This is a genomic window from Anaerococcus tetradius (genome assembly GCF_947087635.1).
GTDB classification, from domain to species: Bacteria; Bacillota; Clostridia; order Tissierellales; family Peptoniphilaceae; genus Anaerococcus; species Anaerococcus tetradius.
This window is the reverse complement of the sequence record NZ_CAMUDP010000005.1, coordinates 1-57,671: the sequence shown is the minus strand read 5'-3', so window position 1 is coordinate 57,671 and position 57,671 is coordinate 1. Positions and strand designations below refer to the sequence as shown.

Annotated in this window: 52 protein-coding genes and 1 pseudogene; 43 read left to right on the top strand and 10 right to left on the bottom strand. The window is 33.7% G+C overall.

The window, feature by feature from the left end:
- Positions 1-4 precede the first annotated feature (4 nt).
- The gene (locus P6936_RS02725; protein ID WP_276880766.1) at positions 5-343 is read left to right on the top strand and encodes a hypothetical protein; all 339 of its coding nucleotides are present in this window, start codon (positions 5-7) and stop codon (positions 341-343) included.
- Between the two features lie 233 nt (positions 344-576).
- Here the strand turns inward: P6936_RS02725 and P6936_RS02720 are convergent, their stop codons facing one another.
- Both P6936_RS02720 and P6936_RS02715 read right to left on the bottom strand, forming a co-directional pair.
- Positions 577-843, bottom strand: a complete 267-nt coding sequence (locus P6936_RS02720) for a type II toxin-antitoxin system YafQ family toxin (protein ID WP_276880765.1) — start codon at positions 841-843, stop codon at positions 577-579.
- Positions 843-1,100, bottom strand: a complete 258-nt coding sequence (locus P6936_RS02715) for an AbrB/MazE/SpoVT family DNA-binding domain-containing protein (RefSeq protein ID WP_004837231.1) — start codon at positions 1,098-1,100, stop codon at positions 843-845. The genes P6936_RS02720 and P6936_RS02715 overlap by 1 nt, the downstream gene beginning before the upstream one ends.
- A 192-nt stretch (positions 1,101-1,292) precedes the next feature.
- On the opposite strand from P6936_RS02715, the gene P6936_RS02710 reads away from it, so the two are divergent.
- A complete protein-coding gene (locus P6936_RS02710; protein WP_276880764.1) occupies positions 1,293-1,661 on the top strand; it encodes an HNH endonuclease in 369 nt (122 codons plus the stop codon).
- A 26-nt stretch (positions 1,662-1,687) separates the two neighbouring features.
- Here P6936_RS02710 and P6936_RS02705 read toward each other — a convergent pair whose 3' ends face one another.
- Together P6936_RS02705 and P6936_RS02700 are read right to left on the bottom strand one after the other, a co-directional pair.
- A complete protein-coding gene (locus P6936_RS02705; protein WP_276880763.1) occupies positions 1,688-1,954 on the bottom strand; it encodes a hypothetical protein in 267 nt (88 codons plus the stop codon).
- Between the two features lie 632 nt (positions 1,955-2,586).
- Positions 2,587-3,006, bottom strand: a complete 420-nt coding sequence (locus tag P6936_RS02700; RefSeq protein WP_276880762.1) for a Fur family transcriptional regulator — start codon at positions 3,004-3,006, stop codon at positions 2,587-2,589.
- Positions 3,007-3,106: 100 nt separating this feature from the next.
- Here P6936_RS02700 and P6936_RS02695 point away from each other — a divergent pair, with 100 nt between their 5' ends.
- The 3 genes from P6936_RS02695 (at position 3,107) to P6936_RS02685 (ending at position 5,780) form a co-directional block, all read left to right on the top strand.
- Positions 3,107-4,168 carry a metal ABC transporter solute-binding protein, Zn/Mn family gene (locus P6936_RS02695; protein ID WP_276880761.1) on the top strand — a complete coding sequence of 354 codons (1,062 nt, stop codon included), beginning with the start codon at positions 3,107-3,109 and terminating at the stop codon, positions 4,166-4,168.
- A 144-nt stretch (positions 4,169-4,312) separates the two neighbouring features.
- Entirely contained in the window at positions 4,313-4,978 is a 666-nt protein-coding gene (locus P6936_RS02690) for a metal ABC transporter ATP-binding protein (RefSeq protein WP_276863683.1), read from the top strand.
- Entirely contained in the window at positions 4,971-5,780 is an 810-nt protein-coding gene (locus tag P6936_RS02685; protein ID WP_060929350.1) for a metal ABC transporter permease, read from the top strand. Before P6936_RS02690 ends, P6936_RS02685 begins: the two co-directional genes overlap by 8 nt.
- A gap of 55 nt (positions 5,781-5,835) precedes the next feature.
- Here the strand turns inward: P6936_RS02685 and P6936_RS02680 are convergent, their stop codons facing one another.
- On the bottom strand, positions 5,836-6,510 hold the full coding sequence (locus P6936_RS02680) for an NYN domain-containing protein (protein WP_004837238.1): 675 nt from the start codon (positions 6,508-6,510) through the stop codon (positions 5,836-5,838).
- A gap of 222 nt (positions 6,511-6,732) precedes the next feature.
- Here P6936_RS02680 and P6936_RS02675 point away from each other — a divergent pair, with 222 nt between their 5' ends.
- From P6936_RS02675 to P6936_RS02555, 25 genes and pseudogenes are all read left to right on the top strand, one after another.
- A complete protein-coding gene (locus tag P6936_RS02675; RefSeq protein WP_276880760.1) occupies positions 6,733-7,455 on the top strand; it encodes a YaaA family protein in 723 nt (240 codons plus the stop codon).
- Entirely contained in the window at positions 7,452-8,564 is a 1,113-nt protein-coding gene (locus tag P6936_RS02670) for an exonuclease SbcCD subunit D (protein WP_276863687.1), read from the top strand. Before P6936_RS02675 ends, P6936_RS02670 begins: the two co-directional genes overlap by 4 nt.
- A complete protein-coding gene (locus P6936_RS02665) occupies positions 8,546-11,581 on the top strand; it encodes an AAA family ATPase (RefSeq protein WP_276880759.1) in 3,036 nt (1,011 codons plus the stop codon). The genes P6936_RS02670 and P6936_RS02665 overlap by 19 nt, the downstream gene beginning before the upstream one ends.
- Positions 11,578-14,940: a PD-(D/E)XK nuclease family protein gene (locus tag P6936_RS02660; RefSeq protein WP_276880758.1), complete on the top strand. Its 3,363-nt coding sequence runs from the start codon at positions 11,578-11,580 to the stop codon at positions 14,938-14,940. The genes P6936_RS02665 and P6936_RS02660 overlap by 4 nt, the downstream gene beginning before the upstream one ends.
- The gene (locus P6936_RS02655) at positions 14,933-18,298 is read left to right on the top strand and encodes a UvrD-helicase domain-containing protein (protein ID WP_276880757.1); all 3,366 of its coding nucleotides are present in this window, start codon (positions 14,933-14,935) and stop codon (positions 18,296-18,298) included. Before P6936_RS02660 ends, P6936_RS02655 begins: the two co-directional genes overlap by 8 nt.
- A gap of 404 nt (positions 18,299-18,702) precedes the next feature.
- Positions 18,703-20,142 carry an LCP family protein gene (locus P6936_RS02650; RefSeq protein WP_276880756.1) on the top strand — a complete coding sequence of 480 codons (1,440 nt, stop codon included), beginning with the start codon at positions 18,703-18,705 and terminating at the stop codon, positions 20,140-20,142.
- 567 nt (positions 20,143-20,709) lie between these two features.
- A complete protein-coding gene (gene murJ / locus P6936_RS02645; RefSeq protein WP_338079161.1) occupies positions 20,710-22,335 on the top strand; it encodes a murein biosynthesis integral membrane protein MurJ in 1,626 nt (541 codons plus the stop codon).
- Between the two features lie 3 nt (positions 22,336-22,338).
- Positions 22,339-24,300: a polysaccharide biosynthesis protein gene (locus tag P6936_RS02640; RefSeq protein WP_276880755.1), complete on the top strand. Its 1,962-nt coding sequence runs from the start codon at positions 22,339-22,341 to the stop codon at positions 24,298-24,300.
- A gap of 7 nt (positions 24,301-24,307) precedes the next feature.
- Complete coding sequence (locus P6936_RS02635) at positions 24,308-25,579, top strand: DegT/DnrJ/EryC1/StrS family aminotransferase (RefSeq protein WP_276880754.1); 1,272 nt, start codon at positions 24,308-24,310, stop codon at positions 25,577-25,579.
- Positions 25,580-25,588: 9 nt separating this feature from the next.
- On the top strand, positions 25,589-26,218 hold the full coding sequence (locus P6936_RS02630; protein WP_276880753.1) for a sugar transferase: 630 nt from the start codon (positions 25,589-25,591) through the stop codon (positions 26,216-26,218).
- The gene (locus P6936_RS02625; RefSeq protein ID WP_276880752.1) at positions 26,202-27,380 is read left to right on the top strand and encodes a diaminopimelate decarboxylase; all 1,179 of its coding nucleotides are present in this window, start codon (positions 26,202-26,204) and stop codon (positions 27,378-27,380) included. Before P6936_RS02630 ends, P6936_RS02625 begins: the two co-directional genes overlap by 17 nt.
- 198 nt (positions 27,381-27,578) lie before the next feature.
- Positions 27,579-28,544 (top strand): ATP-grasp domain-containing protein, encoded by a 966-nt coding sequence (locus P6936_RS02620; protein ID WP_276880751.1) that lies wholly within the window; start codon positions 27,579-27,581, stop codon positions 28,542-28,544.
- A 25-nt stretch (positions 28,545-28,569) separates the two neighbouring features.
- Positions 28,570-28,983, top strand: a complete 414-nt coding sequence (locus tag P6936_RS02615) for a glycosyltransferase (RefSeq protein WP_276880750.1) — start codon at positions 28,570-28,572, stop codon at positions 28,981-28,983.
- Between the two features lie 321 nt (positions 28,984-29,304).
- The gene (locus P6936_RS02610) at positions 29,305-30,534 is read left to right on the top strand and encodes a glycosyltransferase family 4 protein (protein WP_276880749.1); all 1,230 of its coding nucleotides are present in this window, start codon (positions 29,305-29,307) and stop codon (positions 30,532-30,534) included.
- 12 nt (positions 30,535-30,546) lie between these two features.
- The gene (locus P6936_RS02605) at positions 30,547-31,683 is read left to right on the top strand and encodes a glycosyltransferase (protein WP_276880748.1); all 1,137 of its coding nucleotides are present in this window, start codon (positions 30,547-30,549) and stop codon (positions 31,681-31,683) included.
- A complete protein-coding gene (locus P6936_RS02600; RefSeq protein WP_276880747.1) occupies positions 31,680-32,825 on the top strand; it encodes a glycosyltransferase in 1,146 nt (381 codons plus the stop codon). Before P6936_RS02605 ends, P6936_RS02600 begins: the two co-directional genes overlap by 4 nt.
- Positions 32,818-33,456 (top strand): PIG-L deacetylase family protein, encoded by a 639-nt coding sequence (locus tag P6936_RS02595; RefSeq protein WP_276880746.1) that lies wholly within the window; start codon positions 32,818-32,820, stop codon positions 33,454-33,456. The genes P6936_RS02600 and P6936_RS02595 overlap by 8 nt, the downstream gene beginning before the upstream one ends.
- Positions 33,457-33,469: 13 nt before the next feature.
- Positions 33,470-34,681, top strand: a complete 1,212-nt coding sequence (locus tag P6936_RS02590; protein ID WP_276880745.1) for a hypothetical protein — start codon at positions 33,470-33,472, stop codon at positions 34,679-34,681.
- Positions 34,674-36,080, top strand: coding sequence for a lipopolysaccharide biosynthesis protein (locus P6936_RS02585; RefSeq protein WP_276880744.1), 1,407 nt, complete (start codon positions 34,674-34,676; stop codon positions 36,078-36,080). Before P6936_RS02590 ends, P6936_RS02585 begins: the two co-directional genes overlap by 8 nt.
- Before the next feature lie 33 nt (positions 36,081-36,113).
- The gene (locus P6936_RS02580) at positions 36,114-37,286 is read left to right on the top strand and encodes a CDP-glycerol glycerophosphotransferase family protein (protein WP_276880743.1); all 1,173 of its coding nucleotides are present in this window, start codon (positions 36,114-36,116) and stop codon (positions 37,284-37,286) included.
- Between the two features lie 25 nt (positions 37,287-37,311).
- Positions 37,312-38,346 carry a polysaccharide biosynthesis protein gene (locus tag P6936_RS02575; protein ID WP_276880742.1) on the top strand — a complete coding sequence of 345 codons (1,035 nt, stop codon included), beginning with the start codon at positions 37,312-37,314 and terminating at the stop codon, positions 38,344-38,346.
- Between the two features lie 11 nt (positions 38,347-38,357).
- Complete coding sequence (locus P6936_RS02570; protein WP_276880741.1) at positions 38,358-39,545, top strand: UDP-N-acetyl glucosamine 2-epimerase; 1,188 nt, start codon at positions 38,358-38,360, stop codon at positions 39,543-39,545.
- A gap of 22 nt (positions 39,546-39,567) precedes the next feature.
- Positions 39,568-40,764: an NAD-dependent epimerase/dehydratase family protein gene (locus P6936_RS02565; protein WP_276880740.1), complete on the top strand. Its 1,197-nt coding sequence runs from the start codon at positions 39,568-39,570 to the stop codon at positions 40,762-40,764.
- Positions 40,765-40,883: 119 nt separating this feature from the next.
- A complete protein-coding gene (gene tagD / locus P6936_RS02560; RefSeq protein WP_276880739.1) occupies positions 40,884-41,282 on the top strand; it encodes a glycerol-3-phosphate cytidylyltransferase in 399 nt (132 codons plus the stop codon).
- 242 nt (positions 41,283-41,524) lie between these two features.
- Positions 41,525-42,457: pseudogene (locus P6936_RS02555) on the top strand (IS30 family transposase).
- A 160-nt stretch (positions 42,458-42,617) separates the two neighbouring features.
- On the opposite strand, the gene P6936_RS02550 reads toward P6936_RS02555, so the two are convergent.
- The gene (locus P6936_RS02550; protein ID WP_276880738.1) at positions 42,618-44,093 is read right to left on the bottom strand and encodes a nucleotide sugar dehydrogenase; all 1,476 of its coding nucleotides are present in this window, start codon (positions 44,091-44,093) and stop codon (positions 42,618-42,620) included.
- Between the two features lie 576 nt (positions 44,094-44,669).
- A complete protein-coding gene (locus tag P6936_RS02545; RefSeq protein WP_276863718.1) occupies positions 44,670-45,182 on the bottom strand; it encodes a sigma-70 family RNA polymerase sigma factor in 513 nt (170 codons plus the stop codon).
- A 375-nt stretch (positions 45,183-45,557) separates the two neighbouring features.
- On the opposite strand from P6936_RS02545, the gene P6936_RS02540 reads away from it, so the two are divergent.
- The 8 genes from P6936_RS02540 to P6936_RS02505 all read left to right on the top strand — a co-directional run bounded on the left by P6936_RS02540 (position 45,558) and on the right by P6936_RS02505 (position 50,128).
- Positions 45,558-45,734 carry a hypothetical protein gene (locus P6936_RS02540; RefSeq protein ID WP_156440783.1) on the top strand — a complete coding sequence of 59 codons (177 nt, stop codon included), beginning with the start codon at positions 45,558-45,560 and terminating at the stop codon, positions 45,732-45,734.
- A gap of 20 nt (positions 45,735-45,754) precedes the next feature.
- Complete coding sequence (locus P6936_RS02535) at positions 45,755-46,444, top strand: peptidoglycan amidohydrolase family protein (RefSeq protein WP_276880737.1); 690 nt, start codon at positions 45,755-45,757, stop codon at positions 46,442-46,444.
- A gap of 86 nt (positions 46,445-46,530) precedes the next feature.
- Positions 46,531-46,722, top strand: a complete 192-nt coding sequence (locus P6936_RS02530) for a hypothetical protein (protein ID WP_004837267.1) — start codon at positions 46,531-46,533, stop codon at positions 46,720-46,722.
- Positions 46,723-46,736: 14 nt separating this feature from the next.
- Positions 46,737-46,958: a DUF2922 domain-containing protein gene (locus tag P6936_RS02525; RefSeq protein WP_004837268.1), complete on the top strand. Its 222-nt coding sequence runs from the start codon at positions 46,737-46,739 to the stop codon at positions 46,956-46,958.
- A gap of 626 nt (positions 46,959-47,584) precedes the next feature.
- Positions 47,585-48,280: a YveK family protein gene (locus P6936_RS02520; RefSeq protein WP_004837269.1), complete on the top strand. Its 696-nt coding sequence runs from the start codon at positions 47,585-47,587 to the stop codon at positions 48,278-48,280.
- A gap of 1 nt (position 48,281) precedes the next feature.
- Positions 48,282-48,935 (top strand): CpsD/CapB family tyrosine-protein kinase, encoded by a 654-nt coding sequence (locus P6936_RS02515; RefSeq protein ID WP_276880736.1) that lies wholly within the window; start codon positions 48,282-48,284, stop codon positions 48,933-48,935.
- Positions 48,936-49,712 (top strand): tyrosine-protein phosphatase, encoded by a 777-nt coding sequence (locus P6936_RS02510; RefSeq protein WP_276880735.1) that lies wholly within the window; start codon positions 48,936-48,938, stop codon positions 49,710-49,712.
- Positions 49,709-50,128 (top strand): SH3 domain-containing protein, encoded by a 420-nt coding sequence (locus P6936_RS02505; protein ID WP_276880734.1) that lies wholly within the window; start codon positions 49,709-49,711, stop codon positions 50,126-50,128. Before P6936_RS02510 ends, P6936_RS02505 begins: the two co-directional genes overlap by 4 nt.
- Before the next feature lie 420 nt (positions 50,129-50,548).
- Here P6936_RS02505 and ymfI read toward each other — a convergent pair whose 3' ends face one another.
- On the bottom strand, positions 50,549-51,274 hold the full coding sequence (ymfI, locus tag P6936_RS02500) for an elongation factor P 5-aminopentanone reductase (protein WP_276880733.1): 726 nt from the start codon (positions 51,272-51,274) through the stop codon (positions 50,549-50,551).
- A gap of 81 nt (positions 51,275-51,355) precedes the next feature.
- Here ymfI and P6936_RS02495 point away from each other — a divergent pair, with 81 nt between their 5' ends.
- Entirely contained in the window at positions 51,356-52,192 is an 837-nt protein-coding gene (locus tag P6936_RS02495) for an aldo/keto reductase (RefSeq protein ID WP_276880732.1), read from the top strand.
- Between the two features lie 88 nt (positions 52,193-52,280).
- On the opposite strand, the gene gltA is transcribed toward P6936_RS02495, so the two are convergent.
- Both gltA and P6936_RS02485 read right to left on the bottom strand, forming a co-directional pair.
- Positions 52,281-53,672 carry an NADPH-dependent glutamate synthase gene (gene gltA, locus P6936_RS02490; RefSeq protein ID WP_060929860.1) on the bottom strand — a complete coding sequence of 464 codons (1,392 nt, stop codon included), beginning with the start codon at positions 53,670-53,672 and terminating at the stop codon, positions 52,281-52,283.
- Complete coding sequence (locus P6936_RS02485; RefSeq protein WP_276880731.1) at positions 53,665-54,501, bottom strand: sulfide/dihydroorotate dehydrogenase-like FAD/NAD-binding protein; 837 nt, start codon at positions 54,499-54,501, stop codon at positions 53,665-53,667. The genes gltA and P6936_RS02485 overlap by 8 nt, the downstream gene beginning before the upstream one ends.
- Before the next feature lie 443 nt (positions 54,502-54,944).
- On the opposite strand from P6936_RS02485, the gene P6936_RS02480 reads away from it, so the two are divergent.
- From P6936_RS02480 to msrA, 4 genes are read left to right on the top strand one after another with little or no spacing between them, the layout of a single operon-like run.
- Complete coding sequence (locus P6936_RS02480; RefSeq protein ID WP_276880730.1) at positions 54,945-55,712, top strand: J domain-containing protein; 768 nt, start codon at positions 54,945-54,947, stop codon at positions 55,710-55,712.
- A gap of 8 nt (positions 55,713-55,720) precedes the next feature.
- Positions 55,721-56,506, top strand: a complete 786-nt coding sequence (locus P6936_RS02475) for a threonine/serine ThrE exporter family protein (RefSeq protein ID WP_060929857.1) — start codon at positions 55,721-55,723, stop codon at positions 56,504-56,506.
- Positions 56,507-56,515: 9 nt separating this feature from the next.
- On the top strand, positions 56,516-56,953 hold the full coding sequence (locus P6936_RS02470; RefSeq protein WP_276880729.1) for a threonine/serine exporter family protein: 438 nt from the start codon (positions 56,516-56,518) through the stop codon (positions 56,951-56,953).
- Positions 56,954-57,439 (top strand): peptide-methionine (S)-S-oxide reductase MsrA, encoded by a 486-nt coding sequence (msrA, locus tag P6936_RS02465; protein WP_276880728.1) that lies wholly within the window; start codon positions 56,954-56,956, stop codon positions 57,437-57,439.
- The last annotated feature ends 232 nt before the right edge of the window (positions 57,440-57,671 follow it).

Sequence of the window (57,671 nt, the reverse complement as noted above, 5' to 3'; positions counted from 1 at the left end):
AAAGATGGGGGTTCGATTCCCTCCAGACCTGCCAAAATATCAGTTCTATGACAGAGCTGATTTTTATTTGCGAATTTGCCTTCATATAGCAAAGTTTAAAGCTAAATTTATAAAAATAGTTCTATGTTACAGAAATGTAGACAAAACAATTAATAGTAAGCTTGAACAAGTTGAATCCCTCAACGTTCCAGCGACTAAAGCTACATCCACCTTATCCGATATACCAAAGAGTCCTAATAGAGGATCATCAAAACTTGAAGATACTATCGTAAAGATCATAGACCTTCAAGGAGAAATCAATAGGGATATAGATAAGTTGTTAGATTTGAAAAAGAAATCGTAAGAACAATAAAAAAGATAGAAGATAAAGAACTTCAAGTAGTTTTAGAAAAAAGATATCTTTGTTTTGAATCTTGGGAGAAGATAGCGGTTGAGATGAATTACTCAATTAAGCATATCTTTAGACTTCATAGTAAGGCTTTGAAAAATAAAGAAGTATAAAAAATCGGGTGACGCATAAATGCATCACCCGCAAAACTTTCGTCTTCAATTCGTACTATTGTTATAGTAGCAATTTTAAAACTTGTCTAGGATATCATGGTGTCCAATATCTAAAAGGAATATCAACTTATTATTTTCATAGAACCAAATAATGCGAATATCCATATTCACAGAAGATTCCCATATTCCATCTGTACCTTGTATCTTCTTGGTTCTTAAAGATGGATGGGTAGGATTTTCTACGAAAAATTTAAGTTTCTTTTTCATTTGTATCTTTTCAGTATCAGATAGTTTTTTATAATGTTTTTTAAAGGCTTTCGAATAAGTAATTTTATAGGACATTACTTATCTAACTCCTCAAATAGAGAGTCAATGGAATCAAAGATTGGCCTTTCTCCATTTTTTATAGATTCTTTAATTTCTTTTACTTCAGCTTTTAAATTTTTTATGACGTGTTCTGGATAGATTGCAACTGGAACAAGTACAATTTTTCCCTTATCTTCTATGACTTCAAATTGATCGCCTTGATTTAATTCCATAGATTTTACTATGTCTTTTGGGATAGTAACTTGTGATTTAGCTTTTAGTTCAACCAACATAAGAAAACCTCCTTAGTTAGAAATTCATACTTTCTAACTAAATTATATTTTCTTCTAATGAACAAGTCAAGTGGAGAGTAAAGTTGATAGAATGAGAGTAAGTAGTTGTAGTATAGTTAAAATAGCAAAAGAATAATAAAACGAGCCTTGGAGATTAAATCTTCGAGGCTTTTAATATTTAGAGGTGTTTAAATGCCAAGCAAACCTAAGAGACCATGTTCTAATCCAGCTTGTCCAGAATTAGTTGCTGGACGATTCTGTAAGAAACATGAGAAAGAATACAACATAAACTATGAAAAATATAAACGAGATCCTAACACTCATAAGCGTTATGGAAAAGCGTGGAGAATTATTAGAAAAAGATATGTAGCAGAGCATCCACTTTGTGAGATGTGTTTAAAAGAAAATAGAATGAAAAAGGTAGAGGAAGTTCATCACATACTTCCTCTTTCTCGTGGTGGAACTAATGACGAAGGTAATCTTATGAGTCTTTGTAAATCATGTCACTCAAAGATTCACGCAAGGAGTGGAGATAGATTAAATAATAAAAACGAGAGATAGAATCTTCTATCTCTCGTTTAATGGAACTAATAGCTAAGAGTACCGCAGTTGTGATTGCCCCATCCATCTTTGATGGCTTTTCCAATAAGATAATTAATATCAGCAATAGATGGAATCCTAGCTTGTCCTCGTGCAGCTTGAAGAGTACCATCTGGACGCTTCCAAATAAATCGGTATCCGTTTTCTTCGTTTCCATCTCCATACTCATATCGGACATATTGGAAACAAAGATTCCAACTATCAGTTTCACCAATTTGTGCCTCATTTAAAACGACCACTCTTGTTTGATTCATAATGACCTCCTCATAAGTATCTGATAAGCAACTGATAAGTATATAATAATATATTTTTATAAAGACGTCAATAAAAATTTTATATTTTTTTAGAAGGGAGGGGGAGTCTTAATCTCTACGACTGATTTCCCTAGCAAGGGTGCCTTTCTCTCACGCACAGAAAACGGGTTCAAAGGCCCTATTAATGCCCTAACTCAATATCTATGATTTTGTTGGTAGGTCAGATGTCGCTTTGTTTCAAATCTTTGATTTTTCAAAAAGCGACGAAAGAGAGAATAAAAAAAGCCCTCTCCGTGGTCCGCATGTAGAAAATCTACATTAAGCGTGGAGAGGTTCTGTCGAATTGATTATAACATAGAACTAGTTAAAGTCAATACATTAGCAAAGAAAGAAAGTAGGAGCTGATGTTATCGTTAAATACAGAACATACAGATTTATAATAATGATATAAGTAAAGGAAATTTTGTTAAAGCTATTGATAATTGGGTTAATGAGATTTGATTAAAGCTTAAAATTAGAATAAGTATATAAATAAGACGCTTTAAATATAAATTGAAAACATAGCCCCATCATTAGGATGATTTCTATTGATGGGGCTATGTTTATTTTAGTTTTTAAATAGCTTATATTCATCATTTATGTACTATCTTCTGACAGTCAGGGCAAATTCCTGTAAATTCGAAGTTGTGGCCTGTTATTAGGAAGCCTGTTTCTTTTTGTATTTGCTCTTCTAGTGGATGGACAGGGCAGTTTTCTAGGATTATTTTTTTGTTGCATATGGTGCAAGTCATAAAGTGCTTGTGCTTTTCGTTGTTTAGTTGGTAGTAGCTTATGCCATCTATATTTGTGTTTCTTAGAAGGATTTCATTTTCTTCAAGAGTGTTAAGGTTCCTATAAATAGTGGACAAATCAACCCTGATGTCTTCTTTGATAAGTTCATAAATTTCGTCTGCTGATATAGGATTGTTGCATCCTAATAGGGTTTCTAGTATAAGCTTTCTTTGCTTAGTTATTCTCAAATTTTTTTTCTTTAGTAAATCTTCTATATTCAAAATCTTATCCCTCCTTATATATTATACAATTATTTGACAGATTGGAAAATAATAATATAATCATATTTGCAAATAGCTTGCAAAAAGAAAAGGAGATAATATGAAGGTAAAAAATATAGTAGCAGTATTGGCTCTAAGTTTTGTTTTAGGAGCTTGCGGCAACAATTCCGATAAAGAAAAGAGCCCAGATAAACAAGAGGCTAAACAAGAAACTAGCGTCAATGAAGAAAAGAAGGATGAGAAAAAGGCTGAAGATGCTAAGGAAGAAAGAGTTATTTATACATCATTTTTCCCAATATATAATCTAGCTAAACAAATAGCAGGAGATAAGTTTGAAGTTAAATCTTTTGTGAATTTAAAGACAGAAAGCCATGATTTTGAGCCATCTGCAAAAGAAATCGCAGAACTTTCTTCTACTAAGTTAATGTTTATTAATGGTGCCGGCATGGAAGAATGGGAAGGTGCTGTAAAGGATGCAGTCGATATTGACCTAGTAAATACAAGTAAGGATATTGACCTTATCAAGGCTAGTGAAGATGATCACGACGATCATGATCATGACCATGATAAGGATGAAGCGAAGGATGAGCATAAGGAAGAAGCTAAGGATGATGACCATGACCACGACCATCATCATGGCGAATATGACCCACATACTTGGCTAGATCCAGCTAATGGTAAGCTTCAAGCAAAGATAATTGCTGATAAATTATCAGAAATTGATCCTGCAAACAAGGATTATTATATGGCAAATTATGAAAAGATTGCCAAAGAGCTTGACGATATGGTTAAAGAATATAAGGAAAAATTTGCTAAGGTTGAAAATAAGAAATTCATAGTTCCTCACCAAGCTTTTGGTTATCTTGCAAGGGAGTTTAATCTTGAACAAATTCCACTAAATAGTCTAACATCAACAGGTGAAGCAGATGCTAAGGTATTAAAGGAAGTTGCAGATCTAGCAAAGGCTGCTAAGTTAAAGACTGTATTTTACGAGATGGGTGGTTCAGATAAGGAAGCTAAGACTCTAGCAGATGAAATTGGAGCAGAGGCTAAGCCAATTAACACCCTCGAGTTTGCAACTGATGATGAATTAAATTCAAACAAAACTTACCAAGAAATGATTAAGGAAAACCTAGAAGCAATCTATAAGTCCTTATCATAAATACAATTAGACCTATAAATCCTAAGAATTAAGTAACTTTAAGGGCAAAGAATTATTATATCTTTGCTCTTTCTTTTAATTTTTTATCTTAGACAAAGCTAAGATTTTTTAAGAATATATGGGTCAAGGGGTATAATGTAGTATATGAAATTGCTAGAGATTAAAAACCTTAAATTCGGGTATGAAGAAAATTTAATACTTAATGATATCAATCTCCAAATAGAAAAGGGTGATTTTATTGCGATTAGTGGGGAGAATGGTTCGGGTAAGTCTACTTTGATTAAGCTTATTTTGAAGGCAGAAAAAAAGGATTCTGGACAGATTAAAATTCTAGGCAAGCCTATCGAAGATTTTCATGAGTATGAAAAGATAGGCTATCTTCCTCAAGTTAGTGACTCATCTCAGATTGCCTTTCCTGTTACTTGCAAGGAATATGTAAGACTTGGCCTATACAAGGACTTTAATATTTTCAATATGGCGACAAAGAAAGTAGATCAAAAGGTTAAAAATGCCTTCTCCTCTCTTTCTATCGAAGATTTGATAAATAAGCCTTTCAACAAGCTTTCTGGCGGTCAGCAACAAAGGGTCATGATTGCAAGGGCTCTTGTTTCCACACCCGAGATGCTTATCCTAGATGAGCCTACTGTTGGCATAGATGCTAAACACAAAGAAGCTTTCCTAAAGCTTTTGGCCCATCTTAATAAAGACCAGGCAATTACAATCCTAATCATAAGTCACGAGATGGATCTAATAAGGGACTTGGTTAACAGAACCGTTGTTTTAAAGGAAGGAAGGCTAATTGATGCTTGAATATGATTTTATGAGAAGGGCCCTACTTGCAGGAGGAATGCTTGCAATAATTATCCCTATGATAGGCGTTGTAATGATTAATAGAAAGACTTCCATGATTGGCGATGCCCTAAGCCATTCATCCCTATCGGGCGTTGCCCTTGGACTAATTTTTGGTATAAATCCTCTTTGGTCCTCACTTCTTATTTGCGTTCTAGCAAGTTTTGCAATCGAGGTCATTAGGAGGAGATTTAAGCAATATGGCGATATGGCAACAGCTATAGTAATGAGTGCAGGTATAGGTCTCGCTGCCGTCCTATCCGACTTTACCCCAGGAGGTAAGAGCTTTGAATCCTTTATGTTTGGTTCAATTACCACAGTTAGCAAGGAAGACCTCAGACTAATTGGAATAATATTTGTTCTAGTCCTAGTCCTTTCTCTTTATTTTTATAATGCACTCTTGTACAATTCTATAAATCCGATGATGAGTAGGCTATCAGGAGTAAAGACTGACCTAGTAGATTCTTTCTTCACCCTAATTACTGCAATAACAGTTGCAATATCTGCAAAAACTGTCGGTGCCTTGATGATAAGTTCCCTTATGGTAATACCAGTAGCAAGTGCCCTCCTTATAGCCAAATCCTACAAGGCTTCCTACCTTATAGCGATAATTCTTTCTTTGATATTTATGCTAAGCGGCATAAGCATAAGTTTCTATCAGGGAATAAAACCAGGAGGAGCCATAGTCCTAATAGCGATAGGATTTTTATTAGTAATATCCTTATTTAGCTTGATAAAAAAGAAAATCCTTGTTAAGAAATGAATAAAAGAGACATAAGTATGAATCTATTTCAGATTATTACTCATGCCTCTTTTCTCTAATTATAATTATTTATTAATTTTTCATCACAAAATCTAAGGCCATCTATATGTTCGAATAAGTCATCTTTAATTTTTCGGCCTAGTGAATCTAAGACAAAATCAATACCTTCTCTTCTTGCGAGTTTGGCAGCAGGAACAAAGTCAGAGTCTCCTGCAATCAAGACGATTTTATCCACTTGCTTCTTATATGCTAAAGAGGCAATATCAATTCCGATTTTCATATCAACACCTTTTTGTTTAGATGTTAGATAAAAATCCTTAGTAGTTAATTCATCAATACTAAGACTTCTATTTATTATTTTTTTTACACTTTCATATTTTAAAGTATAATTAACTTCATTTTCTGAAAGTCTACCTAATCTCAAAGCTACTTTTCTCTTCTTCTTCAATTCATTTAAAAATTCATTCATCCATAGATACTGAGGGTGTTTTTTCATATTTATAACCTTCATTGTTAGGGGGTCATATACGCTTGTATCAAGAGGAGGACAATCATAATAGAATATTCTATATAAATCATAGTATATATCTTCTCTTCTGATTTTTTCTTTTAAATGCCTCATACAATATGTAATCAGCATCTTAGCATCTTTTTCAGGACTATCTTCCTTTAATGCTTTTAAGGCTACTTTCCTGTAGTAACCTCCATCCACTAATATCGCTGCTTTCATTTTCGCTCCTATTAATAAAAAATCCTTGGTTTCGAAAATTCCCTTAGGGTGGGATATCTAATGCCAAGGATAAATATCATTGATTACAACATATCGTTGTTCATTTATATAATATCTTGAAACTTGTCTTTTGTCAAGCAGCTTTCAAATTAGACTTTCTTTATATACCTAAGCCCTAAGGAGGGGGACTTTATAGTATAATGTTTATATAAGGAAGGTATTATGAAGATTATTATATCACCAGCTAAAAGATTTAAACATTTTGATAATTTTAAGACAGAGAAGATTTTGTTTGAGGATAAGACGAGATTACTTGTTGATGAGATTAGAAAGCTTAGCCTAAATGATTTAGGCAATCTCAATCAGACCAACGACGAGCTTACAGAGAAGGCTTATTTTGATTTCCAAGATTTTGATTTTGATAGACTCGACAACCCTGCACTTTTTTCCTATGATGGTTTGGTTTTTAAGCAGTTTTGCGAAGAAGACTTCCCGGACAAGGCTTATCTTAATAATCACGTCTATATTATTTCTGCCCTTTATGGTGCCTTAAAGCCTTACACAGGAATTAGGGATTACAGGCTATATTTTGACAACAAGATGATAGACCTCTATGATTTTTGGAAAGATGATATATATAAGGAAGTCTTTAGGGATAAAGACCTTGTGATTAATCTTGCGAGTAAGGAATATGCCAAAACTATAAGGCCCTATCTTAAAAAGGACGACACTTTTATTACTATAGACTTTAAGGATGAGAGAAATGGCAAGCTTAGGTCCATTGTCGCTTGGACAAAGGAGATGAGGGGGAAATTCCTCAAGGAAATTATTAGAAAAAAGATTGATAAGCTTGATGATATCAAGAAGATTTCTATTGATGATTATATTTTCGATTCCTTTCTATCAACTAAGGATAATTTCATCTTTGCGAGGAGAAAATCATGAGGCTTATCCACCTATCTGACCTTCATCTAGGAAAAAATATCGGATCATATTCTCTAATAGAAGAGCAAAAATTCGCCCTCGATGAGATTATTTCTATAATAAAAAAAGAAGAAGTCGACCTTGTAATGATTGCAGGAGATATTTTCGATACTACTATACCAAGTGCTGAGGCCCTAGACCTTTATTCCAATTTCTTGGAAGAAGTAGTCTTTGATTTAAAGAAAAAAGTTCTAGCCATTTCAGGTAACCACGATTCTTCCAAAAGGCTTGATATCAACAAGAGATTTTATAGGTCCAATAATTATTATCTCATAAGTGAATATGAAAAAAGCCCCCTTACTTTCGAAGATGAATATGGGAAGGTGAATTTCTACCTAATTCCATTTATCTCAATCAATAAGGCAAGGACGATTTTTGACCCTTCCATAGATAATTTCACAGACCTTTATAAGTTTGCCCTAAAAGACATTGGCTATGAAGATAGAAATGTCCTAATTAGCCACTGCTATGCTTCTTCTATGAAGGAAGACAAAGAAGCCTACGATGATGGCCAAAAGCCCCTTACTATCGGAGGTTATGACATGATGGATGCCTCAGTTTTTGAAAAATTCGACTATGTCGCCCTGGGTCATCTCCATAGGGCCCACTTTGTTTTAGATCCAAAGATAAGATATGCGGGAACTTTTATGAAATATTCTTTCGATGAAGAAAATCAAAGTAAGTCTGTAACCCTTGTCGATCTTAAAGAAAAGGCGGAGATTAGAAAAATCGACCTTCCCCTTCTTAGGGACTTTGAAGTAAGAAGGGGCTTGTTCGAAGATCTCCTAAGGGAAAAATCTACTGATTCCTACATAAAATTTATACTCGAGGATTCCTCAACCATAGAAAATGCCATGGCCAAGGTCAAGGAAAAGTTTCCTAGGGCAGTTTCTATAAGCTATGCCAATAAGCTTGCCCTTACTAGGGAAGATAGCCTAGATATAGATTTGGAAAATAAGGATATCTTGGAGCTTTTTTCTGATTTTTATAAGTTTAAGATGGACGAAGATTTAAAAGATAAGGATAAGGAAGTTATAAAAAGGATAATAGCATGCGACCAAGAAGATTAAAGCTAAGGGGTTTTATCACCTACAAGGATACAATTGAAATCGACTTTACTAAGTTGTATGATAAGAAAATTTTCCTAATTTCTGGAGATACAGGCTCTGGCAAGACCAGCATTTTTGATGCTATAAGCTTTGCCCTTTACGGAAATGTAGCAAGGGATATATCGTCTGATAGGCTTAGGTGTGATTTTCTTTCAGAAGAAGACCCCTATACTTATGTAAATCTGGAATTTGATGTAGGAGCTAGGACCTATAGGATAGAAAGAATCCCTCGACAAAGAGCCAAAAAGACTAAGATCGGTCAAAGTATAGGCAATGCTGTAGCCCTTTTTGACATAACAGAAGAAGAAATTCTCCTTAGTGAAAAGCAAGGGGAAACTGATGATATGATCAAAAATATCATAGGCCTTGATGATAAGCAATTTTCCAAGGTCATGCTCCTAGCCCAAGGGAAATTTCAAGAATTTTTGAAAGCTAAGTCGACCGATAAGGCCAAGCTTCTCGGAGATATCTTTAAGACCTATGAGTACAAGGACTTCCAAGAAACAATTAAGAATCTCGCCAAAGATTCCATCAAGGAGATGGACTATATAGACAAGGAAGTAGCAGGCGTCATAGACTATAGCCCAGAGATTAAAAAGCTAATAGACAGGGATTATCTCATAACCCACGATTTTTCTGCCATAGAAAAAATTCTTTTCGATGGCAAAAGCAGGCTCGATAAGGCCTATGAGGAGATTACGAGCAAAGAAGAAAAAATGGACCTTCTTATAAAAAAGCTTATAGGAGATTTGGAAGAGGGCAAAAGGCTCAATGAAAATATAGAAAAGTACAAGACCATAGAAAAAGACCTTGAGCAATTATTAAGTCATGAAGAAGAAAATAAAATCTTGTTAGAAAAAATAAGGCTTTCAGATCTTGCCCAAAATATCCTAGTTTATGAAAAAAATTACAAAGATACCCTTTGTGATATAAAAAAGCTAGAGGATGGCCTTGGGGAAAGTGAAAAAATCGCAAAGGAAGAAATAGCTAAAAATAAGACCTTGGCCCAAGAGATGGAAGGCTTAGCGGATAAAAAAAGCATCCTTGATAAGAAAAAAATCGAAAAAGAAAATATGGACAAGCTTTTGGCAAGCTACAAGACTTTTCTCAAAGCCAAGAAATCCTATAAGGATATGGAAAAAATCAAGGAAGAAAGGCAGGACAATCTAGCAAGCCTTGAAAACTTAGACAAAGAATTTAAGAATTTAAGGCAGATTTTCGATCTAAATAACGAGCTTATCGGAGAAATCTCTGAAAAGGGGACTAATGAAAACAAAAATCTCACCAATTTATCTGAAAACACCAGAAAATTAGAAGAGGATAGGAAAAAACTTCTAGAAATCAAAGACCACAAGGAAAAAATTTCTCAGTTATCCACAGATAAGGACAAGCTCGAAGAAATCGAAAAGAAGGCCCTAGCTAGTGAAGACCTAATAATCATAAATAAGCTCATAGATAGGGCCAATGAAGAAGGTCTTTGCCCAGTATGCCTTAAAAAGCAGGATAAAATTCTTCACAAGCACCCGATAGAAGACATAGACCTTAATCTCCTGAGAAAAAATCTTGCCAATGTCAACCAAGCCCTAAATTTAAGAAAAGAAAGCCTAGGAAAAATTGAAAAAGACCTGACTTCAAAGGATAATCTCGAGCAAATCGAAAAGCTTCTAAAAGAAAATTACGTCCACAAAAAAGCAATCGAAGAAAATATCCTAAGGCTAAGAAAGGATTACCAAAAAAGAGTCGAGGATAGGAAAAGTTTTAAGAAAAGCCTTGATAAATTGACAGAAGAAATTAAGACTTCCAAGGATAAGGATAAAAGCTTGCTAGATGTGCTTTCTGCCAACAAGGATGCTGAAATCACCTATCTAAGCCAAAAGGACCTTATGAAAGACTTTGATGAGAAGATTTTAGAAGAAAAAAGTCTAAAGCTCAAGGAAGAAATAGAAGGTCTTGAAAAAGAAATAAGTGATATAAGCAAGGCCTTCCAAAAGTCCCAGCTAAGATTAAAGGAAATCCAAACCAATATAGAAAATAAAAAGGAAAACCTCAAGGATCTATCGGCTAAGGCTAAGACCTCCAAGGATGACTTCGAAGAAAAAGTCAAAGAGAGTTTTGCCAATAAGGAAAGCTATCAAGCGTCTTTACTAGCTTCAGATAAACTTTTTGAAAAAAAAGATGTGGTTGATTCCTACTTCAAGACCCTTTCCAAGGCGAAAATTTCCCTAGACAATTTCGCATCCTACAAGGATCAAAAGCCTATGGACTTGGAAAAAATCGAGAAAGAAATAGAAATTGAAGACCTAAATAAAAAAGAGCTATCAATAAAGAAGGCAGAAATTTATGCGAGAATCGAAATTTTCTCAAAGACCTACCAAAGGATAGGGGATTTGAAAAAATCTTACGAGAAGGGCCTAGCCGATGCCGAATCCCTAGCCCGCCTTTCCAAGGTAGCTGATGGATCTTTTGGCAAGGTCATAGGTAGGGAGAAGATTGACTTTGAAACCTTCGTCCTAACTTACTACTTTGATAAGGTTCTAAGCCTTGCCAATTTGCGTCTAATGGATATGACTGGCAATCAATTCTCCATGATTAGAAAATCCGAAGCCGAAGATCAGAGGTCTAAGGCAGGTCTTGACATAGAAATCTTAGATGCCAACACTGGCAAGGCTCGCCCAGCCTCAACCCTTTCTGGGGGAGAGAGTTTTCTTGCTTCCCTTTCCCTAGCCCTGGGTCTTTCTGATGAGATTAGTATGGAAAATGGGGGAATAAGAATCGACACCCTCTTTATAGACGAAGGCTTCGGCACCTTGTCCAAGGATTATTTGGATAAGGCCATTTCTACCATCGAAAAACTCGCCTATGAGGATAAATTCATCGGCCTTATCTCCCATGTAGATGAGCTAAAAGAAGCGATAGATGCAAAGATAAATGTTACCTATACACCAAGCCATGGATCAAAAGTGGAGGTTTGTGGATGATTAAGACAATAATTTCAAGATACCCGAGAGACATCTCGACTTATATATATAAGGAAATTGAAAAGGACCTGGTCAGGGGAAAGAAGGCCATGCTCATAGTTCCTGAGCAATACACCCTACAGACTGATATCAATTTTATGAGAAATATTTCCAAAAAATCAGTAATGGATGCCAAAGTCCTAAGCTTTTCTTCATTAAAAAGCCTGATAATAGACAAAATTGGTCAAGCTGATAGGAAATTTCTAAGTAAAAATGCCAAGACCCTGCTTATAACAAATATCCTTCAAGATATAAATGATAAGCTGAGTCTTTTCCAAAACAAGGCCTCTAATATTGACTTTGTAAATAATATAGGCTCCCTCATTTCTACCATTAAGGACAATAATTTTGACGAGGAATTTTTTAATAATGTAGAAAATACCGACGATCCTATAACCAAGATCAAATTTAAGGAGCTAAAGATGATTTTCGATGCCTATGAGAAAGAAATCTCAGGTAAGTTCATCGACTCCGAAGACAACCTAACTTACATCATAGAAAGGCTTCCGACTTGCGATTTTCTCGATGATGCCATCTTTTATTTCGATAAGTTCGATAGCCTATCCGAGCTTAAACTCTCTTTTATAGAGGCTCTCTTGGCTAGGGGAAATGTCGTAAATGTTAGCCTAAATATAGACAAGAATTTCCTTTTTGCAGATAGATTTTCTGATGTAGAATTTTTTGACCCAGGCCTAAGGCTCTACCAAAAGCTCAATGAGCTTGAAAAAACTAAGGATATCTTTATTGAGGAAGCTTCTATATATAAAGAAGATATTTATCATCTGGCAAAAAACTTCGAAGCCTATAATTACAAAAAATATGGCAAAGACCCAAAAAACATCTACTTTTTGGAAAATACTTCGACTAAAAGCGAGGTAGAAAATATAGCCAAGCTCATTAACTACTTGGTCAAGGCGAAAAATTACAGGTACAGGGACCTTGCCATCTACATATCTGACGAAGACGAATATAAAAATGAGATAATCAAAGTCTTTAATAGATATGACTTGCCTGTCTTTATGGATCAAAGAAGGAAGCTTTCTGATAATCACATAATAAAGACCTTCCTAACCATCCTTAGACTTGTCATCTACAATTTCCAAAGGCAGGATATGAATTATTTCCTAAGGTCTGGGCTTTTTTCCTTCTCAGAAGACTTCGAGGATAAGGTTATAATCCTCCAAAATTTCATCAAAACAAGAAAAATAAAGGGCAAAACTTTCCTTGATGACAAATACTTTGAATTTGACCAAGAATTTTATGAGAAAATTTATGAAAAAGACCCTCAAAGCGAGGCTAAGCTTTCTGAAAAAACGAGAGAATATGAGATAGTAAATGAACTAAGGACAAGAATCCTAAAGCTTCTAGCCCCTCTTCTTGAAAAAAGACAAGGCCCTAGCAAAGATTTATGCCATGCTATCTTTGAAGTAATCTATGATGAGGATATCAGAAGGGGGATAGACAAGTACCAAGCTATTTTAAAAGCTTCTGGCCGTCTTGATGACTACAAGGAAAATGAGCAGGTTTGGGATAAGTTTGTAGAAATCTTAGAAGAATTAGTCGAGCTTATGGGTCAAAGAGAAAATTCCCTAGGAAAAATCTATTCCCTAATTGAAGCGACCGCAAGGGATATCAATGTTGGAATAATTCCTCCAAGCAAAGACCACATAGAAGTAACTAGCTTTGCCAGAGCTGCCATAGCAAATAGAAGGATCAATTTTGCCCTAGGCTTAAATGATGTATTTTTCCCTTCAAAAAGTGGGGAGGACTTGATAGTTGGAAAAAACGAGAAGGATAAGCTAAGGGACTTGGGTATTGACCTAAAGGTCTTTGATGAAGACCTAGAAGAGCGTGAGAAGTTAAATCTATACAAGCTAATCACCATATCAGATAAGATATTTTTCTCCTACTCCCTAGCCAATAGGAAATCGGAAGCTATTAACAAGCCCATAGTCCTAAGTGGGATAATGAATATATTTAAAGACGACTCTTCAAATCTTTCTTCTATGATTTATGGATCAAGGCTAGGCCTTTCCATAGAAAAATATTCCCTAGTCGCCCTCGAAAACTACGCCCTAAAAAGTCTAAGGAAGATGATTGGAAAAGAAAAAGTTAGCGAAGACGATAAGGCTATATCAAAGGCCATGATAAGTTATCTAAAGGACAGGGATTCATATGATTTAATCAAAAAGGCCCTAAATTTCACTAATGATAAGGAAAGGCTAAGGAAAGATTTGACAGAAAAATTGTACAAGAAAAACCACTTCAATGTAAGCGAGATAGAAAATTATTCAAGATGTCCTTACAAGTATTTCGTAAACTATGGTCTAAGGCCAAAAATCGAAGAAAGCTATGATGTCGACCATATGGAAGTAGGTAATATTGTCCACAAGCTTTTTGAGGACCTTTCCCACAAGCTAAAGAATGAAGATATAAAGACCATAAGCCAAGAAGACCTAGATGAGCTTCTAGTAGAAAACTTCACCAAGGCGACTGAAGAAAATCTCGATAAGACTAGGAGGAAGGATGCGAAAAATAAGTTTATCCTAAATAATGTCCTCACATCAACTAGGAGAAATTCAAAAAAGCTTCTTGATCAACTAAGCCAGGGCGACTTTGAGATCTACGCTGTTGAAGAAGACTTTGGCTATGGCAAAGACATCCCCCAAGTTTTTGTTGATGATGAAAATTATTTGAGGGGAAGGATAGATAGGATTGATAAGGCGGGAAATTTTGTAAGGATAATCGACTATAAAACAGGCAACAATACCTTTAAGATAGTCAATCTCCTAAACGGCCTAGACCTCCAGCTTTTAGTGTATATGATGGCAGTTGCCAAAAATTCTAAGGAAGTAATGATTCCTATAGGCTCTTTCTATATGCCCCTTTATGATGAGATGGAATCGGTAAACTCTGATGGCTACTCTAAGGAAATAATCGAAAAATCCCTAGCCGATAAATTTAGGATAAATGGTCTTATTGTAAAGATAAATGAAGAAGTCTTTAAGCTGATTGATAGGGATGCGGATTCCCTCAAAGATTCTTATATAGTTGATATCAAAAACTCCGACATCCTAAGTCCAGAAGAAGCAGAAAAAATCGAAACTTTTGCCAAAAAACTAGTCAGCAAATACATTAGAAATATCAAAGAAGGCGACATAAATCTAAGGCCTCTAGCCTATGATGCTAACAAGAATGAGTGCCAATACTGCGACTTTTTGGGCATATGTAAGTTCGATATTACCATAGACCAACTCCGCTATAGGGTCTTCGATAAGGAGATAAGCATTGATGATTTAGGAGGAGAAGAAGATGACTAAGATGCACTTTACCAAAGACCAAGAGCTTGCCATTAATGCTCGAGGAAAAAATATAATAGTATCCGCCGCCGCAGGATCTGGTAAGACCAGCGTCCTTGTTACGAGGATAATCAAGCTTATCACTGAAGATAAGGAGGATATAGCAAAATTTATCATAGTTACCTTCACCAACAAGGCCTCAGTCGAGATGAAAGATAGGATAAGAAAGGCCCTCGAGGATAAACTTAGGGATAAGGATGCTGACTTATCTTTTATCAAAGAGCAGATGAAAAATTTAAAGCATGCTCAAATAAAGACCCTCCACTCCTTTTGCTCGGATATGCTAAGGGAAAACTTCTACTATTTTGATGACCTATCCCCAAACTTCAAAGTAATTAGCGATAATACATCGACTATCCTAAAGGCAGAAGCAATTGATGAAGTCTTCGATATGAAATATGAAAATATGACAGAAACTTTCGAAAACTTCCTCCACAGCTTCGCAAGGACCAAAAACGACTCAGGAGCAAAAGACATAATACTTAAAAGCTACGATAAGATTATGTCTCAAATAAGACCCCTAGCCTGGCTAGATGAGGCGACTTCTTCTTCCTTTAATCTTGAAAAATTCAAAGGAAAGATTAAAGAAAGCTTCGAAAAAATCCTTGCCCTTGCTAAAGTAAACTACGACTATAGCTTGGATATGGCCATGCGAGATAAGCACCAGGAACTTATTTCTGATGACTACAATCAAATCAAGGACCTCTACTTACTTATAGATGACAATTGGGATAGCTTTATCAAAAAAGCTTCCGTCATAAAATTTGGCAGGATATCAAAGACTAAAAAGGACTCAGAAGAAGACTATCAATTTATAAAATCCACAAGGGATAGATATAAGGAAGAGATAAAGACCATAAGTGCCTTTATCAAAAATACCGATAGCCTTACCATAAGCCTTTTTGAAGGACTCGAAAAGGAAATACTAGATGAGCTTAACAGCCTAGTCAAGGACTTTATGGGGGCTTATGCAAAAAAGAAAAGCGAGAAATCCTATCTCGACTTTTCCGACATGGAGCATAAATTTATCGACCTAATAGACATAGAAGAGGCGAGGGACAAACTTAGGGATAGATTCGCCTATATCTTCTTTGACGAATACCAAGACTCAAATGAGATACAAAACTACATCATAGAAAGGCTAAGGGGGGCGAACAATCTATTTTTCGTTGGAGATGTCAAGCAGTCAATTTACGGTTTTAGGAGGGCAGAACCCAAGCTCTTCCTAGAAAAGCTCGACAGCTACGAGAAAGACGAAGATTCTATTAGGATAAATCTCAACCAGAATTTCCGTTCGCAAAAAGACATCCTAGATTTTGACAACTTCATATTCGATAGGCTAATGACTAAGGAAAGCTCGGATATTGATTACAAAAATGCAGGTCATAGGCTAAACTTCGACAAAAACGACAAAAGTCCATTCAAGAGGGCTCAAGTCAAAGTCATAGATCAAAAGATAAGAGAAGAAGACTACCTAGTCGAGCTTGTAGAAGAGATAAGGGAAATGGGCTACGATTATAGGGACATAGCCATCCTTCTAAGGTCGGGAGCAAAGTCTTATGTCTACGAAGAAGCCTTCAAGAAGGCGGAAATTCCTTTCTTTAACGATATAAGTAAGGTCTCCTTTAAGGCAGTCGAGGTTACTTTCTTTATCAATATCCTAAAATATCTCGCCAATCCCAAAGACGACCTAAGCCTACTTTCAATCCTAAGATCAGAAATCTTTGGCTTTACAGAAGATGACCTAGTAGAAATAAAGCTAAACTCAAGTGCTTTTTCCTTCTACAAGGCCTTTAAGGAATACGACAAGGATGATGAAATAGGGGAGAAAATCAAGGACTTTTTGACAAAATTCGCAGACTTCTCTCATATGCTAAGCCTTCTTAGCCTTTACGAATTTGGCAATTACATCTTTGAAGAAACTGGTCTTTATCAATTTCTAATGGCAAGAGATAGGGCAGAAGATAGGATTGGAAATGTCGAAAGCTTCATAGACATAATGGATGAGTTTGACAAGTCTAATGACAATGGGCTTTTTGCCTTTCTCGACTTTGTCGACTCCCTTTCCATGAATCAAACAGATAGCATTGCAAGTGCAAGGGACTTATCCGAATCGGAAAACCTCCTAAGGATAATGACCATTCATAAGTCCAAGGGCCTAGAATTTCCTGTAGTAATCCTTGCCGATAGCTCAAAAAGATTTAACAACAAGCACCTAAAAGAAGCCATAGTATTTGATGATGATCTGGGCATAGGAATAAACCTATCAGATTATGAAAACAAATTGCGTTTTTCTTCAATCAGAAAAAATCTCATCAATGACAAGATAACAGAAGAAAACAAAAAAGAAGAAATGCGTATCCTCTATGTGGCAATGACCAGGGCAGAACAGATGCTCTTTGTAACAGGAGAGAGGAATCTCAAAACTATAGGAAAAATAGCAGGAAGAGTCGACTTTTTAAAGATGAACTCCTATATGGATTGGCTCCTCGCCATTCTTTCAACTGATGCTGTTGGAAGCGAGCTTTTTGATAGCTTTGAAACAAACCAGCTCACAGAAATAGCAAGTCTTGATGTCATAGATGAATGTAAGTCCATAGACAAATACCAAACTTGTGACATCAATGACTTCCTTGATGATGAAAATATAAACGAAGAAATCTATAAGAGGATAAAAGAAATTCACGATAAGCCTTATCCTTACCTTGCAGAAATCAAGGATTCAATCAAAAAATCCGTAACAGAAGTAAGTAAGGACTTCGATCCATCGGCTGACGGCTACAAGCTACCAAATTATGGTGAAGAATTAAATCAATCTGACTTTAGAAAACCAAACTTCATAACAGAAGAAAAAACCTTCAAGGCAACCGAGAGGGGAACTATTATCCACAAGCTCTTCCAAGCCCTTGACTTTAAGGACTATGAAAAAGAAAGTCTAGAAGAAGAAATTGCGGAACTAATCACCAAGAAAAAAATCGACAAGGCCACCACAAAGCTAATAGAAATTGACAAAATCCTAGCCTTCTACCAAAATCCCCTCATCAAAGACCTAGCCCAAAAGGCTAAAAAAATAAGAAAAGAAGAATCCTTCCTCATGCAAAAAGATGACTACTATCTAAATGGACAAATCGATTTGATGTTTGAACTAGAAGATGAAATAATCCTAGTAGACTTCAAAACCGACAAGAAAAAAAGAGAAGGCTTCTACGACAAGCAAATAAAAATCTACAAAGAAGCCGTAGAAGAAGCCCAAGCAAAAAAAGTAAGCCAAGCCCTAATCTACTGGTACTACTTCAAAGAAATATCTGAAATAAAATAAGGGAAAGGATGAGGAAAAGGTCCTAGCCACAATGAACGTACTCCCTCCCTTTGTCATTCCTAATGGTCTGGCCACAATAAACGTTAGTGAATTGATGGCAGACCTTAATCGAGGCTAACTTTTTTTGTCATTTCGACAGAGCTTCCACGGGGAAGCGACGAGAAATCTGATTAGTAAATCTAATATCCAAGCAAACAAAAGACGTTAAGAAAAAATCCCTCCTCGCAAGAAAATCCTGCTTGGAGGGATGACAGGAAGCTCGTCAGCTCGATAAATCAATCCAACCTGCAAATCCAAGGGGCAAAAGGCTAAATAATAACAAAGTTTTACTTACACAATCTTGACAAAATTCATCTTTTGTTATACCATTTAGCTGTAATAATAAAGAAATCAAAGGAAATTTAATGAATAAAACAAACAATCTAATTACAAAAATAGTTGGTGTTTTGGCAGCTATTGTTAATCTTTTCTTTTTTTATTTCTTATTTAAATACAAAATCCTCCCTGGTAAGTATAGGATGGCTTTAGCCGTCATTATGGGTGTGATTATTTGTATTTTTTTGTATATAGGATTTTTTAAAAAGGAAAATTCACGAACAAGCAAGGTAATTGCTGTAGTCCTACTTCTATGCATAAGTTTTGGCGAGCTATCTTTTCTTTCTTATGCCAATAAGTCCATTAGAACTGTGGCAGAAATTAACAACAAGCCTGCCCAATCTACCAACGAGATGAGCTTTGTTGTGCTTAAAGATTCTCCTATCCAAACTCTAGCAGAGCTTTCTGATAAGGAAATAGCCACTGCCGATGGCATAGATAAGGAAAACACTGACAAGGCACTTGCCAAGTACAAGGAAGAAAATTCAAAAGAGCTAAGAGCGAAAGACTTTGATAATTATCAAAAATCAGCCACAGCCCTTTTGGATGGGTCTTGCGAGGTAATGCTTCTTAACGAATCATTTAGACCTATACTAGATGAAACAATAGATGGATTTTCAGAAAAGACCAGGGTACTAAAATCGGTACTAGTAACAAGTAATAAGAAAAAAGAAGATGCCAAGGCTCAAGTTAAGGAAAATCAATCATTCAATGTCTTTTTATCAGGAATTGACACTTCAGGAAGTCTTTCCAATGTATCAAGATCTGATGTAAATATGATTCTTAGCGTAAATCCTGTAAAAAAGAAGATTTTAATCACAACAATTCCAAGAGACACCTACCTATCCATTGGTGGAGAGGGAGATAAGTACGATAAACTAACCCACGCAGGACTTTTTGGAGTCGATACTTCAATAAAAAGCGTAGAAAAACTTCTAGACGTAAAGATAGACTACTATGGCAAGGTCAACTTCACAACCTTGATACAATTAATCAATGTACTAGGTGGTATCACCGTTGACAATCCAGTAGCCTTTGAATCATCTAGTGGTATTTACAATTTCCCTCAGGGAAAAATCGATATGGACGGAGATATGGCACTTGCTTTTTCTAGGGAAAGATACCATCTCCAAGAAGGTGACTTTGATAGGGGCAAGAACCACACAAGAGTCCTTACTGGCATAATCAAAAAAATGCTAAGCCCAGAGATGCTCCTAAACTTCAATAAAATATCGGACATAGCTTTAGAATCTATTAATACCGATGTGCCATATGAGAAGATGATTGAGCTAGTCAACAAACAACTAGCAGATGGAGCTAACTGGCAAATAGAAAGCCAGGCTCTAAAGGGAAAAGGAAGCATGGATCTTAAATCTTATCTAATGCCAGGTGCTGATCTATATATGATGGTACCAAGTAAAAATTCCATAGAAGACTTGCACACAAGAATTTTGGAAAATAATAGGTAAACATCAGTAATTTTGCCAAGATAGTCCTTTGACTAGTGCGAGAGCACAGGAAAGTTAAAGTAAGAAGTCAAAGTGTAGCTTTGGAAATATATCAAGAAAAGAACGACCCCAAATCGCAAGCAAAAAAGCTAAGCGATAAGGGGTCTCCATGCTTTAAGCTAGTATCATTCCTAATTGACATGGCCACAAAGTAGGCAAGTGTTTTGATGGTACACCTTCACCGTCATTCCTAATGGTTCTGGCCACAATAAACGAAAGTGAATTGATGGCAGACCTTAATCGAGGCTTTGCGAGGTGAAGGTCGTAAGACCTGAGCCCGCAAACTACCGTCGAACGAACGCAGTGAGGAGGAATCTAACTAGAAAGTCTCATATCCAAGAAAGCATAAGACGTCAAAAAAAGAGATCCCTACGTCGCTCTGCTCCTCTGGATGACAGGGGGGTGTGTCATTCCGACAGAGAAATCGCAGATTTCGACGAGGAATCTGACTAGTAAACCTAGGAGCCAAGCAAACATAAGACGTCAAGAAAGAGATTCTCACGTCAGAAGCGAAGCTTCATCCTCAGAATGACAAGGGGTCGCTTTGCTCACTGTGACAATTCCATTAAGGATGACAAGGTTTCATCAAAAGAAACATTAAGCATAAGAAAAAAGAAAAAGGAAAGTAAAATGGGACAAACAACAATCATTCTTATGATTCTCACAATTATATCGAAAACATTTGGATTTGTAAGAGAATCAGTAATGGCTGCTGTAATAGGAGCAGGAGACATAAAATCCATTTATGTCACAGCTACTACAATCCCAGACATTATGACCTATACTGTAATAGTAGGCATAGTTGCGGCATACATTCCTGTATACACAAAGGTGAGTGCCGAAAAGGGCGAAGATGAGGCAGAAGTCTTCACTTCAAATCTCATCAACACCCTTATGGTCTACGGAGCAATATTATTTGTCCTAATAATAATCTTTGCAGGCCCAATCTCAAAAATATTCTCACCCAAACTTACAGGCAACAGCCTATACTTAGCTAGAAACTTTACTAGGATCATGGCTCTATCAATCTTTACCTTTCTCTACTCAGCAGTCATAAGAGGCTTTCTAAATGCCAAGGGCAACTTCATAGATCCAGTCATACCAGGAATAGTCATAAATATATTTGTAATTGGAGCAACCCTTCTTACAGGAATCTTTGGCAATCCCTACATCCTAATAATAGGAACCCTTATAGGAAGCATAATCCAATTTGCAAGATTTCCCTTTGTCAGCAGGAAACTTGGATTTACCTACAAGAAAACAATAGATTTCAAAAATCCTTACATAAAATATATGCTCGAAATTATGATTCCAATAATCATATCAAGCGCAGCAAACAAACTATCAATCCTAATAGACAAATCCATGGCATCAGCCTATCTTGGAATAGACTCCGTCGCCAAGCTCTTTTATACAGAAAATATGCTAGACTTCATAGTAGAAGTCTTTACCATAAACATAGCGACAATCACCCTTCCAAAAATAGCTCAACTTGCAAATATGGGGAAGATAGAAGAGATGAAAGAAAAAACCTCACAAAGTCTAGTACTAACCATGGCCCTAGTCTTACCAGCCACCTTCGGCATGATGGCTTTAGCAAGCCCTATAATAAGGCTAATCTACGAAAGACACGCCTTTAGCCCGGCCGATACGAGGGTTGTAGCTTCCCTATTAATATCCTACGCCCCTTACATCATCTTCATATCAATACTAAAAATAATATCCAACGCCTTTTACGCAACAGGAGATTCCAAATCCCCACTACTTATAATCCTCTTCCAACAAGCCATAAACGTGCTTTTAAACATGGTCTTGGTAGAAAGATTCGGCATAGACGGCATAGCCTATGCGACAAGCATTTCGACAGCACTCGGAAGTGCTATATTAATCGTTGTTTATCATAAGAAATTTGGTAAAATAAATAGGATAAAGAATATTATTTATATGGGTAAAATTGTCCTCGCTTCATTAGTCATGGTAATGGCGACCAATTTCACTTATAATTTACTTTCGGATTATACAGGTTTTGTAATAAGCTTACTTATTTCGATTATTTTTGCATCTTTTGTTTACATAGCAGCAGTTATACTGCTAAAAATTGACGTAATAGATGAAATTATAGAAAAGTTTAAAAACAAGTTAGGAAGGAAATGATATATGGATATATCTAAATTATTAGATAAGAAAAAAATTACATTAATATTTTTTGATATTTTAATATTGAATTTGGCATATTTTTTAGCCCTTTATTTTAGATTTGATACTAATTTTTCTAGAATACCTTATGATTATCTATCAGCTTTTACTATATATACCAAAATTAACACCTTAATAACGATTGTTATTTATACAAGATATAAGATGTACAATATGATACTTGAGTATGCTTCCTATACAGAACTTATCAATATTACATGGGCATGCATTCTTTCTTTGGCAAGCCACGTCATTTTTATGACATTTTTTGTAAAGAAGATGCCACTTTCTTACTTTTTATTCGGATTTATGATTCAATATGTTCTAACAGTAGCATCTAGATTTGCAAAAAAGATGTTTATTCATTGGAATTACAAGGAAGATAATGGCAAGAAAAACTACAAGAAAGCTTTAATTATTGGAGCGGGTTCAGCTGGCCAGACTCTAAAGAGAGATATAAATAACTCAAACTGCGGTGGCAAAACCAATATCCAAGTTGTTGGATTTATTGATGACGATCCTAAGAAAATTAACCAATACATAGATGGAGTAAAAGTCCTTGGAGATAGATATGCAATCAAAGATATTGTAGCCAGGGAATTGATTGACACGATTCTTGTTGCTATTCCATCAGTGGATGAACAAGAAAAGAAAAAAGTTTTGAAGCTTTGCAATCAAACAAATTGTGAAGTTAAGGTTCTTCCTGGTATATATCAAATGGTTTCAGGTAAGATTACCATGTCCACTCTAAAGGATGTCCAAATAGAAGACCTCCTAGGACGTGACCCTGTAAAGATTTTTTCAAATGAAACCTTCGACTATCTAAATGACAAGGTAGTACTTGTCACAGGAGGGGGAGGTTCTATAGGATCTGAACTTTGTAGACAAATCTCCCAATATGGACCTAAACTACTAATTATTTTTGACATATACGAAAACAATGCCTATGAAATAGAACAAGAACTTAAGAGAAATAATAAAGACTTAAACTTTATAACCCTGATAGGATCGGTTAGAGACTTTAAAAGAGTAGAAAAAGTTTTTAAAACTTACAAGCCTGATATAGTTTTCCACGCAGCAGCTCATAAGCACGTTCCCCTAATGGAAGTAAGTCCAGTTGAGGCTATTAAAAACAATGTAAGAGGAACCTACAATGTAGCCCTTCTTTCACTTATCAATAATGCCAAGAGATTTGTCCTAATATCAACGGATAAGGCAGTAAACCCTACTTCTATAATGGGAGCAACTAAAAGAGTTTGCGAGAAGATCATTCAAGGAATAAATGACATTAGAGCAAGTAAGGAATATAATAAACTTGCAAGGGTAATCATCCAAGATGGGGATAGAAATATAACTATCAATCCAGAAGATTTATTAGAAGGAAAAAACCCTAGAACTGAATTTGTAGCAGTTCGCTTTGGAAATGTATTAGGATCAAACGGTTCTGTAATTCCATTATTTAAAGAACAAATTGCAGCAGGAGGACCTGTAACAGTAACCCACCCAGAAATCATTCGATATTTTATGACAATCAAAGAAGCTGTAAAGCTAGTCCTTCAAGCAGGTTCAATGGCTCATGGAGGAGAGATTTTTGTACTCGATATGGGAGAACCTGTAAAGATAGACGACCTTGCAAGACAACTTATAAGGCTATCAGGCTATCAACCAGATATAGATATGCCTATAGTTTATACAGGACTAAGACCTGGCGAAAAGCTCTATGAAGAAAGATTGATGGATGAAGAAGCCCTCACAGATACCCACATTAATGGAATATCAGTAGGTCGACCACTTGACTTCTCTAGAGAAGAATTTTTCGGTAAGCTTGATAAAGTAATTAACCAAAAAAATATTGATGAATTGGACATTGTTGCTACAATAAACGAATTGATTAATACATTTATAGGAAAGGAAGAAATATAAAAGCTAAATGTTTGATAAAAGTAAAAATATAAAAAAATTAGATAAAAAAGTTTGGCTATCTTCACCAACTATGCACGGCGAAGAACTAAAATATATTACAGAAGCCTATGAAACAAATTGGATGAGTACGGTTGGAGAAAATATAAATAAGGTGGAAGAAGAAGTTGCTAATAAAACAGGATGTAAATATGCAGTAGGTCTTGCAAGTGGAACATCAACTCTTCACCTTGCAGTAAAACTTGCAGGAGTTAAAAGAGGAGAGAGAGTATTTTGCTCATCAATGACCTTCTCAGCAAGTGCAAATCCAATATGCTATGAGGGAGCAATCCCTGTATTTATTGATTCTGAATATGACACATGGAATATGGATCCAAAAGCATTGGAGAAGGCTTTTGAGATTTACCCTGACACAAAATATGTTATGCTAGTTCACCTTTATGGTACTCCTGCAAATATAGATGAAATAGTTGAAATTTGTAAGAAAAATAAAGCTACATTGATAGAAGACGCAGCAGAGTCTTTTGGAGCTACATATAAAGGAAGACAAACAGGAACCTTTGGAGCCTATAATGCTATTTCCTTCAATGGAAACAAGATAATAACAGGTTCATCTGGAGGAATGCTTCTTACAAACTCTAAAAAAGCAGCGGAAAAAGCAAGAAAATGGTCTACCCAATCTAGAGAAAATGCTCCATGGTATCAACATGAAGAAGTAGGCTACAACTACAGAATGAGCAATGTTATAGCAGGGGTTGTAAGAGGTCAACTTCCTCATTTGGAAGAACATATAGCACAAAAGAAAGCTATATATCATAAGTACAAAGAAGGACTAAAAAATCTACCTGTATCTATGAATCCATTTGACAAAGAAAATTCAGAGCCCAACTACTGGCTATCATGTATGATAATAGACAAAGATGCCATGAGCAAGGAAGTAAGAGGAGACTTGGACTACCTATATAAGCCAGAAAAGGGCAAATCATCACCTCATGAAATCCTAGATGCCATAGCAAGCATAAACGCAGAAGGAAGACCTATATGGAAGCCAATGCACAAACAGCCTATATTTAGAAATCATGACTTTATAAATAGATATGGTCTTGCTAATGCTATGACAAATGCTTATATAGCAGGCGGACTAGTTGATGAAAGAGATAACTTACCAGAAGATATATGTTCAGATATATTCAAAAGAGGACTTTGTCTTCCAAGTGATAACAAGATGACTGAAGAAGAGCAAGATAGGATAATTGAAGTTATTAGGGCTTGTTTTGAGTAGGAGGAACAGTTGAATAGTAAAAAGAAAACTTTTTATCAAAGATATATAAAAAGATTATTAGATATAGTTCTTTCACTATTTGCTATAATTATTTTATCACCGCTTTTATTAACACTTTATTTATTAGTAAGATTTAAATTAGGTTCTCCTGCAATATTTACCCAGGAACGACCAGGAAAAGATGAAAAAATCTTTAAAATGTATAAATTCAGATCAATGACTGATGATAGAGATGAGAATGGAATCCTCTTACCAGATGATCAAAGGTTGACAAGTTTTGGTAGGAAACTAAGATCCACATCATTAGATGAACTTCCAGAATTGTTTAACATACTAAAGGGTGATATGTCTATAGTCGGACCAAGACCACTGCTAGTTGATTATTTGGATTTATATAATGAAAAACAAAAACATAGACATGACGTAAGACCCGGGTTGACTGGACTAGCTCAAGTAAATGGTCGAAATACTTTAAGTTGGGAAGATAGGTTTGAAAAGGATATAAGATATATTGAAATTATATCATTTATAGTTGATTTAAAAATAATTGTTGATACGTTTAAAATAGTTTTAAGAAGAGATGGAATAAACTCTGAATCCTGTGTAACGATGGAGGATTTTTATGGTAGTAAATCTTGATGGATTAACAACTCCATATTTTATAATATATCAAGATAAATTAGATAAAAATATAGAAGATTATAAGACTGCTTTGATAAATGAATGGCCTAATTCACAATTATCATTTTCTGTCAAAACTAATTCTTTACCTTGGTTACTTGAATATATAAGAGATAAAGGTATTTTTGCAGAAGTAGTTTCTAAAGAAGAGTATTTATTAGCTAAAAGATGTGGTTATAAAGATAATGAAATTATTTTTAATGGTCCAATCAAAAATAAAGATATTTTTTTAGATTCCTTAACAATGGGGGCTACTGTAAATATAGATTCAAAAGAGGAATTGAATTTCTTATTTGGATTAAATGAACAAAATAGAAATAATATTGGAATAAGAATAAATCCTAATCCGGATATATTTGAAGAGAAAGATATAGCTTATAAAAATGATGGATTTAGGTTTGGGTTTTCTGAAGAGACAGGAGAATTAAATCGTGCTATTAGCATTGTCAGAGGTGCAAGTGATTTTGTAGGATTACATATTCACTGTAATAGCATAACCAGAAGCAAAGAAGTATATATTGCATTAGCAAATTATGCTAAAAAAATAATAAAAAAATATGATTTGAAAGTATCATACATAGATATAGGAGGGGGCTTTTTTGGTGGAATCCCTGGAAAAACAACTGCGAGAGAGTACATTTCAGTAATTAAAAATGTATTATCAAAGGTTGTTGATATAAATGTTACTAAGTTAATCATAGAGCCTGGTTCAGCTATAATAGGCTCATGTGTTGATTTAGTTACAAAAGTAATTGATGTAAAAGAAACATGTCGATCAAGAATTGTAACTACAGACGGAAGTAGAATACATATTGATCCATTATGGGCAAAAAAAAGTTATGTGTATACATTAGAAAACAAGAGTGATTCTAATATAACTAAGCAAATCATCTGTGGTTACACATGTATGGATCATGATAGATTAATGACAATATATAATGATAAAAAATTAGAATGTGGTGATAAAATAATATACCATAGAGTAGGAGCTTATTCAGTGACATTTGGTGGAATGTTTATAAGTTACTATCCAGATGTTTACATCAAAAAATCAGAAAATATAGAAAAGGTTCGTGGAAAAATATCGGTAGACGATTTTTATAATATACATTCGTTGTAGTAGATGTGACAAAACTCAAAGATTTTAATAAGATAAAAAGCAATGATTGTTTTAATATAATTATATAATGTAATTAATAACGGAAAAAAATTAATTAGTGAGTTATAAGCTAATTAAAGTTCATGGATAATTATAAGAATAATTTCAATATATTATTTACTGACAATCTAAAGTAATGAATACTAAGGGGTTTAAAAAATGAATATTTTATTTTGTAGTGTTGGAAGAAGATGTGAGTTATTAAAGAATTTTAAGCAATCATTAGGTAATAAATCAAAAATAGTTGCTACAGACATGTCAAAAACTGCTCCCGCTATATATTTTGCTGACAAATATTATATAGTTCCTCCAATTGCAGAAGAAGGTTATATTGACAAAATTTTAAAAATCTGTCAAGATGAAGAAATAGATGTAATTACCACCTTGATAGATCCAGAAATTAAGTTGCTATCAGAAAATAGAGATAGGTTTAATGATATAGGAGTGCTTGTATTAGCACCAGATTTAAACACTGCCAATATATTTTTTGATAAATATAGAACTTATTTAGAGCTTAAAAAGTTGGGGATAAATACAGTTTTAACGTATGATAGTATAGATAATTTCAAAATTGGTTTTAAAAATAAAGAAATAAAATTTCCAGTCTTTGTAAAGCCAAGACAGGGAAGTGGCTCAGTAGGAGCGAGAAAAATCAACAATATTAAAGATTTAGAAGAAGCTTTTAAAGAGGATCAAAGTCTAATAGTTCAAGAGTTTATGGGTGATTTTGAAGATATAGATTGTGATGCTTACTTTGATACAATCTCTAAAAAATTAGTATCAATATTTTCTAAGAAAAAACTAGAAACAAAAATAGGCGGAGCAAGCAAGACTATATCTTTCAAAGACGAAAATTTATATGCATTTCTTGAGAATGCACTAAATAATTTTACATTCAATGGACCAATAGATGTTGATTTATGGTATAAAGATGGCGAATATTATTTATCAGAAATAAATCCGAGATTTGGTGGTGCATATCTGCATGCTTATGGTGCAGGAGTAGATTTTATAAAAATGATTGAAAATAATGTAAAGAAAATCGAAAATAATAAAAGTGATTTAGTATATGAAGAAGATATAGTTATGATGATGTATGATAGCGTAGTAATTAAGAAAATATAATTGTAGAATTTAAACTGGTAGTAATATGAAGATCTTAATACTGGCTAATGATTCAAACGGACTGCTATTATTTAGGGAAGAGTTGATAAAGGAATTATTATGTCCAAATGTTTATATTGATAATAATCCAATAAATAGCAAAAAAAATGAAGTGATAATTAGTGTCCCAGATACTAAAGAGAAAAATAAATTTGAAGATATAGGATGCAAAGTAATAATTTCTAGATTTAAAAGAAATGGGAAAAACCCTATTAATGATTTGCTTTTGAGTTTTCAATATATAAAAATTATAAGAAAATATAAGCCTAATATTATTTTGACTTATACTATTAAACCTAATATATATGGGGGGATAGCTGCGTATATTTGTAGAAAACCATATATTACAAATATAACTGGATTAGGTACAAGTATTTATAATGAAAACTCTCATCAATAATTATTAAAATAATTTATAACCTAGGAGTAAATAAATAATACGAAATATTTCTTCAGCATTAACAAAATTTGAAACAACAAAATGGTAATCGAAAGCAATAAAAAATCCTTCAACTGGAAGGAGGAGTTGAGTCTAGCGAAGATGGATTATTTAAGTTAAAAAAATCCTTTTATAGAACAATCAATAAAAGTTCGTTATAGGGAAAAAGGTATTTATGACAAATCAGTACACATATTTAACAAAAAAATCGAGTTTAGAAAGTGATTGTTCAAGTTATTTTCTGACTTATAGATGAATTATATAGTAGGAGTATAAATTTCTATGTCTAATTTAAATTTACTATTTTTATCACTGGATCGATATAACGAGCACAATATAACTGAAAATGGAATATACACCAGTTTGCTACGAGAATTCACAAAAAGCGATTATAATGTATATATAATTTCCCCTATAGAGAGAAGAGATTATATAGGTGAAATAGAAAAGTTAAAATTTATTAATGAGATACATTATTTAGATGTAAAAATAGGAAATATTACAAAAACAAACAAAATTGAAAAAGGAATTGCAACTATAAATATAGAGAATCAATTTTTAAGAGCTATCAAAGTTTGGCTTTCTGATGTTAAATTTGATATTGTGATTTATCCAACTCCACCAATCACTTTTTATAAGGTAATTAAATATTTAAAAAGAAGAGATGGAGCCCTAACATATTTGATGCTTAAAGACATATTTCCTCAAAATGCTGTCGATTTAGGTTTTTTTAGCAAAAAAAGTCTAATATATAAATATTTTAGAAAAAAAGAAAAAAAGCTTTATGAAATATCCGATTATATAGGTTGTATGTCTAAGGCAAATGTTGATTATTTATTAAAATGTAACCCAAATTTAGATAAAAAAAAAGTTGAGATATTTCCTAATAGTATAGAACCAGTAAATTTAAGCATTGATGAAGAAGAAAAATATTTTGTAAGAGAGAAGTATAATTTACCTCATGATAAAAGAATATTTATTTATGGAGGAAATTTAGGTAAACCACAAGGTTTGACTTTTCTGTTAAATTGTATAGAAAGTATAAAAAGTATAGATGATATTATGTTTCTTATGGTGGGTAATGGAACAGAATTTGAGTATATTGTAAAAATGAAAGATGAACTTAATCTTTATAATCTGAGAATAATGGCAAAATTATCAAAGGATGACTTTGACAAATTAGTAGCTTCTTCTGATGTGGGGATTATATCATTGGATCACAGATTTACTATTCCCAATTATCCTAGTAGAATATTGTCTTATATGCAATCTAAGCTTCCTATTTTAGCAATAACAGATAATAATTCGGATATTGGTTTAGATATTATAGAAAATAACATGGGATGGCGGTGTAAGGAAAATTCTATAAATGAATTTCGCGATACTATAAGTGAAATAATGACAAATTTTAATATTCACAAAATTTCAGATAAGAAAGAAAATTCGTTCGAATATCTAAAAAATAATTTTGATGTAAGAAAATCAATAATAAATATAATTAATAAAATATGATAGGTGATAAAATTGAGAATATTAATTTTTATGTCGGGATTTTTTCCTGGCAAAAAATATGGAGGACCTCCAGTAAGTATAGATAATTTTTGTAATCTAATGAACGATGAAGAAGTTTATATCGTATGTACTGATCATGATTTGGGAGAAACTAAAAGATATGATTCTATTAATAGAGGTTGGAATGACAGAGGAAACTGTAAGGTATTGTATTTAGAAGATAAAGAATATGGCTACTCCAACTTAAATAAAATAGCAATTGATTTAAAACCAGATTTGATATATCTTCAGAGTTTATTTAGTAGATCAACATACTATGGATTAAGAATAGGCAAAGCTAATAATATAAAGATTTTATTAGCTCCACGTGGGGAGTTGAATAGTGGAGCTTTTAGGAAAAAATATAAAAAAATTCCATATATATATTTTTTAAAAATTTTTAAATTAATTAAAGATATATATTTTCAATCAACTAGTATTGAAGAATCTAGTTCAATTAAAAAACAATTAAAAGTAAGTGATAATAATATTCATCTTTTGCATAATATTCCATCACCTTATCAGAATCATTATTTATATAGTGAAAAGGTATCAGGTAAAGGTAAATTTGTTTTTATTTCCAGGATTCATCCCAAGAAAAATTTATTATCTGCTATAAGATATTTTAATAATATAAATGGGGAAGTTTTATTTGATATATATGGTCCTATTGAAAATAAAAAATATTGGAAATCGTGTCAAGATGAAATAAGAAAGTTAAAATCTAATATTCAAGTAAATTATTGTGGAATTATACCACATTCTATGGTCCATGATGTATTTAGTAAGTATGATGCTTTTATTTTTCCAACATTTAGTGAGAATTTTGGTCATGTAATAGCCGAAGCTTTATCAGTGGGTACAATAGTATTAATAAGCGATAAGACGCCTTGGAATTATTTGAAAAATAAAGGTGTTGGGTATGTAATACCCTTAACTCAGAAAGAAATGTATACTAAGGTTATTCAGACAATAGTTGACATGAACTATGATGAGATTAGATTAATAAAAGAAAGAATAGTTAGATACATAGAAAACAATAATAGATATAAAGAACTTAAAATAGAATATTTAAATTGTTTTAATAGTATAATTAAGGAATATCAATGATTTATTATGTTGCTTATTATAATCCAATAGAAGAAAAAAACAGGCGTACTCCTAATTTTGCGGCTGAAGATAAAATAGATTATATTTGTGATACGATTAATGATATTGGCGAAAAAGTTACCATACTCTCAAATTCTAAATCATTAGTAAGGAAATTTTTACAAACAACACAATATATAGAATCAGACAATAAAAAGATTATTATGTTTGCATCACTACCAAAATTAAATATATTTCTCCATATTATAAACGTATTATTTGGATATTTACAGTTATCCTGGTATTTAGTTAAAAATGTTAATTATAATGATACTGTCATTGTTTATCATTCTCTAGGATATAGAAATTTAATTAAAAATATTAAAATAATAAAAAGGTTTAGATATATTCTTGAAGTTGAAGAGTTATATAAACACATCAATGACAACAAATCATCGTTTAAAAATAAAGAACACAAAGTATTCAAATATCCAGATGCCTACATATTTTCTAACTCTGAGCTTGATAATGTAGTTAATAAATATCATAAACCATCAGTTGTAGTTAATGGTGTATATAGAGTTAATACAACTAAATTAAAGAAATTAAATAATAAATCTATACGAATAGTTTATGCTGGCTCTTTAGAAAAACAAAAAGGAGTCGACTATGTAATTAAATCATGTAAATATTTAAATGAAAATTATGACATGAGGATAATAGGTTTTGGTTCGGAAAGCGATATAGGAAGAGTTAAATCATTAATTTCGGAAGTTAAAAATAGTAGCAAATGTAAAATACAGTATGATGGATTATTTAAAGGAGAAGATTATATTAGCTATTTGCAGAAGTTTGATATAGGAATATGTATACAAGATCCTAATGATGAATTTAATAAATATGAATTTCCTTCAAAAATTTTATCGTACATGTCGAATGGGTTAAGTGTTGTAGTGAATAAGTTGGAGCAAGTTGAGAATAGTGATTTATATGCATATCTCACTATTTCCGAAGGAATAGATGCTTATAAAATATCAGAAGCAATTAAGAGAGTGGACATGATTGAAAACTCTAATGTAGATATCTTAAAAGGTTTAGACGAACAATTTAAATTAAAACTCTATAAATTAATAAAAGGAGAATTATGGGATGCTAATGAATAATATTTTAATGGTTGGAGCACATTTTGATGATGTTGAGTTAGGAGTTGGTGGAACAGCTGCAAAGCTAGCATCGGATGGTAAAAATGTTTACAAATTAACTTTAACAGATAATGTTACAAATTTTAAAGATATGAATATTAATGTTGAATATGAGTCTAGTAAAATGCAAAGTGCAAGATCTTGCAAAGTTTTAGGGATAAATGAAATTGTCGATTTTAAGCCAGCTGAATGTTCTAAATTAGAGTATTCAAAAGAAATTATGCAAAGAGTTGAAAAAATAATATATGAATATAATATTGATACTATATTTATGCATTTTAATGCTGACATGAACACAGATCATGTTGCTGCATCTAGAATATGCTTAACAGCTGGAAGACATTGTAAAAATATTATTCAGTTTCAGTCTAATGGATATGTTTTGGAAAATGTTTATTATCCAACGTTCTTTATAGATATATCAAATTTTATTGATAAGAAAAAAGAGGCTCTAAATTGCTATGGATCAGAACACAATAGATTTAATAGATTATTCGAATCATCTATTGAAAGATGCCATGTTTGGGGTTATGCTAATAAGGTAGAATATGCTGAAGGATTTAATATTATAAAAATGCTTATGGATATATAATGGAGACTGATATATGATTAGTAATAATGTACTTGATAAAGATAGTAAAGGAGAAGCAAATAAATTAGAAAACTTTTTATTTTGGGGAATAACTATTGACATTTTTTTCTTACCTTATTTATCAAGCATATCAATTAGTATCTCTGTAATTTTAGTCATTTTGTGGATGATAATAAGAGTTAAGAATTTGAAAGTATATAAAGAGGAAGCTTTGTTTGTATTTATGGCTATTCTAATGTTATTTGGAACATTAATTAATCCTCTGTATAGTGGAAGAGCTAAATTTGAAACATCATTTATTACTGCTATAAAGAGATACATTCAGTTTGTTTTATGTTTTGGTGTATATTTTTTTTATAAGGATTATTTTAAAAATAATAATGTTGATATAGAGAGAATTCTGATATTATTTATTTTTTATATTGCTTTCTTTGCACTATTATATAAAATATTTCCACACATATATGCTAACATAAAAATCAAGTTAAATCCAGCAGATAATCACACCAGAAGATATTTGTCTAATCAAGTTCAATATAGATTTAACTATTTATGGACTGATCCTAATAATATATCTTATATGTTATCGGGTATAGCTGGTCTTCTAATTTTTAAAGACATTAATTATTTTAAAAAAAATGTATTATTGATATTAATTTGTTTTACTGAATTATGTACTGCTAGCAATGGTGGTATTATAATGTTATTGTTAGTATTATCTTTACAAATCATATATAAATGTTTATATTTAATAAAATCAAAAATTAATATCAATAAAATATTATTTATGTTATTTCTATTGGTTTTGCTAATTCTTATTTATAGATATACAAGTTTATATATATATATATATAATAATTATATTAGAATTACTTTAGAAAGAGCTAATTATTATTCATCAAGTTCAGGGGGACGTTTTGAAGATTTAGTAAACTCTTTTAAATATCTCGAGCCATTTATGTTAATATTAGGATCAGGTAACGAGGGTTTCGCTTCCGAAATTGGGCATATATATTGGATAGGTATGTATGGAGGTATCTCTTACCTAATTTTTATGTATATAATGTTTAGAATTGAACATTATAATAATATTAAAAATTATTTATGGATGATTCCATTTTTTGTTGGATTCACAATGAATATAGCAATTGGTGAGTACAAATGGATGGCTATTTATTTATTTTTATTAGCATATTCACGCTATGGAGGTATGGCTAATGAATAAAAGCAAACAGCTTATTAAGAATACTATAATTTTAAGTATTGGTAATTTAAGTACTAAAATATTAACATTTTTGCTATTACCATTGTATACAGCTGTCTTATCAACTGATGACTATGGTCTAATCGATGTTTTAATTACTTTTAGCGGACTCTTGGTTCCATTTGTCACTATGGAAATGGGTTCAGGTGTATTTAGATTTTTAATAGAAAAAGAAACTATACTTGAAAAGAAGCAAGTTATTTCCACAGGAATAATATCCTCATTAGTTGGTATATCAATTTCTACAATATTAATACTAATAGTAAGTATTTTTTATAAAATACCACACTTTACTGCTTTCTTAATGTATTATTCTACTACATCGCTATTAGTAATAGTGTCCAATATAATAAGAGGTTTTGGAAATAATGTATTATATTCTTTTTCAAATTTTATAATAACTTTGAGTTCTCTTATCTTTAATGTTATCTTTATAGTTTGTCTAAAAAATGGGGCAGTATCTATTCTAATTTCAGCATCCATTGGTAATACCATAGGTATATCTCTTATGATAATTGGAGAAAAACTATGGAAGTATATAGCTGTTAAAAATTTTGATAAAATAACATATAAAGACATTACTGAATACACTTTACCTTTGATACCAAATACTGTATCATGGTGGGTCGTTAGCGCATCTGATAGATTAATAATTTTATTATTCTTAGGAGCCTCAGCAAATGGTATATACGCTATATCAAATAAAATACCCGGGATTTATGCTACATTATTTACGGTATATAGTCTAGCATGGACTGAATCAGTTTTAAGAAATGAAAGCGATAGTTTTTTTGTAGAGAATACCTTTCATAAAAGTGTAACAATCATGTCATATACTCTTTTAGGAATTATAATCTGTACAAGTTTATTTTTCAATAAACTAATAGGACCGAATTATCAGGATAGTTATTGGCATATATTTATACTATTAATTTCTATTTTTTTATCATCTTGTTCGTCGTTATTAGGAGCTATACTTAGCGCTAAATATAAGAGTAAAATGATTATGAAAACAACTATAGTTGGAGCTTTATTAAATATATTATTAAACTTTGTTGGAATTAAAATAATAGGTCTTTACGCTGCATCTTTATCTACGCTGATTTCTTATTTCGTTATTCTATGTGTGCGACTTAACAATTGCAAACAATGGTATAATTTAAAGTTGTACAAAAGAGAAGATATTTTATTTATTCCTCTTATAGTTTTAACTATTTTTTCTTTTTCGATAAGATATATATTGTTAAATATAACAAGTATTTTTTGTATAGTTTTATTATTCAGCATACAAAATTATAAATCGATTTTAAGTGGTTTTAAACTATTATTAAATAAAATACAAAAGTTTAAGAGGGATTAAATGATTTGATACTGCTTTATATAAGGAGATAATATGAAAAAAATTATTAGACATGCACTTCTGTTACTTAGATCTATAACTTATTATCTTTATACTTATTTTCATATTAAAGATAACAAACTATGGTTATTTGGTGCGTGGAAAGGAACAACCTATAATGACAACTCCAAGTACCTTTTTGAATATGTTCTAGAGAAACACCAGGAAATTAATGCTTTTTGGTTGACTAAAAATCAAGATGTGTATGATTATTTAAATAATAAGGGTTATCCGGTTAAATTTTATCCATCAAAAGAAGCCAATAAAATGATTGCTGAAGCCGGATACTTATTTCAAACAGAAGGATTTAAGGATATAGGTTATTTTCCAGTTGCAAGAGCCAAAGTTATACAATTATGGCATGGAAGCCCTATAAAAAACTTAGCTTGGTTTAAAAGAAACAGTAACGCTTTAAAAGATATATTTATAAGATTAGAAAATGGGGATAGACGTAAATTTCGTTGGACTAGTACTTCCGATTTTTATACCAGGTTTCATAATAAAGTATTTGATATACCTATAGATAATTTTATTAACACTGGCTCACCAAGATGCGATGCAATCATGATGCCTGGTGATTCTTTAATTGATAAAATTAAAACGAAAAATGATTTTAATAAAACAATATTGTATCTCCCTACACATAGAAATTGGGGAGATGATTTCAATTTTGACTTCATTTTAGAGGGATTGAATATAGTTGAAAAAAAACTTAGTGGTTCTAATATATGCTTTGTTTATAAACCGCATCCAAATGAAGCAAATTTAATAAAATCAAAAATTCCTAACTTTAAAAATATAATTGTATTAGATGGCCTTTCACAGGAGCAACAGGATTTATATGGATATTTATATAAATGTGATATACTAGTTAGTGATTATTCAAGTGTAGCTATAGACTATTTACTTCTGGATAATCCAATTGTTTTGTTTCCATACGATTTGGAAAATTATATTGAAAATGATGGTGGAGTGACAAAAGAATATTTTGATTTACAAGTTGGTCCTTTTACTTATTCTTGGGATCAAATGATTTTAAAAGTATTAGAATTATTAGAGAATGATACCTGGAAAGATAAAAGATATGCTGCTAATAAATTCTATAATGAATTTAATGATGGGAATAGTTGTGAAAAAATAGTAGATTATATATTGAATGAAATATAAATTAAAATCTATATTGGAGGTATATATGTCTTTATTTAAGAATAAAATTTTAATGATAACAGGAGGTACTGGTTCTTTTGGTAATGTTGTTCTGAATCGTTTTTTGGAAACAGATATAAAAGAAATTAGAATATTCTCACGTGATGAGAAAAAACAAGACGACATGAGGCATAAATTTCAAACAAGCATGCCTGAAGTTGCTGACAAGATAAAATTTTACATTGGTGATGTAAGAGATTTGGAGTCTTGTAGAAGTGCGATGAGAGGAGTAGATTATATTTTCCATGCAGCAGCACTTAAGCAAGTTCCATCATGCGAATTCTTCCCAATGGAGGCAGTAAAGACAAATGTAATTGGCACTGATAATGTGCTTACAGCTGCAATAGAAGAAGGGGTTGAGGCTGTAATCTGCTTATCAACCGATAAGGCGGCTTATCCAATAAATGCTATGGGTATAACTAAAGCTATTGAAGAAAAAGTAGCAATAGCAAAATCAAGGAATTCTGGAAAGACAAAAATTTGTTGTACTCGATATGGAAACGTAATGTGTTCTCGTGGATCTGTTATTCCACTTTGGATTGACCAAATAAAATCAGGAAATCCAATCACTGTAACGGAACCTTCTATGACTAGATTTATCATGAGCCTTGAGGAAGCTGTTGATCTTGTACTATTTGCCTTTGAGCATGGCGAAAATGGAGATCTTCTAATTAAGAAGTCCCCAGCTTGTACTATACAAACTCAAGCTGAAGCAGTTTGTGATTTGTTCGGTGGGAAAAAGAAAGATATAAAAGTTATAGGAATACGCCACGGTGAGAAAATGTACGAAACACTCCTTACTAATGAAGAATGTGAAAAAGCGATCGATATGGGCGATTTTTATAGGGTCCCTGCTGATAATCGCAGTTTAAATTATGATAAGTATTTTAAAGATGGGGATTCTAAAAGAAATACTATAACAGAATTCAATAGTAAAAATACAAGGATGCTTAGCCTGGAAGAAACAAAAGAGACTATTGGAAAATTAAGCTATATTCAGGAAAGACTTCTAGAAGATTAAAGAGATAAGTTATGAATTATAATTTTAAATGGAAAAATAATGGCAAAACAAAAGTTTGTATAGGGCTAGGAACTAGACCAGAAATAATTAGACTTGCTGCAGTTATTAAAAGATGTAGGGAATATTTTGATACTTGTGTAATATATTATAATCAAAATTGGGATAAAAATTTAAGCACTGTATTTTGGGAAGACTTTGAGTTAGAGAATAACGAAGGAGAATTTGGCCCTGATATTCTTATACCTGTTGTTGGAGATAATCTAGGTGTGACTTGTGGTAATATTTTAGCGAGAAGTTATGAAGTTTTAAAAGAATTAGATCCAGATGGATACCTTGTATTGGGAGATACTAATTCGTGTCTATCTGCAATATCTGCTAAGAGACTACATATTCCACTATTTCATATGGAAGCTGGCAACAGATGTAAAGATGAATGTCTCCCTGAAGAGACAAATCGTCGCATAGTAGATGTAATATCAGATGTTAACTTACCTTATTCTGAAGCAGCTAGACGATATCTAATTGAAATGGGAATGCCAAAGGAAAGAACTTTCGTAACTGGTTCACCTATGGCTGAAGTTCTAACTATGAATTTGGATGAAATTAAGCAGAGTGATGTTTTGGATAGATTAGGTTTAGAAAAGGACAACTATATTTTATTATCAGCCCATAGGGAAGAAAATATTGACACGGAAGAGAATTTTATTAGTCTTTTTACTGCGATAAACTCTCTTGCTGATAAGTATGATATGCCTATACTTTATTCTTGCCATCCTAGATCAAAGAAGAGACTAGAGAAAAGCGGATTTAAATTAAATCCTAGAGTTAGAGTTAGTGAGCCTTTAGGATTTAATGATTACAATAATTTACAAATGAATGCCCTAGCCATTATAAGTGATAGCGGGACACTTCCAGAAGAAAGCAGTTTCTACCTTTCTATTAATCATCCAATTGCTGCTGTATGTATAAGGACTTCAACTGAAAGACCTGAGGCACTAGAGTCAGGAAACTTTATTTTGGCAGGTATTACAACTAAAGAACTCCTTAATGCTACAGATATGGCAATAAAGATGAAAAGAGACTGTGTTGTTGGTAAGCCATGTCCAGACTATACGGATAAAATTGTATCGATGAAAGTTGTAAGAATTATTCAGGGATATGTAAATGTAGTTAACAAGATGGTTTGGAGAAAAAATTAGTTAGTTTGGGGGAGGTTTTCTAATGAATATTCTTGTCACAGGATCAAAGGGAATGGTTGGAACTTCACTTGTAAATAATTTAAAAAATATAAGAGATGGGAAAAATAGAACTAGACCTAATATAAAAATAGATGAAATTTATGAATATGATATTGATAGTAGTGAAGAAGATTTAAACGAATATTGTAAGAAAGCTGATTTTGTATTTAATCTAGCTGGTGTAAACAGGCCTGAGAATCAAGAAGATTTTATGAAGGGAAATTTTGGCTTTGCAAGTTTACTTTTAAATACTTTGAAAAAATATAATAACAAGGCAGGAATAATGCTATCGTCATCTATCCAAGCTACGCTATCTGGACGATTTGCCGAAAGTGAGTATGGTAGGAGTAAAAATGCTGGTGAGGAATTATTCTTTGAGTACCAAAAAGAAACAGGATCACCTGTATTTATATACAGATTCCCTAATCTTATGGGTCATTCTAGACCAAAATATAATAGCGCTATTAGTACATTTTGCTGGGCGATAGCAAACGATGAAGACTTCACAGTTAATGATAGAAATACGGAGCTTGAAGTATTATATATTGACGATTTAATTGAAGGAATGTTTGATTTGCTTGAAGGGAAAGAAAAACATTGCGATTATAGTGGAGTAGATTCTATTATAGATGATGAAGGGAAATACTGTTTTGTTCCAACAACTCATAAAGTAACATTGGGTGAAATAGTTGACTTACTTAAAGAGTTTAAAAATCAGCCTATTAGCCTAATGATTCCCAAAATGCCAGAAGGTTCATTTACAAAGAAGCTATTTAGTTTATACTTGACATATCTTCCTAAAGATAAATTCAAATATAATCTTAAGATGAATACTGATAATAGAGGAAGCTTTACAGAGCTAGTTCATACTGAAGACTGCGGTCAAGTATCAATTAATATTAGCAAACCAGGTATTACTAAGGGTCAACACTGGCATAATTCCAAATGGGAGCAATTCATTGTTGTTCATGGGTATGGTCTTATACAAGAGAGAAATATAAATACAGGTGAGATTGTTGAATTTGAAGTTAGTGGAGATAAAATCGAAGCTATCTATATGATTCCAGGCTGGACTCATAATATTATTAATTTATCTGAAACTGAAGATTTAGTCACTGTAATGACTTGTAATGAAATATTTGATAAAGATAAGCCTGATACATATTTTGAAGAAGTATAATATAAAAGTTGATAGATTAAGTTACTTAAATTAGCGCAGAATTTAAAATTACAATATAAGACTTATTAGAATTGCCTAATTATTTTTTTACATTATAATATTACTTGAATGGAGGTATTATGAAACGAATAATAACTTATGGTACATTTGACTTGATACATTATGGACATATTAATTTATTAGAAAGAGCAAAAGCTTTAGGTGATTATTTAATTGTAGCTATTTCTACTGACGAATTTAATAATTACGAAAAACATAAGAAAACATATTTTACTTATGAACAACGTAAAAGATTGGTAGAAGCCCTAAGATGTGTCGATTTAGTTATTCCTGAGAAAAATTGGGATCAAAAAAAAACAGATGTTCACCTCTATGATATAGATACATTTGTAATTGGTGATGATCGGAAAGGGAAATTTGATTTTCTTGAAGATGAAGGGGTTGAGGTTGTATATCTCCCAAGGACCCCTGAAATTAGTACTACACAAATAAAGAGAGACTTAAACAATAATAAATAATTAATATATCATTGTAGAAAATAATAAATATAATTTACAAATTTAGGATATTAAAGAAGACTCTAGGGTCACAAATAAAGGTTGTATTTAAAACGTGTTGACGAGAGTTTATGATGCTTTTGTCAACACAATTTTTTATTAAATAAGTTGTAAAATTAAATGCGACACTAGAATAAAATAGAAAACTCATACTAACTTCGTGTAAAATGTTAATAACGACAAAAACACACACGGAGGTTAATATGAGCTATAAACATCTTACCATAAATGAGAGAAATAAGATAGAGGTACTAAGAAAAGAGGGCTATTCTTCTAGAAGAATAGCAAAAATTTTAGGTTTTCATCACTCAACAATATCTAGAGAATTAAAAAGATGTGATAATGATTATGAAGCTGTCTATGCCCAAAAAGATAAGATGGAAAAATCATCATCTAAAGAAAGAAAACCAAAAGTTGATGATAATATCACTAAATGTATATCGGAAAAACTTCATAAGAAGTGGTCTCCTGGGCAAATAGCAAGCACTGTATGTAAAGATATTGTATGCTTTAAAACAATATATAATTGGATTTATTCAGGAATTATAGACTTTGATATTTCCAATCTAAGAAGAAAAGGAAAATCTAGAAAAGCCAAAGAAACAAGAGGTAGATTTAATATTGGTAAATCAATAAATAAAAGACCTAAAGAAGTTAAAAAAAGGAATACTTTCGGCCAATTAGAATTAGATACAATTGTGTCATCCAGAGGTAAAAGTAAAGGTTGGCTAGCAACATTTGTAGAAAGAAAAACTAGATTTTACATAGCCTTACCTATGATAGATTGAAGTAAAAATTCTATGCTAAAAGCAATTGACAAGCAAATTAAATCCTTACCATTAGAAGCTTTAAAGACTTTCACAGCTGATATAGGCAAAGGATTTGCTTGTTATGAAGATGTTGAAAAAAGTGGTATAAATTTCTACTTTGCTGATACATATTCAGCATGGCAAAGAGGAAGTAATGAAAATTCTAATGGTCTGTTAAGAGAATATTATCCTAAGAAGACAGACTTATCTAAAATATCTATTAATGAGCTGATTAAGAACTTAATGGAGCTTAATACCAGACCTAGAAAATGTCAGGAATATCAAACTCCATTTAATTTATTTATGCACGAACTTAGTTTGATTTAGGTGTCGCGATATTATTTGCAATTCATCATATAATTAAAGAAGAATATTGGAATAATATTAAACTAATTGTTAAAAAAATAATTTAATAGGATAAATTATGAATTTAATTTTTACTATAGACGCACAGGAAAAGGAGAGCAATCATACTCTCCTTTTAAAATTAATCTCTTTTAAATATGTCTCTAGTGTATACTTTATCTATTACATCATCTAGTTCAGAATCATACCTATTAGCAATTATAGCTTGGCTATTTTTTTTGAATTTTTTTAGGTTATTTACTACTTTTGACCCGAAGAAGGTGTCGCCGTCTTTTAGGGTTGGTTCGTAGATTATTACTTTTGCTCCTTTTGCCTTTATTCTTTTCATTACGCCTTGGATAGATGATTGTCTAAAATTATCAGAATTTGATTTCATTGTTAGACGGTAGACTCCTATGGTGCAGTCTTTTTCCATTTCTGGTTGGTAGTCGCCATCTGAGTTATAATCGTAGTAGCCAGCTATACTTAGGACTTGGTCGGCTATGAAGTCTTTTCTTGTCCTGTTGGATTGGACAATGGCGGAGATCATGTTTTGTGGAACTTGGTCGAAGTTGGCTAGAAGTTGTTTGGTATCTTTTGGTAGGCAGTAGCCACCGTAGCCGAAGGATGGATTGTTGTAGTGGCTGCCTATTCTTGGATCGAGGCATACTCCTCTTATTATTTCTTCTGTGTTTAAATTTTTGCTTTCAGCATAGGTATCTAGTTCGTTAAAGTATGATACTCTAAGGGCAAGGTAGGTGTTAGCGAAAAGCTTTACTGCTTCTGCTTCTGTAAAGCCCATAAAGAGGGTTTCTATATCCTTTCTGATTGCCCCTTGTCTTAAAAGACTTGCAAAGATTTCTGCCTTTTCTCTACTTTTTTCATCGCAAGATACTATTATCCTTGATGGGTAGAGGTTATCGTAAAGAGCCTTGGACTCTCTAAGAAATTCTGGGCTAAAGATTATATTTTCAGTATGATATTTTTCTCTGACGGACTTAGTGTAGCCAACGGGAATAGTTGATTTTATAATCATCATAGCCTTTGGATTTACCTTTAGGACTAATTCAATTACAGCCTCTACTGCTGAGCAATCGAAGAAGTTCTTCTTGCTATCGTAGTTGGTAGGAGCTGCGATTACGACAAAGTCGGCGTCCTTGTAGGCAGACTCGCCATCAAGAGTCGCTACTAAATCGAGGTCTTTTTCGGCTAGGTATTTTTCTATATAGTCGTCTTGGATAGGGGAGATTTTCTTGTTTATTAGGTCTACCTTCTCTGGGATGATGTCTACCGCCCTTACTTGGTTGTGTTGGGATAGAAGAGTCGCTATAGACATTCCTACATAGCCTGTACCTGCGACTGCAATTTTGTATTTTTTATCAATTGCTATAATATTTTCTATCTTTTCTTCCTCGAAAAGGTCCACAATTTCAAAATCAAGGACTTCGCCTATGGCTTGAAGCTGGTCGATAGAAGGAATGTAGTCAGCTTGTTCTAGGCGACTTATCATAGCCCTGTTGATGCCGGTCATCTCGGCAAGCTTAGCCTGGGTGAGTCCCATCTCTTTTCTTTTGTTGATGACAGTATCTGCCATTTTTTCTATTGATAGTTTTTTCATTACTTCTCCTAATTAGTCTTTTGATGTTAGTATCATATTCCTTATAGGAGAAATGTCAATATAAATAACACAGAATAATATTTGTATGATTAATTTTATTACATTGAGTTTTTGAGTAACATTTCAACTGCTCTTATTTGTAAATGAATCATTTTTCTTGACGTCTTAATGTTTCATGACTCTGAGAATTACTAGTTAGATTTCTCGTCGCTTCCCCGTGGAAGCTCTGTCGAAATGACACACACCTGTCATCATTAATGGAGTTGTCCCAATGAGTGTAACGAATTGAGGAAACTCCTTAATCGAGGCTTTTCGAGATGAGCATTTATATATTTAAGCGAATCCGAAAACTACCGTCGAGGAGCGAAGCGACTTGATGATCTCTTTCTTTGACGTCATATATTTACTTAGGTCTTAGATAAACTAATCAGATTCCTCGTCGAAATCTGCGATTTCTCTGTCGACGGTAGTTTGCGGGCTCAGGTCTAGCGACCTTCACCTCGCAAAGCCTCGATTAAGGTCTGCCATCAATTCACTTGCGTTTATTGTGGTCAGGACCATTATTAATTGTGTGACTTATATAGTTTGATATACTTTCCTAAGCTCCTTTATTCCTAGACTTAGGCGGTTGGCTACTGTTTTTGGGGAGAGGTTCATTTTTTGACCTATTTCTTTGTTTGTTAGGTCTTGGTAGTATTTTAGTTTTAGGATGAGGGAGTTTTTCTTATCGATTTTCTCCAAGCTTTTTCTTATTTTTTTCTCTTCTTCTTTTTGGACTAGGTCTTCTTCTAGGTCAGCCTTTCCAGGTATTTCTTCTATTATTTCTACGCCCTTGTCGTTTTTTTCGTAAATTGAAGTCGGTCTTTTCTCTTTTGCCTTGTCTAGGAAGTAGTAGCGGAGCTTGTTTTGTAGATAGTTACCAAAAGTTCCCCTTCCTTGTTCATAGCTTCCTATGGCATCAATCAGGATCATCCTTGCTTCATCTATTGCCTCATCTTCTTCGAAGGCACTGAATTTCTTTACTGTTTTAAGTATCAGTGGCTTGTAAGCTGCCATTATTCTCTCAGAATTGTCTAAAGTTATTTTCATAATATTTCCTTTCCGAGAGCTCTCTTTTGTCGACATCATAATCATAAATGAAATGGCATAAAAAGTTTAATCGGCCTAAGGCTTGATAGTTTCTTACTCAAACCTTAAAAGTCTTTTGTAAAAATAAAACAGACGATTAAAGGCTAAAAGCCCGATAATCGGGAAAGATAAGCCTATTTTTTCTATATATAGGTGAAAGGAGGTTAATACTTGCGAGAGTAAGGAGAAAATTTTAAAGAAAGGAGTGGCGCACTTTCTTAATCTCTTGAGAATAGCTTTGTGATATTTAAGTTAAGTCAACTAAGGATTTATGCCTTTTAGTTTGTCTTCTTAAATGAGATTGCATTGATAGATTTTTAAGAAAAGGACGAAATTTTGCCTAGAGCAAAAAACCGTCCTCATGCCGAAAAAACTATGGACATCATTAAAATAATTAGTGAACTTGGCTTTCCTGTCGCCATTTGTCTAATTTTAATCTTTCAAATCAATGGAAAGATAGACAGGATATTGATAGATACTAAGGAAATAAAAAGCAAAATCGGCCTAGTCTAAGACTGGGTCAAGGAGGTAAGATGACTAAAATTGACAAGATGATTGACTTTGCCATGTCCAAACATGGCAGGGTCAGCTATTCAATGGCCTATCCCCAAAGGTTGGGGCCAGAAGCTATGGACTGTTCGTCCTTTGTCTACTATTCATTAATAGCTGGGGGATTCCTTCCGCCATCAACTAGGATTGGTAATACCGAATCCCTCTACAAGCTAAGGGGGAGAGTCCTAACAGAAATTTATGACTATAACAAGGTTCGTAGGGGAGACATTTTCATAAGAGGAGTGGAGGGACACTCTGCTGGAGCCTACGGCCATACGGGGATTTTCCTAAGGAAGGGATCAATTATCCACTGTAACTACACAAACAATGGTGTATCAATCAATGATGAATCATCCTATATAGGCTACTATCTCGACTGTAAGCGTTCCTGTGAGGAAAGATACTTTAGACCCATAGAAAATGGTAAGTATGAAAGGCTTGGGATTTGGAAAAAGGGAAGAGGCCTTGTCCATGCCATTAGCAATGTAAGGGAGAGACCCACGACTAAAAGTAACATTGTAACCCACTACTATCCAGATGATACCATAAACTACGACCTTCTCGTAAAAAGTGATGGATACTTTTGGCTATCCTATATAGGAAATGAAAGCGGCCTAAGAAGATATGTTGCCTACGCTGATGATGAGGGCAACTCTTGGATAGATGTTTAAAAAAATAAAAAAAATCGGGAAGAATTGAGAGATTTTTCTATATATAGGTGTAGGGCCTACAAAATAAGAAAATAAGGAGAAAAAAAATGAAAGTAAAAATTATGTATGAATTGGCAGATAAGCTAAGTGGAAAAATCAAGAAAGCATCAAAAACATTCTCAAACTTTGTAAAAGGTATATCAGATGAAAGCCTAAAGGAATTCGTAAGAGCCTATACTAGCCTAATGGATGTAGAAAAAGAAGTTGCCATGAAAATCGTAACAAGTGAATTAGCATAAGGAGGAAATAGAATATGAATCAAGTATTAAAACTACAATTTGCAGATGAACAAGGAGCAAAAAGGATTATATCAATAGATAAGCCAAAAGGAAATTTGGATGAAAATGCCATAAACAAGGCCATGGATGAAATTATAGCATCAGGTTCCCTAGCCACCAAAAATGGTAAGCTAACAAAAAAAGTAAAAGCCTATCTAGAAACAATTGAAATCAAAGAATACAAGATAAACAAATAAGAAGAAAAGAGGAAGAGCCAGCGAAAGCTGGCTTTTTTGCTGGGTTGAGAGCTTAATGAGTTTTTTTGCTAGGCTATTAGATTTACTAGTCAGATTTCTCGCCGAAATCTGCTATTTCTCTGTCGACGGTAGTTTGCGAGGCGAAGCAGTGCTAAGCCCGAAAACTACCGTCGAGGAGCGAACGCCCCATGTCATCGTTAATGGAGTTGTCCCAATGAGTTTACGAATTGTGGAAACTCCTTAATCGAGGCTTTTCGAGATGAGCATTAATATTATAAGGCGAATCCGAAAACTACTGTCGAGGAGCGAACGCCCCCATGTCATCCTGAGGAAGAAGCTTCGCTTCTGACGTGAGGATCTTTTCTTTGATTTCTTATTGTTACTTGGCTATTAGATTTACTAGTTAGATTGCTCCTCACTTCGTTCGATCGAAATGACATGTAGGTCTTCCAACGATTCACTTGCATTCATTGTGGTGAGGAGGGATTTATTTTCTTCAAAATTTTTATATATTTCTTTAATTTTGTAGAAAAAGTGTAAAAAGCTTGTTGAATTTTAAGGTGTTTTAGTATAAACTATTATATAGATGTACTTTTGTAAACAACACTACTATAAGGAGAAAATTAATGAATGAACAAGAAATTGATTTAATTGAATTGTCTAAGAAGTTAGTCAAACATTTGCCTATGATTTTTTTATTTGCAATTGTTATAGGAGCATTGAGTTTTGTTTTGTCTAGCTTCATTATTACGCCAAAGTATGATTCTAATGCTACTATGATCGTAAGCAATTCTACTCAAAATAATGATCAGAACCCTCAAGCTAATGTCGATTATGGTCAAATCCAAGCCAATAAGGCTCTTATTTCTACATATTCCGAGATTGTTAAGTCCAAGGGTATAGCTGATAAGGTTATTAAAAATCTAGGCCTTGATATGGATTATGAGGAGTTTTCTTCTAAGGTTTCTATTGAGCCTGTGAAGGATACACAAATTATTTCTGTAAAGGTTGTCGATACTATTCCTGAGAGGGCTATGGATATTGCTAATGAAACTGCTAATATTTTTAAGGGTTCTATTGGCGATATTATGAAGGTTGATAATGTACAGATTCTCGATGGAGCTACCCTTCCAGAAGAGCCTTCTTCACCTAAAATTGCAAAAAACACAGCTATCGGTTTAGTTTTAGGATTTGTACTTGGTATGGCTGTTGCCTTATTTAGGGAATTAGCAGATTCATCTGTAAATAGTGCAGAAGAAGTTACAGAGTTTTTTGATATACCAGTCATTGGTATTGTGCCAGATAGAAAGCAAGGAAATTAGTATGAGTAAGAAAAACACTTATTATAGTGCCTCTATGTATGATGAGGCGATTCGTTCGGTTAGGACAAATATACAATTTAGTAGCTTGGATAAGAAAAATAAGATTATAGCTGTAACATCTACCAAGCCATCCGAGGGTAAGTCTACAGTTATTTATAAGCTCGCCAAGTCTTTTGCGGATAATGGTGAGAGGGTAATCCTTATAGATTGTGACTTGAGATCTCCTTCTCTTTATGAGATAGCAGGAATTAATGATAATGTTGGCGTTACTAATTATCTAACAGGCAAGGTTAGTATACAAAGGGCAATAAACAAAGATCGTGCCCAGGCAAATCTCGATTTGATTTTTACAGGTCCAGTTCCACCAAACCCTGCCGAGATTTTAGCATCGCAAGTTTTTAAGAAATTAATTGAAGATTTATCAGAAGTTTACGATTATGTCTTTATTGATACACCACCAGTTGGTCTTTTCACAGATGCTTCTATAGTCTCTACCTTATGTGATGGGGTAATCTTTGTTATCAAGTCTTCTGATACCAAGAAGGAAGATATAACTTTGGCCTTGGATAATCTTAAAAAGGTTGACGCTCACATTCTAGGTGCAGTTCTTACCTATGTTCCAATGAAAGATAAAAGGTATGGGAACTATTATTAGATGATAGATATACACAATCACATAGTCTATGGAGTAGATGATGGATCGAGGTCAATAGATGAGAGTCTTGCTATGGTTGACTTGTATATGAAGTCTGGTTTTAGCGAAATAATCGCTACAAGCCACTTTGATAGGTCAAGATATATGGTCGATGCATCAGAAATTCGAGATAAAGTTTCTATATTGAATGAAAAGATAAAAGAAAAGGGCCTAGATTTTAAGATTTATCCTGGTCATGAAATTCAAGTTGAAGTAGGTATGGAGAAAAAGCTTGCCTCAGGAGAGCTTCTTAGGCTTAATGATACAAGATATGTCCTTTGTGAGCTATCTTTTGTGAATAAGCCTAATTTTTTGAAGGACTTATTCTATAATCTTCAGCTGGATGGTTATGTGCCAATTATAGCCCACGCTGAAAGGTATCCTTATGTAGCAAGAGATATTGATTGGCTAATAGATTTTATTAAAATGGGTGCACTTATTCAGGTTAACTACTCATCTATTAAGTCAAACTACGAAACTATCAAAAGCTTATTAGAAAGAAATATGGTTCATCTTATTGCTACTGATGCCCACCAATCTGAGTGGAGAAATCCCTATATCAATGAATATAAGGAAGAGATTCTAAAAATTGTATCAGAAGATAAGTTCTATAAGCTAAGCACGAGTAACCCTTCTCTTGTTTTAAGAGATCAATTTATCCCAAGTGAGCGTGAAAAAATCTTAATAGATAATAAAAAAGAGAAAAGAAGCATATTTAGTTTTTGGAGAAGAAGATGAAGTTGAAATATATATTTTTATCTGCAATCATCCTATTGAGTCTTAACTCTTGTAATAAAAAAGAAGATAACTATCAAGCAAAGAACATACAGGTAGAATCAGTCTTTGACAAGAAAGAAGACCAAAAAAAGGCTGAAAAGTCAAATGAGGATAAAAAAGCAGAAGAAAAGACTGAAGTAAAAAAACAAAAGCCAGCAAAAGAAGAAAATAAAAAGAAAAAATTCAGGACAAGAGATACTACAAATATGAGAAGTGAGCCAAATACTGTGGAAGACAATATCTTAGTAGCTGTTCCTGGTGGAAGTGAGTTTGAGGCTTTAGAAGAAACAAAGGGCGAGGACGCAGACTGGATAAAGCTTACTTTTGAAGGTAATACAGGTTTTATAAGAAAAGACATGCTAGAAGAAATTAAATGAGACAAAAGACCGTTAAGAAATTGACGGTTTTTCTTTTGGGAAAATTGAGATGGATCTCTTTTCTGATACCATATGCTTGTTTGGGTCTTAATTTTACTAGTAAGATTCACCGTATGCCACCATGTCATCTCAAACGAGTAAGCTTGCTTTCGAGGAGGGATCTTTTTCTTTGACGTCATATATTTATTTAGGTCTGAGATAAACTAATCAGATTCCTCGTCGAAATCTGCGATTTCTCTGTCGACAGTAGTTTTCGGATTCTCCTTAGCGGATCATCTCGAAAACCTTGATTAAGGTCTGCCATCAATTCACTTGCGTTCATTGTGGCCAGAACCATTAGGAATGACAGGTATGTCTGCCATCAATTCACTTTCGTTTCTTGTTGCAAGTATCATTCGAAATTACAGGAGGAATATTTTTCTAGTATCCTCCATTTATATTTATTATATCGCCAGTGATGTAGGAGGCTTCTTCTGATATTAGGTAGGCTACTAGGTTTGCTATTTCTTCTGCTTTGGCGAATCTTTCCATGCCTACTTCTTTTTTTAGTTCTTCTAGTTCTTCTTTGGAGAAGTCTTTTGTCATCATGTCGGTTTCTACTATGCCTGGGGCTATGGCGTTTACTCTTATCTTGCTTGGGGCAAGTTCTTTGGCGAGGGATTTAGTGAGGCTGTTTATGGCACCCTTGCTTGCAGAGTAGGCGCTTTCCATGCTTGAGCCTTCTTCGCCCCAGATTGAGGAGATGTTTATTATGACTCCTTCTTTTTTCTCTAGCATCTTTCCTACGGCTCTTTTGCTTGTTAGAAAGACAGAGTCGAGGTTGGTCTGGATTATTTTCTGAAAGCTTTCATAGGGGGTATCTTGGATAAGGGAGTAGTGGGCGATTCCTGCGTTATTTATGAGGATGTCGACTGCTCCTAAGTTTTTTTCTATGGTGGCAAACATTTCTTCTACTTGGTCTTCTTTGGAGACGTCTGCTCCTATGGCTATGGTATAGGGATTTGTTTGTCTTAGTTCTTCTAGGAGGGATAATGCGGCTTTCTTACTTTCCCTGTAGTTAATGGCAATTTTGTAGTTTGGGTTGAGTCTTCTTGCTATGGCCTTGCCTATGCCACGAGAAGAGCCTGTTATTAATACTGTTTTCATATTACTATTTTATCACATTGCTTATCTTATTAATATAGGAGACTTTGGGTATGAATATATTATAGATGTAAAGGAGTTTTTATGAAATATTACACACTAAATGACGGCTTGAGGGTCCCAGCCCTTGGTTTGGGGACTTACAAGATTGAAGATGAGAAGATTATAGATGAGGTTATTAATGCGGCCTTCGATTTAGGCTATGAGTATATTGATACAGCAAGTTTTTATAATAATGAAGAATATATAGGAAAGGCACTTAGTCATTCTTCTAAGAAGAGGGCTGATTATATGCTTGCAACTAAGGTTTGGCCATCTGCCTATGGACTTGATAAGACTAAGAGATCTATTGATGAATCTTTAAAGAAGCTTGGGACTGATTATATTGATGTTATCCATCTTCATTGGTTTGGCAAGGATTTTGATGAGGCTTGGAAGGTTTTTATGGACTACAAGGATCAAGGGATAGTAAGGTCTATTGCGGTTTGCAATTTTATGCCAGAGCAAGTGGAAAAGTTATTGGAAGTGGGAGAGGCTCCATCTATGGATCAATTAGAAAGTCATTTGTTCTTGCAAGATAGAAAGACTAGAGCTTTTCTTAGGGAAAAGAATATCAAACACCAGGCTTGGAGCCCACTAGCAAGGACTAGGGGAGGTCTTTTAGATGAAGCTATCCTAAAAGATATAGCTTATAAGTATAACAAGACCCCTGCCCAGATAGCTTTGAGGTGGAATATTAATCAAGATACTATGGTTATACCAAAATCAGTTCATCCAAATAGGCTAAAGGAGAATATAGATATATTCGACTTCGCCTTGGATGATGGTGATATGAAGGTATTGGCAAGTCTTGATAGGAGACAAAGATTCTCTCAGGATCCCCTAGATCAAGATTGGCTAGAAAAAATTAGACATATGTAGCTAGCATGTCTTACTTTTTTATTAGTTTTGTGTTGATTTAAAGCAAAAGACCCCTCTAGAAGGAATTTCTTCTAGGGAGGTCTTATTTTTATTTGTCTTTTGCTTGGAGATATTTGTCTATGTTTTCTGCGGCTTTTTTGCCTGCACCCATGGCAAGTATTACTGTCGCAGCACCACTTACGGCGTCTCCTCCTGCGAATACTCCGTCTTTGGTGGTCATTGTTGTATCGTCTATGATGATTCCGCCCCAGCTTTCTGTGTCGATATCGTCATTGGTTTGTTTGATAAGTGGGTTTGGAGATTGACCTATTGAAATTATTACAGAGTCGAATTCTACTTCTTCATATTCGCCAGTTGCTACTGGACGTCTTCTACCAGATTGGTCAGCTTCGCCTAGGGCCATTTTTTCTACTTTTACTTTTTTAACCCAGCCATTTTCGCCTATGATTTCTACTGGATTGTGAAGGTTTAAGAAGTTAATTCCTTCTTCTCTGGCGTGGTGGCTTTCTTCAAGTCTAGCTGGCATTTCTTCGAAGCTTCTTCTGTAGACTACTGTTACATCTGCTCCCAATCTTTTGGCAGATCTTGCAGCATCCATTGCTACGTTTCCTCCACCTACTACACAGACTTTCTTTCCTATGTGGACTGGTGTGTCGTATTCTGGGAACTTGTAGGCCTTCATTAGGTTCATTCTTGTTAAAAACTCATTTGCTGAGTAGACCCCGTTGAGGTTTTCTCCTGGTATGTTTAGGAATTTTGGAAGTCCTGCTCCTGTTGATAGGTAGATTGCTTCGAAGCCTTGGTCGAAGAGGTCTTTTAGGGACATGGTTCTTCCTACTATGGTGTTGGTTTGAAGTTTTACTCCAAGACCTATTACGTTTTTAAGTTCTGTTTGAACTAATTTTTTTGGAAGTCTGAATTCTGGGATTCCATACATTAGTACGCCTCCAGCTGTATGGAAGGCATCAAACATTACTACCTTGTAGCCAAGCTTAGCGAGGTCGGCTGAGCAAGAAAGTCCAGAAGGACCTGCTCCTACAACGGCAACTTTTTTGTTTTTGCTGGTTACTTCGACTGGCTTGTTGTAATTTTTGCTATTTCTATGATCAGCTACAAATCTTTCGAGTCTACCGATTGCTACTGGTTCATCTCTTCTTCCCCTAGTACAATTTCCTTCACATTGGTTTTCTTGCGGACAAACTCTACCACAAATAGCTGGAAGGTTGTTGGTTTCTGCGATTTTTTCGTAGGCTCCATCTAGGTCGTCTTCTAGGAGAAGGCTGATAAATTCTGGGATTTGTACTCCAACAGGACAACCAGAAACGCAAGGTCTGTTCTTGCAGTGGACGCATCTTGTCGCTTCTTCCTTAGCCATTTCAAGTGTATAGCCCAAGCTTACTTCATCAAAGTTCTTATTTCTTACATTTGGGTCTTGTTCTGGCATTGGAACTTTAGTTTTGGACATATTGAATTTAGCCATGTCTTACCTCCCCAGTTATATTGCAAATATGCTCACGTTCTTCTGTGACATAGTTTCTAGCTCTGTTCATAGCTTCGTCGAAGTCTACCAAGAATCCATCAAAGTCTGGTCCATCAACGCAGGCAAATTTCATCTTGCCACCTACACTTAGTCTACAGCAACCACACATGCCTGTTCCATCTACCATGATTGAGTTCATGGATACAGTTGTTGGAATATCGTATGGTCTAGTAACTCCTACTACATTTTTCATCATTATAGCAGGGCCTATGGTTAAGACATGATCGTAGTTTTTGCCTTCTTTGATTAGATCATCAAGGACTTGGGTTACGAAGCCTTGTCTACCATATGAGCCATCGTCTGTAGTTATGTACAAATTGTCTGAACAAGCTTTTAATTCGTCTTCAAGGATGATAATGTCCTTGTTCTTAAAGCCCATAATAACATCTACATTGGCGCCTAGCTCATGTAGGTATTTGGCTTGAGGATAAGCAATAGCTGTACCAAGTCCACCGCCTACTACGCATATATTCTTTCCTTTAAGATCGTCAAGATCGGTTGGCTTGCCTAGTGGTCCAACGAAGTCTAGGAAGCCATCTCCTGCCTTTAGTTTGTCCATTCTCATGGTTGTGCCACCTACGATTTGAACAATGATTGTAACGTTTTCTTCATCTGTTTCAGATATGGTAAAAGGAACTCTTTCTCCTTTTTCGTCTAGCCTTAGAATAATAAATTGACCTGGCAAGGCTTTTTGTGCTATAAGCGGAGCCTTGACAACAAATTTTATTGTATTCTCATTCAAATTGGTTTTTTCTATAATTCGTGCCATAAATTTCCTCCTCGTAATATAATATCAAATCATCTACTATTTTACAATAATGATGCAAAATATTTAGTAAATAGTAGAGTATGTGATAACTAAGAAAGAGGGCGATTTTTAAAAGAAAAAGCAATATTCCAACAAGTATTTACTTAAAAAATTTATTCCTTACTATAGACCTCACAAGAAAATCTTAGCATCTTTTACTAGCATAAGTTAGCGACTCTTACTTCTCCTAGCTTAATTCTTGACGAAACGATAAGTGCCTTAGACAACAAAAGAGAGGTCCTTATCCAAAACTTGCTTGAGAAAATATATAAGGCTAGGACTACCCTTAGCATAGCCACAGTCTTTTTTTATCCAAATATAAAAATGCTTATTAACAAACTTTTCAAGGTGCAATGATTTTAGGACTTAAAGTTGTATAATGAAATAATAGAAAAGGAGTATATATGGCAAAAATTTTCGGCAAAATCTTGCATGGATTCGCAAGCCTTATTGGAAATATCTTTACAGTTTTAATAAATATTATGAATGTCATAACCATGACCTTTGAAGGAATAAGGCAATTGTTGTTTTTAGTCTTTATATTTGGCTGCTCCGGCTTTGTCTTTTTTCCCTTCATAGCCTTGGCTATACCGAGAAAATTGTGGACAGTCATCTTTATAATATTGATAATACCAATCCTAGGTCCTAAATTTATTTCTATGCTCAAATATGGCAACTACACTCTTACAGAATGGATGTATGATAGGGCAGATAGCCTAATAACAGGAAAGAAAGTGGGCTTCGATAGCCTTTCTGATTATTCAAACAAGTACAAGTTTGAAAGGCAAGAGGAAAGAAGAAGACAAGCAGAAGAAGCCGCAAGAGCTAGTCAAGAAGAGATGAATAGAAGATTTGAAGAAATCTTTAGGGGCTTTAGCTACACAAATTTCAACCAAGGCGACTGGCAATCTTATGATACAGGTTCATCCTATACTAACATGACCAACGACTTAGGCTTTAAAGAAAAATACGAAAGATCATGTGATACTCTTGGTCTTAATTATCAAACTGATATCTATCAAGTAAAACTAAACTATAGGAAGCTTGCAAAGCAATATCATCCAGATATCAACAAAGAAGAAGGTGCAACCGAGAAATTCCAGCAAATAAATGATGCCTACGAATTTCTAACAGAGGCAAATATCAACAAATACAAGTCTACTTATAGTTAGGAGATTTTATGGTAAATGAAGCAATAACTAGCCTCGATAAGGCAGTAATCCTTTCAGAAATTGCCTCAAATGCGGGGGCAATAATGCTTGCCAATGGAGCAGAAGTCTATAGGGTAGAAGATACAATTGAAAGGATAATAAGGTCAAAGAAAAATATCAAAGACGTAGATGTATATTCAACTACCAATGTAATAGTAATATCTTTTTCCTTTAACGATGAAATCCACACCAACATTAGAAGGGTAAAATCAAGAACCAACAACCTTTATTTTATAAACAAGGTAAATTCATTTTCAAGGGACTTTGTCAATGGCCAATACACCCTCAATGATGCCTGGGATGAATTACAAAAAATAAAAAAAGACCCAGGTCAACCCTACTGGATGCAAGTAATGGGCTCTGCCATATCCTCAGCTGCCTTCCTTTTGATGCTTGATGGAAATTTTACAGATATGCTTATTTCCTTTATAGTTGGCCTAGTATCCTACATAATAAGCTTTCAATTCCAAAAGGCGAAATTCGGTTTCTTTTTGGTAAATTTTATAGCAGGAATAGTAGTAGGTGTAATGACCCTTTCCTTTAGGTATTTCTTAGCTGACATAGAAGCAAACAAAATTGTTATAGCTTCAATGATGGCATTTTTGCCGGGGATAACCCTAACTAATGCTATGAGGGACTTGATGAGTGGAGATGTTACAAGTGGCTTGACAGGTGCTACCACTGCCATACTAATATCTACTGCCCTAGCCCTAGGCGTAGCTATGCCAATAACAATAGTAAGCTACTTCTTATAAGGAGGATAAATGTATAGCTATCAATTCATCATATCATTTATTTGTGCAATAGGCTTTGCCCTAGTATTTCAAACACCGAGAAAGCCCCTTCTCATATCCTGCCTAAATGCAGGAATAGGCTGGGTAATATATAGATATATAACAAACAAAACAGGCTCTGCCTATATGGCAACCTTCGTTTCAGCCTTTGTGATTGCTCTAATCTCAGAATACTGTGCCAAAATATTTAAGTATCCAGCTATAATCTTTATAGTACCAGGAGTAATAAACCTCTGCCCGGGAGAAGCAATATTTAACACGATGAAATACTTTATTGACAATGAAAATAATATGGTACTACTAAGCCTTTTCAAGGCCATGGCCCTTGCAGGCTCAATAGCCTTTGGTATTCTCTTATCCACATCATTTTCAACAAATATCAAAAACTTTAGAAGAAGGAAAAAATAAATGAAAAAAATAATATATCTAGCAGGGGGATGTTTTTGGGGAGTAGATGCCTATTTTTCTAGCATAAAGGGAGTTTTAGAAACAGAAACTGCCTATGCCAATGGCAAAACGAAGAAAACTTACTATGAAAACCTAAAAACAACAGACCATGCTGAAACAGTAAAAATAACATACGATGACGAGCTAATAAGTCTAAAAGAAATCCTAGAATACTTCTACTACATAGTAGATCCCTTTTCCATAGACAAGCAAGGAAATGATAGGGGCAGACAATATAGGACAGGAATCTATGCAGAAGATGAAGAAACTTTACAAATTGCTAGGAAATTTCTTGAAGACAAACAAAAAAATGAAAAAGAAAAAATACAAATCCAAGTAGAAAAACTAAAAAACTATGTAAAAGCAGAAGAATATCACCAAGATTACCTAAAGAAAAATCCTCTGGGCTACTGTCACATAAAGCTATCAGACAAGCCTAAAATCTAGACTTTAAATAAAAAAATCAAGATGGGAAAACTCGTCTTGATTTTTTTATAAAAAATTTGACAGGCATAATCAAACATGGTATTATGTATTAGTCGGCAAGAGCTGACACAAGAACCAAACAAATTAAATAGACAATAACATAACCTAAAATTCTTTTGAAATAAAGGATAACAAAAAAAATCACGCATCAGACAAAAGTCAGATGTAAATGAATAAGCCAGAACAAAAAACG

Excerpts from the sequence above, each read along its gene's own strand:
- P6936_RS02610 (WP_276880749.1), top strand. The coding sequence starts at position 29,305 with ATGTCTAATTTAAATTTACTATTTTTATCACTGGATCGATATAACGAG.
- P6936_RS02600 (WP_276880747.1), top strand. The coding sequence starts at position 31,680 with ATGATTTATTATGTTGCTTATTATAATCCAATAGAAGAAAAAAACAGG.
- P6936_RS02510 (WP_276880735.1), top strand. The coding sequence starts at position 48,936 with ATGATAGATATACACAATCACATAGTCTATGGAGTAGATGATGGATCG.
- P6936_RS02725 (WP_276880766.1), top strand. The coding sequence starts at position 5 with ATGGGGGTTCGATTCCCTCCAGACCTGCCAAAATATCAGTTCTATGAC.
- P6936_RS02715 (WP_004837231.1), bottom strand. The coding sequence starts at position 1,100 with ATGTTGGTTGAACTAAAAGCTAAATCACAAGTTACTATCCCAAAAGAC.
- gltA (WP_060929860.1), bottom strand. The coding sequence starts at position 53,672 with ATGGCTAAATTCAATATGTCCAAAACTAAAGTTCCAATGCCAGAACAA.
- P6936_RS02570 (WP_276880741.1), top strand. The coding sequence starts at position 38,358 with ATGAATTATAATTTTAAATGGAAAAATAATGGCAAAACAAAAGTTTGT.
- P6936_RS02565 (WP_276880740.1), top strand. The coding sequence starts at position 39,568 with ATGAATATTCTTGTCACAGGATCAAAGGGAATGGTTGGAACTTCACTT.
- P6936_RS02550 (WP_276880738.1), bottom strand. The coding sequence starts at position 44,093 with ATGAAAAAACTATCAATAGAAAAAATGGCAGATACTGTCATCAACAAA.
- P6936_RS02670 (WP_276863687.1), top strand. The coding sequence starts at position 7,452 with ATGAGGCTTATCCACCTATCTGACCTTCATCTAGGAAAAAATATCGGA.
- P6936_RS02620 (WP_276880751.1), top strand. The coding sequence starts at position 27,579 with ATGAATATTTTATTTTGTAGTGTTGGAAGAAGATGTGAGTTATTAAAG.
- P6936_RS02520 (WP_004837269.1), top strand. The coding sequence starts at position 47,585 with ATGAATGAACAAGAAATTGATTTAATTGAATTGTCTAAGAAGTTAGTC.
- P6936_RS02720 (WP_276880765.1), bottom strand. The coding sequence starts at position 843 with ATGTCCTATAAAATTACTTATTCGAAAGCCTTTAAAAAACATTATAAA.
- P6936_RS02575 (WP_276880742.1), top strand. The coding sequence starts at position 37,312 with ATGTCTTTATTTAAGAATAAAATTTTAATGATAACAGGAGGTACTGGT.
- P6936_RS02475 (WP_060929857.1), top strand. The coding sequence starts at position 55,721 with ATGGTAAATGAAGCAATAACTAGCCTCGATAAGGCAGTAATCCTTTCA.
- P6936_RS02505 (WP_276880734.1), top strand. The coding sequence starts at position 49,709 with ATGAAGTTGAAATATATATTTTTATCTGCAATCATCCTATTGAGTCTT.
- P6936_RS02530 (WP_004837267.1), top strand. The coding sequence starts at position 46,531 with ATGAAAGTAAAAATTATGTATGAATTGGCAGATAAGCTAAGTGGAAAA.
- P6936_RS02615 (WP_276880750.1), top strand. The coding sequence starts at position 28,570 with ATGAAGATCTTAATACTGGCTAATGATTCAAACGGACTGCTATTATTT.
- P6936_RS02545 (WP_276863718.1), bottom strand. The coding sequence starts at position 45,182 with ATGAAAATAACTTTAGACAATTCTGAGAGAATAATGGCAGCTTACAAG.
- tagD (WP_276880739.1), top strand. The coding sequence starts at position 40,884 with ATGAAACGAATAATAACTTATGGTACATTTGACTTGATACATTATGGA.
- P6936_RS02535 (WP_276880737.1), top strand. The coding sequence starts at position 45,755 with ATGACTAAAATTGACAAGATGATTGACTTTGCCATGTCCAAACATGGC.
- P6936_RS02685 (WP_060929350.1), top strand. The coding sequence starts at position 4,971 with ATGCTTGAATATGATTTTATGAGAAGGGCCCTACTTGCAGGAGGAATG.
- P6936_RS02640 (WP_276880755.1), top strand. The coding sequence starts at position 22,339 with ATGGATATATCTAAATTATTAGATAAGAAAAAAATTACATTAATATTT.
- msrA (WP_276880728.1), top strand. The coding sequence starts at position 56,954 with ATGAAAAAAATAATATATCTAGCAGGGGGATGTTTTTGGGGAGTAGAT.
- P6936_RS02690 (WP_276863683.1), top strand. The coding sequence starts at position 4,313 with ATGAAATTGCTAGAGATTAAAAACCTTAAATTCGGGTATGAAGAAAAT.
- P6936_RS02590 (WP_276880745.1), top strand. The coding sequence starts at position 33,470 with ATGATTAGTAATAATGTACTTGATAAAGATAGTAAAGGAGAAGCAAAT.
- P6936_RS02665 (WP_276880759.1), top strand. The coding sequence starts at position 8,546 with ATGCGACCAAGAAGATTAAAGCTAAGGGGTTTTATCACCTACAAGGAT.
- P6936_RS02675 (WP_276880760.1), top strand. The coding sequence starts at position 6,733 with ATGAAGATTATTATATCACCAGCTAAAAGATTTAAACATTTTGATAAT.
- P6936_RS02525 (WP_004837268.1), top strand. The coding sequence starts at position 46,737 with ATGAATCAAGTATTAAAACTACAATTTGCAGATGAACAAGGAGCAAAA.
- P6936_RS02660 (WP_276880758.1), top strand. The coding sequence starts at position 11,578 with ATGATTAAGACAATAATTTCAAGATACCCGAGAGACATCTCGACTTAT.
- P6936_RS02485 (WP_276880731.1), bottom strand. The coding sequence starts at position 54,501 with ATGGCACGAATTATAGAAAAAACCAATTTGAATGAGAATACAATAAAA.
- P6936_RS02580 (WP_276880743.1), top strand. The coding sequence starts at position 36,114 with ATGAAAAAAATTATTAGACATGCACTTCTGTTACTTAGATCTATAACT.
- ymfI (WP_276880733.1), bottom strand. The coding sequence starts at position 51,274 with ATGAAAACAGTATTAATAACAGGCTCTTCTCGTGGCATAGGCAAGGCC.
- P6936_RS02495 (WP_276880732.1), top strand. The coding sequence starts at position 51,356 with ATGAAATATTACACACTAAATGACGGCTTGAGGGTCCCAGCCCTTGGT.
- P6936_RS02585 (WP_276880744.1), top strand. The coding sequence starts at position 34,674 with ATGAATAAAAGCAAACAGCTTATTAAGAATACTATAATTTTAAGTATT.
- P6936_RS02625 (WP_276880752.1), top strand. The coding sequence starts at position 26,202 with ATGGTAGTAAATCTTGATGGATTAACAACTCCATATTTTATAATATAT.
- P6936_RS02635 (WP_276880754.1), top strand. The coding sequence starts at position 24,308 with ATGTTTGATAAAAGTAAAAATATAAAAAAATTAGATAAAAAAGTTTGG.
- P6936_RS02695 (WP_276880761.1), top strand. The coding sequence starts at position 3,107 with ATGAAGGTAAAAAATATAGTAGCAGTATTGGCTCTAAGTTTTGTTTTA.
- murJ (WP_338079161.1), top strand. The coding sequence starts at position 20,710 with ATGACAAGGGGTCGCTTTGCTCACTGTGACAATTCCATTAAGGATGAC.
- P6936_RS02650 (WP_276880756.1), top strand. The coding sequence starts at position 18,703 with ATGAATAAAACAAACAATCTAATTACAAAAATAGTTGGTGTTTTGGCA.
- P6936_RS02515 (WP_276880736.1), top strand. The coding sequence starts at position 48,282 with ATGAGTAAGAAAAACACTTATTATAGTGCCTCTATGTATGATGAGGCG.
- P6936_RS02680 (WP_004837238.1), bottom strand. The coding sequence starts at position 6,510 with ATGAAAGCAGCGATATTAGTGGATGGAGGTTACTACAGGAAAGTAGCC.
- P6936_RS02595 (WP_276880746.1), top strand. The coding sequence starts at position 32,818 with ATGAATAATATTTTAATGGTTGGAGCACATTTTGATGATGTTGAGTTA.
- P6936_RS02705 (WP_276880763.1), bottom strand. The coding sequence starts at position 1,954 with ATGAATCAAACAAGAGTGGTCGTTTTAAATGAGGCACAAATTGGTGAA.
- P6936_RS02480 (WP_276880730.1), top strand. The coding sequence starts at position 54,945 with ATGGCAAAAATTTTCGGCAAAATCTTGCATGGATTCGCAAGCCTTATT.
- P6936_RS02470 (WP_276880729.1), top strand. The coding sequence starts at position 56,516 with ATGTATAGCTATCAATTCATCATATCATTTATTTGTGCAATAGGCTTT.
- P6936_RS02710 (WP_276880764.1), top strand. The coding sequence starts at position 1,293 with ATGCCAAGCAAACCTAAGAGACCATGTTCTAATCCAGCTTGTCCAGAA.
- P6936_RS02655 (WP_276880757.1), top strand. The coding sequence starts at position 14,933 with ATGACTAAGATGCACTTTACCAAAGACCAAGAGCTTGCCATTAATGCT.